This window comes from Spirosoma pulveris, assembly GCF_054781875.1.
In genome coordinates this window covers 1-57,057 of the sequence record NZ_BAAGTO010000008.1, presented here as the reverse complement: position 1 = coordinate 57,057, position 57,057 = coordinate 1, and the positions used below count along the sequence as shown (strand labels likewise).

The 57,057-nt window shown below is 49.1% G+C and carries 56 protein-coding genes and 1 pseudogene (1 of these 57 only partly in view); 34 read left to right on the top strand and 23 right to left on the bottom strand.

The window, feature by feature from the left end:
- From ACYVJM_RS23180 to ACYVJM_RS23150, 7 genes are all read right to left on the bottom strand, one after another.
- Positions 1-1,324, bottom strand: partial view of a tetratricopeptide repeat protein gene (locus tag ACYVJM_RS23180; RefSeq protein ID WP_461150619.1) — the 5' portion only. Its footprint begins 683 nt before the window's first position; only the first 1,324 of its 2,007 coding nucleotides appear in the window; the start codon lies at positions 1,322-1,324; the stop codon falls past the left edge of the window.
- 197 nt (positions 1,325-1,521) lie between these two features.
- Positions 1,522-2,823 (bottom strand): ATP-binding protein, encoded by a 1,302-nt coding sequence (locus ACYVJM_RS23175; protein ID WP_461150618.1) that lies wholly within the window; start codon positions 2,821-2,823, stop codon positions 1,522-1,524.
- Between the two features lie 23 nt (positions 2,824-2,846).
- Positions 2,847-3,488 (bottom strand): hypothetical protein, encoded by a 642-nt coding sequence (locus tag ACYVJM_RS23170; protein WP_461150617.1) that lies wholly within the window; start codon positions 3,486-3,488, stop codon positions 2,847-2,849.
- Positions 3,489-3,510: 22 nt separating this feature from the next.
- Positions 3,511-4,317: a hypothetical protein gene (locus tag ACYVJM_RS23165; RefSeq protein WP_461150616.1), complete on the bottom strand. Its 807-nt coding sequence runs from the start codon at positions 4,315-4,317 to the stop codon at positions 3,511-3,513.
- Between the two features lie 299 nt (positions 4,318-4,616).
- Complete coding sequence (locus ACYVJM_RS23160; RefSeq protein ID WP_461150615.1) at positions 4,617-6,962, bottom strand: TonB-dependent receptor domain-containing protein; 2,346 nt, start codon at positions 6,960-6,962, stop codon at positions 4,617-4,619.
- A gap of 197 nt (positions 6,963-7,159) precedes the next feature.
- Positions 7,160-7,300: a hypothetical protein gene (locus ACYVJM_RS23155; RefSeq protein ID WP_461150614.1), complete on the bottom strand. Its 141-nt coding sequence runs from the start codon at positions 7,298-7,300 to the stop codon at positions 7,160-7,162.
- Positions 7,301-7,824: 524 nt separating this feature from the next.
- On the bottom strand, positions 7,825-7,995 hold the full coding sequence (locus ACYVJM_RS23150) for a hypothetical protein (RefSeq protein WP_461150613.1): 171 nt from the start codon (positions 7,993-7,995) through the stop codon (positions 7,825-7,827).
- 115 nt (positions 7,996-8,110) lie between these two features.
- Here ACYVJM_RS23150 and ACYVJM_RS23145 point away from each other — a divergent pair, with 115 nt between their 5' ends.
- Positions 8,111-8,602: a LytR/AlgR family response regulator transcription factor gene (locus ACYVJM_RS23145; RefSeq protein WP_461150612.1), complete on the top strand. Its 492-nt coding sequence runs from the start codon at positions 8,111-8,113 to the stop codon at positions 8,600-8,602.
- Positions 8,603-9,297: 695 nt separating this feature from the next.
- Here ACYVJM_RS23145 and ACYVJM_RS23140 read toward each other — a convergent pair.
- Positions 9,298-10,161: an SDR family oxidoreductase gene (locus ACYVJM_RS23140; RefSeq protein ID WP_461150611.1), complete on the bottom strand. Its 864-nt coding sequence runs from the start codon at positions 10,159-10,161 to the stop codon at positions 9,298-9,300.
- Positions 10,162-10,263: 102 nt separating this feature from the next.
- On the opposite strand from ACYVJM_RS23140, the gene ACYVJM_RS23135 reads away from it, so the two are divergent.
- Complete coding sequence (locus tag ACYVJM_RS23135; RefSeq protein WP_461150610.1) at positions 10,264-10,680, top strand: winged helix-turn-helix transcriptional regulator; 417 nt, start codon at positions 10,264-10,266, stop codon at positions 10,678-10,680.
- A 916-nt stretch (positions 10,681-11,596) separates the two neighbouring features.
- Positions 11,597-12,184, top strand: coding sequence for a hypothetical protein (locus tag ACYVJM_RS23130; protein ID WP_461150609.1), 588 nt, complete (start codon positions 11,597-11,599; stop codon positions 12,182-12,184).
- A 223-nt stretch (positions 12,185-12,407) separates the two neighbouring features.
- Here ACYVJM_RS23130 and ACYVJM_RS23125 read toward each other — a convergent pair whose 3' ends face one another.
- The gene (locus tag ACYVJM_RS23125) at positions 12,408-12,770 is read right to left on the bottom strand and encodes a LytR/AlgR family response regulator transcription factor (RefSeq protein ID WP_461150608.1); all 363 of its coding nucleotides are present in this window, start codon (positions 12,768-12,770) and stop codon (positions 12,408-12,410) included.
- Positions 12,771-13,298: 528 nt separating this feature from the next.
- Here ACYVJM_RS23125 and ACYVJM_RS23120 point away from each other — a divergent pair.
- From ACYVJM_RS23120 to ACYVJM_RS23095, 6 genes are all read left to right on the top strand, one after another.
- Positions 13,299-14,528: a PAS domain-containing sensor histidine kinase gene (locus ACYVJM_RS23120; RefSeq protein WP_461150607.1), complete on the top strand. Its 1,230-nt coding sequence runs from the start codon at positions 13,299-13,301 to the stop codon at positions 14,526-14,528.
- A gap of 170 nt (positions 14,529-14,698) precedes the next feature.
- On the top strand, positions 14,699-16,726 hold the full coding sequence (locus ACYVJM_RS23115) for a sensor histidine kinase (protein WP_461150606.1): 2,028 nt from the start codon (positions 14,699-14,701) through the stop codon (positions 16,724-16,726).
- A 307-nt stretch (positions 16,727-17,033) separates the two neighbouring features.
- The gene (locus ACYVJM_RS23110; protein ID WP_461150605.1) at positions 17,034-17,615 is read left to right on the top strand and encodes a response regulator; all 582 of its coding nucleotides are present in this window, start codon (positions 17,034-17,036) and stop codon (positions 17,613-17,615) included.
- Positions 17,616-17,862: 247 nt separating this feature from the next.
- The gene (locus ACYVJM_RS23105; RefSeq protein WP_461150604.1) at positions 17,863-18,942 is read left to right on the top strand and encodes an HlyD family secretion protein; all 1,080 of its coding nucleotides are present in this window, start codon (positions 17,863-17,865) and stop codon (positions 18,940-18,942) included.
- 57 nt (positions 18,943-18,999) lie between these two features.
- On the top strand, positions 19,000-19,611 hold the full coding sequence (locus ACYVJM_RS23100; RefSeq protein ID WP_461150603.1) for a DUF4956 domain-containing protein: 612 nt from the start codon (positions 19,000-19,002) through the stop codon (positions 19,609-19,611).
- Positions 19,612-19,720: 109 nt separating this feature from the next.
- Positions 19,721-21,079, top strand: a complete 1,359-nt coding sequence (locus ACYVJM_RS23095; RefSeq protein WP_461150602.1) for a TolC family protein — start codon at positions 19,721-19,723, stop codon at positions 21,077-21,079.
- A gap of 51 nt (positions 21,080-21,130) precedes the next feature.
- Here the strand turns inward: ACYVJM_RS23095 and ACYVJM_RS23090 are convergent, their stop codons facing one another.
- From ACYVJM_RS23090 to ACYVJM_RS23080, 3 genes are all read right to left on the bottom strand, one after another.
- On the bottom strand, positions 21,131-21,505 hold the full coding sequence (locus ACYVJM_RS23090; protein WP_461150601.1) for a hypothetical protein: 375 nt from the start codon (positions 21,503-21,505) through the stop codon (positions 21,131-21,133).
- Positions 21,506-22,101: 596 nt separating this feature from the next.
- Positions 22,102-22,578, bottom strand: a complete 477-nt coding sequence (locus ACYVJM_RS23085) for a hypothetical protein (RefSeq protein ID WP_461150600.1) — start codon at positions 22,576-22,578, stop codon at positions 22,102-22,104.
- A 208-nt stretch (positions 22,579-22,786) separates the two neighbouring features.
- A complete protein-coding gene (locus tag ACYVJM_RS23080) occupies positions 22,787-23,233 on the bottom strand; it encodes a hypothetical protein (RefSeq protein ID WP_461150599.1) in 447 nt (148 codons plus the stop codon).
- A 698-nt stretch (positions 23,234-23,931) separates the two neighbouring features.
- Here ACYVJM_RS23080 and ACYVJM_RS23075 point away from each other — a divergent pair.
- The 4 genes from ACYVJM_RS23075 (at position 23,932) to ACYVJM_RS23060 (ending at position 26,875) form a co-directional block, all read left to right on the top strand.
- A complete protein-coding gene (locus tag ACYVJM_RS23075; RefSeq protein ID WP_461150598.1) occupies positions 23,932-24,126 on the top strand; it encodes a hypothetical protein in 195 nt (64 codons plus the stop codon).
- Entirely contained in the window at positions 24,114-24,914 is an 801-nt protein-coding gene (locus ACYVJM_RS23070; RefSeq protein ID WP_461150597.1) for an alpha/beta fold hydrolase, read from the top strand. The genes ACYVJM_RS23075 and ACYVJM_RS23070 overlap by 13 nt, the downstream gene beginning before the upstream one ends.
- 14 nt (positions 24,915-24,928) lie before the next feature.
- Positions 24,929-26,119 (top strand): PAS domain-containing sensor histidine kinase, encoded by a 1,191-nt coding sequence (locus ACYVJM_RS23065; RefSeq protein WP_461150596.1) that lies wholly within the window; start codon positions 24,929-24,931, stop codon positions 26,117-26,119.
- 318 nt (positions 26,120-26,437) lie between these two features.
- A complete protein-coding gene (locus ACYVJM_RS23060) occupies positions 26,438-26,875 on the top strand; it encodes a nuclear transport factor 2 family protein (protein ID WP_461150595.1) in 438 nt (145 codons plus the stop codon).
- 468 nt (positions 26,876-27,343) lie between these two features.
- On the opposite strand, the gene ACYVJM_RS23055 is transcribed toward ACYVJM_RS23060, so the two are convergent.
- Complete coding sequence (locus ACYVJM_RS23055; protein WP_461150594.1) at positions 27,344-28,516, bottom strand: hypothetical protein; 1,173 nt, start codon at positions 28,514-28,516, stop codon at positions 27,344-27,346.
- A gap of 437 nt (positions 28,517-28,953) precedes the next feature.
- Between ACYVJM_RS23055 and ACYVJM_RS23050 the strand changes: the two genes are divergently transcribed.
- The 3 genes from ACYVJM_RS23050 to ACYVJM_RS23040 all read left to right on the top strand — a co-directional run bounded on the left by ACYVJM_RS23050 (position 28,954) and on the right by ACYVJM_RS23040 (position 31,491).
- Complete coding sequence (locus ACYVJM_RS23050; RefSeq protein WP_461150593.1) at positions 28,954-29,367, top strand: pyridoxamine 5'-phosphate oxidase family protein; 414 nt, start codon at positions 28,954-28,956, stop codon at positions 29,365-29,367.
- Between the two features lie 78 nt (positions 29,368-29,445).
- Entirely contained in the window at positions 29,446-31,092 is a 1,647-nt protein-coding gene (locus tag ACYVJM_RS23045) for a cryptochrome/deoxyribodipyrimidine photo-lyase family protein (RefSeq protein ID WP_461150592.1), read from the top strand.
- A gap of 87 nt (positions 31,093-31,179) precedes the next feature.
- Positions 31,180-31,491 (top strand): isochorismate lyase, encoded by a 312-nt coding sequence (locus ACYVJM_RS23040; protein ID WP_461150591.1) that lies wholly within the window; start codon positions 31,180-31,182, stop codon positions 31,489-31,491.
- 123 nt (positions 31,492-31,614) lie between these two features.
- Here ACYVJM_RS23040 and ACYVJM_RS23035 read toward each other — a convergent pair whose 3' ends face one another.
- Positions 31,615-32,145, bottom strand: coding sequence for a nuclear transport factor 2 family protein (locus ACYVJM_RS23035; protein WP_461150590.1), 531 nt, complete (start codon positions 32,143-32,145; stop codon positions 31,615-31,617).
- Between the two features lie 295 nt (positions 32,146-32,440).
- Here ACYVJM_RS23035 and ACYVJM_RS23030 point away from each other — a divergent pair, with 295 nt between their 5' ends.
- On the top strand, positions 32,441-32,761 hold the full coding sequence (locus ACYVJM_RS23030) for a hypothetical protein (RefSeq protein ID WP_461150589.1): 321 nt from the start codon (positions 32,441-32,443) through the stop codon (positions 32,759-32,761).
- A gap of 556 nt (positions 32,762-33,317) precedes the next feature.
- Positions 33,318-33,797, top strand: a complete 480-nt coding sequence (locus ACYVJM_RS23025) for a GNAT family N-acetyltransferase (protein WP_461150588.1) — start codon at positions 33,318-33,320, stop codon at positions 33,795-33,797.
- A gap of 45 nt (positions 33,798-33,842) precedes the next feature.
- Here ACYVJM_RS23025 and ACYVJM_RS23020 read toward each other — a convergent pair.
- From ACYVJM_RS23020 to ACYVJM_RS23005, 4 genes and pseudogenes are all read right to left on the bottom strand, one after another.
- Positions 33,843-34,106, bottom strand: a pseudogene (locus tag ACYVJM_RS23020) (sensor histidine kinase); the annotation flags it as partial.
- A 16-nt stretch (positions 34,107-34,122) separates the two neighbouring features.
- The gene (locus tag ACYVJM_RS23015) at positions 34,123-34,425 is read right to left on the bottom strand and encodes a hypothetical protein (RefSeq protein ID WP_461150587.1); all 303 of its coding nucleotides are present in this window, start codon (positions 34,423-34,425) and stop codon (positions 34,123-34,125) included.
- Positions 34,418-34,738, bottom strand: a complete 321-nt coding sequence (locus ACYVJM_RS23010) for a hypothetical protein (protein ID WP_461150586.1) — start codon at positions 34,736-34,738, stop codon at positions 34,418-34,420. Before ACYVJM_RS23010 ends, ACYVJM_RS23015 begins: the two co-directional genes overlap by 8 nt.
- A gap of 214 nt (positions 34,739-34,952) precedes the next feature.
- Positions 34,953-35,156: a hypothetical protein gene (locus ACYVJM_RS23005; RefSeq protein ID WP_461150585.1), complete on the bottom strand. Its 204-nt coding sequence runs from the start codon at positions 35,154-35,156 to the stop codon at positions 34,953-34,955.
- A gap of 467 nt (positions 35,157-35,623) precedes the next feature.
- Between ACYVJM_RS23005 and ACYVJM_RS23000 the strand changes: the two genes are divergently transcribed.
- From ACYVJM_RS23000 to ACYVJM_RS22975, 6 genes are all read left to right on the top strand, one after another.
- Positions 35,624-35,755: a hypothetical protein gene (locus tag ACYVJM_RS23000; protein WP_461150584.1), complete on the top strand. Its 132-nt coding sequence runs from the start codon at positions 35,624-35,626 to the stop codon at positions 35,753-35,755.
- A gap of 57 nt (positions 35,756-35,812) precedes the next feature.
- Positions 35,813-36,148: a hypothetical protein gene (locus ACYVJM_RS22995; protein ID WP_461150583.1), complete on the top strand. Its 336-nt coding sequence runs from the start codon at positions 35,813-35,815 to the stop codon at positions 36,146-36,148.
- Between the two features lie 78 nt (positions 36,149-36,226).
- Positions 36,227-36,952 (top strand): DUF72 domain-containing protein, encoded by a 726-nt coding sequence (locus tag ACYVJM_RS22990; protein WP_461150582.1) that lies wholly within the window; start codon positions 36,227-36,229, stop codon positions 36,950-36,952.
- Between the two features lie 40 nt (positions 36,953-36,992).
- Positions 36,993-37,973, top strand: a complete 981-nt coding sequence (locus ACYVJM_RS22985; RefSeq protein ID WP_461150581.1) for a helix-turn-helix transcriptional regulator — start codon at positions 36,993-36,995, stop codon at positions 37,971-37,973.
- A gap of 186 nt (positions 37,974-38,159) precedes the next feature.
- Positions 38,160-39,245, top strand: a complete 1,086-nt coding sequence (locus tag ACYVJM_RS22980) for an alkene reductase (protein ID WP_461150580.1) — start codon at positions 38,160-38,162, stop codon at positions 39,243-39,245.
- 65 nt (positions 39,246-39,310) lie between these two features.
- Entirely contained in the window at positions 39,311-40,252 is a 942-nt protein-coding gene (locus tag ACYVJM_RS22975) for an NAD(P)-dependent alcohol dehydrogenase (RefSeq protein ID WP_461150579.1), read from the top strand.
- Positions 40,253-40,559: 307 nt separating this feature from the next.
- On the opposite strand, the gene ACYVJM_RS22970 is transcribed toward ACYVJM_RS22975, so the two are convergent.
- The gene (locus ACYVJM_RS22970) at positions 40,560-41,375 is read right to left on the bottom strand and encodes an LGFP repeat-containing protein (RefSeq protein WP_461150578.1); all 816 of its coding nucleotides are present in this window, start codon (positions 41,373-41,375) and stop codon (positions 40,560-40,562) included.
- Positions 41,376-41,629: 254 nt separating this feature from the next.
- Here ACYVJM_RS22970 and ACYVJM_RS22965 point away from each other — a divergent pair, with 254 nt between their 5' ends.
- From ACYVJM_RS22965 to ACYVJM_RS22955, 3 genes are all read left to right on the top strand, one after another.
- Positions 41,630-42,220 carry a TetR/AcrR family transcriptional regulator gene (locus ACYVJM_RS22965; RefSeq protein WP_461150577.1) on the top strand — a complete coding sequence of 197 codons (591 nt, stop codon included), beginning with the start codon at positions 41,630-41,632 and terminating at the stop codon, positions 42,218-42,220.
- A 141-nt stretch (positions 42,221-42,361) separates the two neighbouring features.
- Positions 42,362-43,087: an SDR family oxidoreductase gene (locus ACYVJM_RS22960; protein ID WP_461150576.1), complete on the top strand. Its 726-nt coding sequence runs from the start codon at positions 42,362-42,364 to the stop codon at positions 43,085-43,087.
- Positions 43,088-43,279: 192 nt separating this feature from the next.
- Entirely contained in the window at positions 43,280-44,281 is a 1,002-nt protein-coding gene (locus tag ACYVJM_RS22955; protein ID WP_461150575.1) for an NADP-dependent oxidoreductase, read from the top strand.
- Between the two features lie 66 nt (positions 44,282-44,347).
- Here the strand turns inward: ACYVJM_RS22955 and ACYVJM_RS22950 are convergent, their stop codons facing one another.
- Positions 44,348-45,772: a carboxylesterase family protein gene (locus tag ACYVJM_RS22950; RefSeq protein WP_461150574.1), complete on the bottom strand. Its 1,425-nt coding sequence runs from the start codon at positions 45,770-45,772 to the stop codon at positions 44,348-44,350.
- 510 nt (positions 45,773-46,282) lie between these two features.
- Here ACYVJM_RS22950 and ACYVJM_RS22945 point away from each other — a divergent pair.
- From ACYVJM_RS22945 to ACYVJM_RS22930, 4 genes are all read left to right on the top strand, one after another.
- Positions 46,283-46,681, top strand: coding sequence for a hypothetical protein (locus ACYVJM_RS22945; protein WP_461150573.1), 399 nt, complete (start codon positions 46,283-46,285; stop codon positions 46,679-46,681).
- Positions 46,682-47,217: 536 nt separating this feature from the next.
- Positions 47,218-47,502 (top strand): acyltransferase family protein, encoded by a 285-nt coding sequence (locus ACYVJM_RS22940; protein ID WP_461150572.1) that lies wholly within the window; start codon positions 47,218-47,220, stop codon positions 47,500-47,502.
- Positions 47,499-48,338 (top strand): acyltransferase family protein, encoded by an 840-nt coding sequence (locus ACYVJM_RS22935; protein ID WP_461150571.1) that lies wholly within the window; start codon positions 47,499-47,501, stop codon positions 48,336-48,338. The genes ACYVJM_RS22940 and ACYVJM_RS22935 overlap by 4 nt, the downstream gene beginning before the upstream one ends.
- Positions 48,339-48,392: 54 nt before the next feature.
- Positions 48,393-49,004: a DedA family protein gene (locus tag ACYVJM_RS22930; protein ID WP_461150570.1), complete on the top strand. Its 612-nt coding sequence runs from the start codon at positions 48,393-48,395 to the stop codon at positions 49,002-49,004.
- 181 nt (positions 49,005-49,185) lie between these two features.
- Here the strand turns inward: ACYVJM_RS22930 and ACYVJM_RS22925 are convergent, their stop codons facing one another.
- Positions 49,186-49,719 (bottom strand): hypothetical protein, encoded by a 534-nt coding sequence (locus ACYVJM_RS22925; RefSeq protein ID WP_461150569.1) that lies wholly within the window; start codon positions 49,717-49,719, stop codon positions 49,186-49,188.
- 270 nt (positions 49,720-49,989) lie between these two features.
- Between ACYVJM_RS22925 and ACYVJM_RS22920 the strand changes: the two genes are divergently transcribed.
- Both ACYVJM_RS22920 and ACYVJM_RS22915 read left to right on the top strand, forming a co-directional pair.
- The gene (locus tag ACYVJM_RS22920; RefSeq protein WP_461150568.1) at positions 49,990-51,384 is read left to right on the top strand and encodes a sensor histidine kinase; all 1,395 of its coding nucleotides are present in this window, start codon (positions 49,990-49,992) and stop codon (positions 51,382-51,384) included.
- Between the two features lie 27 nt (positions 51,385-51,411).
- Positions 51,412-51,702 (top strand): hypothetical protein, encoded by a 291-nt coding sequence (locus ACYVJM_RS22915; RefSeq protein ID WP_461150567.1) that lies wholly within the window; start codon positions 51,412-51,414, stop codon positions 51,700-51,702.
- A 399-nt stretch (positions 51,703-52,101) separates the two neighbouring features.
- Here ACYVJM_RS22915 and ACYVJM_RS22910 read toward each other — a convergent pair whose 3' ends face one another.
- Positions 52,102-54,285, bottom strand: coding sequence for a prolyl oligopeptidase family serine peptidase (locus ACYVJM_RS22910; protein ID WP_461150566.1), 2,184 nt, complete (start codon positions 54,283-54,285; stop codon positions 52,102-52,104).
- 583 nt (positions 54,286-54,868) lie between these two features.
- The gene (locus tag ACYVJM_RS22905) at positions 54,869-55,459 is read right to left on the bottom strand and encodes a hypothetical protein (RefSeq protein ID WP_461150565.1); all 591 of its coding nucleotides are present in this window, start codon (positions 55,457-55,459) and stop codon (positions 54,869-54,871) included.
- Positions 55,460-55,720: 261 nt separating this feature from the next.
- Between ACYVJM_RS22905 and ACYVJM_RS22900 the strand changes: the two genes are divergently transcribed.
- A complete protein-coding gene (locus ACYVJM_RS22900; protein ID WP_461150564.1) occupies positions 55,721-56,830 on the top strand; it encodes a redoxin domain-containing protein in 1,110 nt (369 codons plus the stop codon).
- The last annotated feature ends 227 nt before the right edge of the window (positions 56,831-57,057 follow it).

Sequence of the window (57,057 nt, the reverse complement as noted above, 5' to 3'; positions counted from 1 at the left end):
CGGCCAGCTCAACGGAGACCTCGGCGAAATTATTGACAAAGTTGAGCGGGTTCTGAATTTCGTGAGCGATACCCGCCGTCAACTCGCCGAGCGAGGCCATCTTCTCCCGCTGGATCAGCTGAGTCTGGGTGGCGTGAAGGTTAGTGAGTACAGTTTCGGCTTTGTGGCGTTGGAGACTAATTTCCTCTTTTTGCCGGGAGAGCAACCGGTTGGCTTTTTGCTGCTGACGGTTGTTACGGTACAGGATAATCGAAATTAGTAGTACCACCGCCAATCCCGCCAGGAGCGCGTAGCGCTCCACCTGGTTCTGATAAGCTACCTGCCGGGCCTCAAATTGCCGCTGACGTTCCTGTTCTTCCAGAACAATCCGTTGTAAAGATTGCACTTGGGCTGCCCCAAACATGGACTCATTTGTGGTCATGGCCATGCTGAGGTAGTGCAGAGCCTTGGCGGTGTCTCTGCTTTTATACAGGCCGTATAACATCCTCGAAGAATATAAGATAGCTCGTTTAAACCCCAACGTTTGAGCAGAAACCAGCGACTTCTGGGCATAGTAAATCGCCGAATCAGGCTGATTGTTTTTTATGAAAATATCCGCCATGCCATTCAGTATTGCGCATTGCCTGCGTTTATTCCCTGAGATTTCATACAATACAATAGCCTTACGTTCATCCGTTAAGGCTTCGGGGTAATTACCTAACTCATAGTGAATGAAGCCTCGTTCTGAAAAAATAAAGGCTTTATCTATTTGCGGATTAGTCGAATTGATACGACTGTAGATAGGCTTAAAGACGGCTAAGGCAGAATCCACCTGTTTATTGTGTCGATAAGCTACTTCAAGATTCAACGCTGCTCTAATTTCCTCAGGCTCATCCTGAAGTTCGTTGAAACTTCTTCGGGCCTGTTTCAGGAACTGAATCGCTTTGGTTAAATCCAGTAAGTCAAGATAAATAATGCCTCTTAAAAACAAACAGGTTGCTTTACCACGAGGTGACTGTAGTGCATTTGCCAGTTGAGCTGCTTGTGTGGTATACGCCAAAGCCTTCGGCAAGTCACCTTGATTCCGCAAGACCCGACCAATTAAGATCAACGCGTTCATTTCGCCGGATGCATAATTTATTCGCCTAGCTAAATTCAGGGCTTGTTGTCCGTACTGAAGGGCTTCAGTAAAGGATGAATTTTGGTTTAAATCGCCCAACTGCACCCATACCTTCACGCGGGAGGTATCCGGGATAGACTGGGTTAAGCGTTGCCTGAGGCTATCGATTTCGGGAGTTTGGGCATTCGTCGTGGAAGCAACAAACAGCATTAGAACAAGCAGCATATGTTTCATAGTCCGGCAGGCTGAACAGGTGCTTTTATCTGCCCGATAAAGAAAGCCTTCTGTATAGACTTAAGCGTTTGCTTTTCAGCCATAAACGTATGGCATTGGGACAGCACTTGAAATTAGTGAACAAACCACCGGACAAACAGCAGCCTTTCGCTTCCGTCAACTAGTATTCGATTAGTTATTACTTTTTACTAATGCACAGGCAACGTAATAACAAACTCGCTGCCTTCGCCCTCTACACTCCGCACCGTTAGTGTTCCCCCGTGCCCTCTGGTAATAATATCGTAGCTCAAACTCAACCCCAGCCCCGTGCCTTCGCCAGCAGGCTTGGTGGTAAAGAACGGCTGGAAGATTTTTCCCTGTATGGCCTCCGGAATACCCATTCCGTTGTCCTGTACTCGAACTTCGACTCGGTTAAGGAGTAAGACAGTCGTAACCCTAACGGTAGGTACATACGCTAAGCCGTTTTTTAGGGTTTGGGCAGATAAGCCGGCCAGCCGTTGCTGAATGGAATAGAAAGCGTTGTTGTACAAGTTGATCAATACCCGACTAATGTCCTGAGCCGCTACCGAAATCAGCGGCAGATTGGCGTCAAAGTGGGTTTCAAGCTGACAGGTAAAGCTAGTAGCCAGACCCCCAGCCTGTTTTATCCCCAGATAGGCCCGATGCAGCGATTCCCCCACCAGCGAGTTAAGATTAGTCGGTTGGCGCTCGCCGGTGCTGATCCGCGAATGTTCGAGCATGCCCCGTACGATGTTACTGGCCCGCTGACCGTTCTCCGTGATGCGTTGCAGGTTTTCTTTTAGTTCGTCGGCAAGAGTCAGCACGCCGGCAGGCCGCCCAGCCTGAGCTTCTTCTTTGAGTTCTTCCATCATTTCTACCGACACCTCAGCGAAGTTGTTGACGAAGTTCAGTGGGTTCTGAATCTCGTGAGCAATGCCTGCTGTCAACTCAGCCATCGCGGCCATTTTCTCCTTATGGATGTGCCGTTGCTCCAGCAACTTCTGTCGAAATCGATACAACACAAAGAAATAAATACCTACCCCCAAAACCCCCAGAACGTACAGAAACAGCATGGGCACAAACCACCATTTGTGCCAGCTGTTGCCTTCGATCGTGAATGAAAACCTGGCCGGAAGGGCGTTGTCTTCCGTGGTTTTTACCTGAAAGGTATAGTCCCCTCCGTCCAGATGAGCGTAGAGTGCCTGCGTGCAATCGGTGCAGGTCATCCAGGAATAATCCAGTCCCGTCAGCTTGTAGTGGAAAGTTTTTACAGCAGGATGTTTCGGATCGATAAAACTAAAAATGAGGTAGTTCTGATCATAGCGCAACCGAACAGGGTCTTTTGTCGAAGGATAAACGTGCACAAAGGATGAATCTTTTTGATTGTTTCCGGCCTGCACCGCCACAATTCGTGCAGACGGCAGCCGTTGTTGAGCCAGCACCAGCTGACTACCCAGAAGCATACCGAGTAAGCGTAAAGAGCGAACCATTGACTTATTGACTGATTACCAAATCATTGCGAGCGGTAAGTTAGCCAAAAAGCGTAAGTAAATGCAGCATACATCCAAACCGTGATGATCGACCAAATCATGTAGTATTGAAGGTAGAGCGTTTGCGAATAGTTGACGATAGGGCCGCTGAATACATCGAACCAACCCACCAGGTTATACGCCACCACGCCACCACTCACCCAAAACATAGGCTGATGGGCCAGATCATCTTCCGTATCATCGCCAACCAGTTGAGTGAGGTAGTAGAGCGCAAGCAGAAGAACGTACACTTTCTCGACGGCATGGCTGAACCCATTGTTGGTCAGGCCCGATAGAAAAAAGGCATCCACACCGATCAACAGCACCAGCAGCCCCGCCCCCAGCCAGACCCCTTTGGCCACTTGCCGGTTCGGAATCAGCGAAGAAAAAACCCAGGCCATCAGCACCGCATCCACCGCCGAAAAGAGGTATAGAAATGTAACCGTGGCTTTCAGGTCGAACAGCAACAGCAACAGATCGAGGCCAAACACCACAAACTGCCCCGCCAGCAACAGACGCAGGGATTTGGGCAGCAGCGCATACCGATACATTCCCATTGCCATGGGAATGACAATGCAATAAGTGGCTATGTAAACAAGATACATAGCCACATCGGTAAGTTTCATGGCGTTGGGGTCTGGAATCAGGTTATTGGGCAGTTTCACCGAAGGGTGGGCAACTGGGCTTGGGACCACTGTAGCCTTCTACCTGATCGTATGTCGAGTACACCTTGGCAGATTTGGTTAAGCCGTCAGGCTTTACGCCCCTGAAAACAAGATGAAAACATTTTAAATCAGCCTGATTTCCCGTAGTCGGTTCAGGAGCGGGTTCAAGATAGGCCAGGGTCGTTTGCACGTTCATACACCCCTCCTCTTTCAGCTCGGCCAGTATGGCGAGCAGAACATTTATCCGCATATACGCCCCCCAGATAAACTTACCCCTTCCATGAATGAACCCGAAGATTGATTTGAACAACTGCCGGGCCCCCTGGCAAGAAGTCGTAGTCATCGAAAGATTAGCCGATGTGAACTGGCTCCGGGTTGCCAGCAGCGGTTTCTTATCGAGCTTTGTCCCTCCCTCCGATCCATCCAGTTGGACACCTTGCATGATCAAAATCATCTCCTGGGCGGGTGTAAGCCCGTAATAAATAGCCAGATGCGTCAATGCAGGAGATTCATTTTGCAGTTCGATCAGATTGTCTTTAAACGTATCGATCGGTATGGGGTTTAAATCAAAGGAGATGTCTCTGATTTTGGCAATCTGCCCGTTATCGATGGTTTGGCTTTCGGCGACATCCCTGCGTGAGAAATTGCGAATTCTTGTTTTCTCCCGCTCGAATGCCTCCTCCAGGCTGGACAGCGGAATAACGTTTTGTTCCGGAGAAAGCTCTTTCTTCTCAAAAATACCATCTTTCGTTTCCAGAATAGTCAGGAGGGCTTGGGGGCTAAAGGGCATGGTTCAAAAGGCAAAAAGGTTAGAAAGACAGGGTTCCCAGCGCATGACAATGCAGCGTTCGCGCACAACACCGATAAACGTACTTACCGTTGAGGGGCAATACAAACATCGTTTTTAGTCGCCAAACAGGCGTTTGATTTCCGGACAAAAACGTTTGAGTATTCGCCATTTTCCGGCTCCTCAGGCCAAATCTGTCATTAATGCCCCAGACGACCAGCGAAGGCTTACTGGTCTAATTGATGCGCTTGCGTTCGTCGTCGGAGCCGGTGGGACGGGTTGTGTTCACGTTCACTTTCTGGTTACCGAATGAACGCGTGTAGGTCAGCCGCACCAGCCGCGTGTGGTTGCCCCCGGCCCCCAAAAGTAGCCGAGTAGCCCTCTGCCGGATTCGACAGGTCGTAGGCCAGAAAGCTGCTCCACAGCAGATCCTCGCCCGCCAACCGCAACGAGCCTTTATTACCCGGAAGTTGTTTTTTTACGGCCACATTCAACACCCCGAACGGACGGCGGACCATCACGCCGATCAGGGCACGGCTTTGGTAAAAGCCCGATAGCTCAGCCGCAAAATTGTGTGGAAATGTAAATGTCTGGCTGTGGGTCAAACGGCCAACAAGCTGATGTTGTTGCCGGGTGTTCCCTTCCTGGGTGAACACCGTAGCCTGGCGATAACCCAGCAAACTAGTCTGCATCTGCCACCACGGGGTCAGCACAAGGGGAAAGCTAAACGTAAGCGATACATTAGTAGTTAGATCCAGATTCTCAGGGCGGGTAACCTGCCGGTTCTCAGCAGGAATAACCGTCAGGTTGAATGCAATGGGGTTGGTTGTCCGGGTGTAGTCCAGCGTGAGTAAAAAATTCTTTCGGAACCGATAGCTGGCCTGAATGTTCTTCGCCAGCGCGGGTAACAGCTGTTCATTACCACCCAAAACCGCACTGGGGTCGATGTAGGTCAGGAAGGGAGCAAGCTGATTAAAACTCGGGCGGCCTATCCGCTGGCTATACGATACCTGAATGCTGCTGGATGGGTTCAGCGTATGCGTCCAGAACACCGTTGGAAACCAGTTGCCGTAGTTACGGTATACGAGTGCTGGCCCGTCGATAGTACGTAAATCGGTTCGGGTGTGTTCGTAACGAAGCCCGGCCTGGATGCGGTTCTTGGCTGTTAGCTGCCCGCTAACGTTAACATACCCCGCCCAAATGGTTTCATTCATCTGCACATGCTGGCTCAGGGTGGAGTCGACCTGCCAGTTGTTGTCCCGGTAGGTCTCAAATTCAACGTTGTTGTCGAAATGGGCAAATGTACTCTTGGCTCCCGTTTCCAGCTTTACAGTTTTGGTCAGATTTCGGCTGTAGTCCAGTTTGGCAACCCAAAGTTGAATGGGCGTTCGCTTTTCATTCCGGACCGATTCCTGCTCCTGTCTACCCTCCTGTTCATAGTTGGTATCGAACTGATACCGGTGCGGATTATTATTGAAAAAGTGGATGTAGTCTAGGTCGGCACTAATGGTTCCTTTGTCTGGAGTATGGCGCAGGTTCACGTTTCCTGTATATACCCAGGTGTTGTTCAGTTCGTTGTCCCGAACATTGACCTGCGTTAACGGAAGCCCCGACCGGGTGGTTTGGGTAGCATTGTCCGCGATCTGGTCGGATAAAAAGTTCTGAAAAGTAGCCAGACTACTAATCGTAGTTCGTGGGCTTAGGCTCCATTCGAGTCCGGCCTGCCCGTTATGTAGCCAATCGCGTTCATCCCGGCGAATGCTACCCGCCGTGTACGTCGGAACGGGCTGAGTCAGCGTCCGGCTGGTTTTGTACAACCGGATCAGGTGGTTCATTTGCCCCGAATAATCGGCAAATAGGCTTAGTTTCTCTGTTTTGCGGTTTACATTACCCGACAAACCAGCCCGCTCCCACCGGCCATACCCCACGTTCGTTGTCCACGAGCCGTTTGTCCCCAGATTGGCGTTGCGTTTGGTGACAATGTTGATCAGGCCCGCATTCCCTTCGGCATCGTACTGAGCCGGGGGCGTAGTAATCAGTTCGATTTTCTCGATGTTGCCTGCATTCATACCGCCCAGCATGGGCAGCAGACTCGCTAGCGGTATACGCGAGAGCTTGCCGTTGAGCATAACCATCACGCCCTGTTTGCCATTCATGGCCAGCACATTATTGTTCCGGTCGACCGTGACCCCGGGGGAGCGTTCCAGAATATCCAGTGCTGTACTTCCAGCGGCCATGAGGCTACTCTGTACGTTAATCACCATGCGGTCGATCTGCTGCTCGAAGAAGGGCTTTTGCGCCGACACCGCCACTTCTTTCAGTTGCTGGCTCGTCTCGTTCAGGGTTAGGGCAGGCACTGTTACCGGCGAATCGGCCACGGTAATCACGTCGCTTTTGGTGGGCTGGAAGCCAACCATCGACACGCTGATCCGGTATTGACCGGGTTTCACTTGCTCAAATTGGTAATGACCTTCGGCCGAGGCTACGCTGCCACTTATCAAACTGGAGTCGCTGGCATTTAGTAAGGCAATACTGGCGAAAGCAAGTGGCTTATTGTTCTTGTCGACCAGCGACCCCTGCACGGTTTTTTGAGCGAGAATAGGGCTGGCCAATAGCATGGTCAAAAGGAAGGCATATGCCGTTTTCATGAGCGTAATACTTTGAGGATTAAATCATTACGACCTAATTACAAGGTCATAACAAAGGTCCTCCACCGGCTCGGAAGCAGCATTTGATTTTCAGCCATAAGCGTGTGCATTTGAGCCACGCCCCCTCTTCTGATTAGCCAAAAACGTATGATTTTCAGCCTATCAGTACGTTTACGACCCACTCATTACCAGACGGATTAGCCTCGTATCGGTAGGTTAATAACAAACTCATTTCCCTCACCCGCTTCACTCTCCACCATGAGCGTTCCTCCGTGTCCCTTCGTTACAATATCGTTGCTCAGTGACAAGCGCTCGCCCGTTCCCTCGCCCGTGGGCATAGCTCGCCCCGTAACTCACCAAAGCCTGTAATTTATTTTCTCTGCGTGCCGCGCCATAATCGGTATATCCGTTTTGGACCAAGTAAATAGCCATTGCCTTACCGATGCCTGAAGAAGCCCCTTGTCACTAATTTTGATCACTTTTAAGGTTAAGCAACACGGCAAAGGTCACTTTTGAGGCAGGGGAACGCTCGTATATCTGCTTCTCAAATAAGGCATTCAATGGAGCGGCTGATTATGATCACTGTCAACGATTATCCGTTGCATACGTATAAACTCTGAAAGTGTTTTACGTAAGAAACCGACCTAACTCATAAATCATTACTTCATTGAGCTGAAAGCATCTGCTTAAGGCGTAAATGGACTCAACCGGTTATATGCAGTCTATGTGCCGGAGATTTTGGCAGCGTAGCCGAAATGCTATGCGCCATTTTCGCCAGAAAACGGCCAGTGGGTAACGAAAGCAGCCGTTGCGGTCGGTCGGGGGCCAATCCAGGCGGGGCCAATCCAGGCAGGGCCACTAGTCAATGGCCCCGAAACCGCCACTGGATGAGCGGACCGAAAGGCTTGCCAAATTGACCCGGTAGCGAATAAATCAGTTCGTAGTCGTTCCTTTCCTCCGAATTGGCGTCTAAACTGTAGACGACCACACCGTCACCAGACCAATAGGGAACGTTTGAAAACGCCTGGTTCATCTGAACCAGGCGTTCTGTGAGTTGATGTGCAGACTTCAGGACCCCTGCTCAACGGGACCGCAATTTCTACCACGGCCAACCCGCGCTCTGCGAGTTGGTACATTCGATGAACGTGATGAAACCCATACAACGTAACAAGGGTCTTTTAGCTCTTCCCGGCTATCGCACCCCACAACCCGTGGCCCAAATCTGCTGGCTGGAAGGACAGGGCAACTATACCCGTATCCACCTAAGCGGGCAAAAGACCCCCTTACTGGTCAGCCGAACTCTGAAACAGTTTGATGAGCAACTGCCCGAATTTCTGCGGGCCAACCGGGGGGCTTTGATCAACCCTGCTTACGTAGGGGCTATAACCTGGATCAATTCGAGGAACATGACTTTACTTCTGCTCGATGGGCCGCCAATTCGGGCGGCTCGCCACCGGATCGAGGAAATGGCCACTAAACTGGCCGCTTATAGTGAGCTTAGCCGCTTACCCTCTGTCTTTAACCGGGTCGGGGCATGGTCAAGTAGGGGCGGCAGCCCTGGGAAAATGGAATCGATGGCCAAGGCAAATTGGATGTCAGCCGGGTCAGGCAAGCGGGTTTTAACTAAGGTCAGACAGTAACCAGCCCGATCAGTGGGCTCTGTATTCACCTCTTAGCAACAACCAACGATTGAAACGCAGCCATGTAGGCGTACCCCTAAGCCACCAAATATTTCATCGAAGAAGACTATGCTGACAATGGCTTGGCAAGAAGCTTAGGTCGTATGCTACTGGAAAATCTAGTCAAAATCCAGTATGAATACGCATCTTAATGATTTGTCAGGCTATAAGAAAAAGAAAACTCGACACCTATTTCGATGGAAGGTCGTCGAAGCTTACCGCGCCGAACGAGTTCAGGCCTCCAAACTGGAAGAAACCCCTGAGCATTCCTATGAAAGAGCTGCGCCGTCCCAACCGCAACTACTTTAGACTCCGCTTACTTCCCCGCGCGGCCGCCTTTTATACCCCAATATGGGTTGATTAAATCTAGACATTAAAACGCGCTTCGTCCTTTGTCGTATTCAAGCCTTTGTCAAAGAATCCGATTACCTGCATGCATGATACTGTTTATCTCCCCAATCACATCTGGTAACGACTAGCGCTTACCGACGTAACCGCATCCGATAAATCCGATGGTGATGGGGGTAGGGCGGGTGCTTGAGAATGCGAAAACAGATGCGGATGGCTAAGCAAAAATCCAGCAAGTGAGCTTCTCTGGAAACTTACTTGCTGGACTAGTGGCTTCGTGCCGGGTACCTGACCACCATAACAAGCGGTCAAGTACCCGGGAAATAAGTCGTTTTCAGGTACTCCCGTAGCGAAGTTGGCTTGCGGCCCAGCAGACGCTCGATGGTATCGTGCGTCCCGGCCAGCATGCCGTGCTGGGCAGCGGCACCCCACTGGGCAAAGAAGTTAGCGACGAAGTCCGGGAAACCGTCGGCTACCTTCTGCGCAATGTAGGGTGCCAGCTCGCTACTTTGATAAACGATGGACCGGCCCGCCAACGCGGAAAGTTCCCGGGCGATATCGTCAAACGAATAGGCTTCGCTGCCAGACAGCGTATACTCCTGGTTATCATGGCCTTCACTAGTCAGTAGGGCGGCCGTAGCAGCGGCCAGTTCGGTCCGCTTGACGAACGCTATCTTGCCTTCGCCTGCCGGGAAACGTATCACGGTGTCCGGCACCTCGCTCCCAATCAGGTACCCAAGGCCTTCAAAGTAGTAGCCGTTTTTGAGAATGGTGTATGTCAGGCCGGACGCTTTGAGGTAGGCTTCCGTGACCAAATCGCTTTCCGTGACCTCCGGCATCACAAAATTGGTGCTGCGCTGGATGCTGGTGTAAAACAGGTGCTTCACCCCGGCTTGCTTGGCAGCGTTGATGACGTTGCGGTGTTGATGTACCCGGTCGGTAAAGGCCACGGCGGAAACCAACAGCACTTTATCCACACCCCGAAAGGCTTGTACCAGCGCGGGATAGTCAAAGTAGTCCGCTTGCCGGACGTCAACACCCCGCTTAACCAGGTCGGTGGCTTTATTGCTGTCACGCACCAGGGCAGCGATTTCTGCGGCCGGGGTGGAATTTAGTAAAACGTCGATGGTTTGGTGGCCTAACCCACCGGTGGCTCCCGTTACTAGAATCATGGTGAAAAGAAGTAATAATTCGTGTATATTTACTTGCAAATTGCAAGTTCAAAGGTAGATCAAATTACTTGCAAAAAGCAAGTAAAAAATAAATTGATTTTTATGAAAGTGATAAAACAGCGGTCTACTTGCCCCATCAGCACATCGCTCGACGTGCTAGGTGACAAGTGGACCCTGCTCATTCTGCGGGATATGGTGTTCTCGGGGAAGTCTACTTACGGGGAGTTTTTGCAGTCAGCAGAAAAAATAGCGACTAACGTTCTGGCCGACCGCCTGGCGGTCCTGGAGTCGCAAGGCATCCTAACCAAGTCTGTGGCCTCGGATAAGAAATCGAAATTCACTTACCGTCTGACAGAAAAAGGTGTTGATACCGTTCCGATTATCATGGCCCTCGTTCAGTGGGGAAGTAAGCATTGTCCCACCGTCGTCAACCCTGGCTTGGTGGAAGAACTTCAGGCTGGGAAAGACACGGCCATTGAGAAGTACCAACTGCTCGTCCGCGAAAAGGGCCTGGCTTAAAAATAATAAACTTACTAGTGGTGGTAATGATCGACGACGGCATGGTATTCCGTCAGTGGACCGAAGACAGATCGTAAAGAGGAGCTATCTTCTAAAAACGCTCCCTGCTGAGACGATAAGGATTTGCTTATCTGAAAAGAGGGCGTTTTATCGGATGCCTACCATTAATAACTATCAACTAGCATCTGTAGCTTACAAATCCGTATGTTACAGATGGTAGTTGGGCATTCAAGTTGTAACAATCCTTTTATTTAATCTTCGTTCAAAAACCTAGTGAGAAGGCCTTATGGTAAGGGTATGGGCCGATCATAACTAAGGCTTTCTTTATAAATTATCAGATTATCTCTGAAGTATAAATACTCAAAAAATCCCACAAATAAAAGGTAACTATAATTAATATTTCATTTATCACTAGTTATCAATTAGATTATATATGAAAAAACAAGTTTCTTATTTTGGTTATTTATACTTATTAATTTTACTGATTACACTCATTTGTGTATATGATACTTGTCATAGAGGCTAACTGACTAAGCTAAGTAGATTTGCCCACCGTAATTTGATCTACTATTGCTATGCTTATTTACTTTACATCGATTGATCCCCACGGAGGACTCCGGACTTGTTGCTGGTACGTTGGCAGTTTAGGATTTGGGCTGGATGCTCTAAACCGGATACTGAGAAAAGGTTATCACCTTCTGGAGGCCCAACTGATGGATGAGCAAGGACGACGAACCATCCTTCCGATAGATGCCTTTGATGGAACACCTATTTCCCCGGCCTTGCAAGCGCTTGAGCAGGAAATATGCGAAATTCTAGGCAGTCCTCTCTACACACCTTGGTCAAGCACGGCTAAGAAACTGAAGAAGACCCGTTCCTGAAAGCTTTACAATTCGAAGCTTATCCGTTCACCCTAATGACCAACTCTTCTCTGACCATCCTGCTTTTTTTGGGGCTAATCAGCTCTTGCTCCCCCCCGCAGGATGACGCCCCAATCAAAACCGATCGCAAGTCGGGTCATAAGGATTTGTTGCTGGGTATGTCCCTGCAGGCCATAAAACGGAAAACGGCCCTCAAACTGATACGCGAAAACCCGTGTACGGCGACCAAGGTGTATCAAATCCCGTCGGGCACTTACCGGCAGGTAGGGAACATTACCTTTCATAAGGTTGAACTGACGTTTATTCACGATCAGCTATACAAAACCGTTTTATATAAAGAACCCGGACGGCAGATGACTTACTTAAGCCAGGTGTATGACTTTTTGCTGGATCATCCGACCCGGGTAAAAATAGAAAAGGTCGTCGGCAAAACGCAACGAATCAGTGAATGGCCGGGAGAAGCGTGCTACGTGACTATTACCGAGACAGAGTTCACCGATTCCCGGATTGAATATGGTTCCTACAGCGGGCTGCAAAAGTGCCGGGAAGCCGAAAGAAATTGTGCGCAGGCAAGTCAAGATAGCTCAAAGGGTTTTCTCATCGCTGCGGTTCATCGACGTTGAAAAGTTTTTGTCACAAATTCTAGTGCTTAACCGGGGGATAGATGAGTGAGGCAGGCGCCCCCTTTTAGCTGAAAGAAACCGCCCGGATCAAGCCATCAAAGCGGGTCAACCCAAACGGGCTACCTAAACACGCTGGTTAAGAAAATTTGAGTCGCTCGCATTGTCCCCCTACAGGGATATACGACCCGCTTACGATGTTGACGGGCTGCTTGGGTAGAACAGGCTAGGCAAACTGGGCTTTCGTCAATTGTTGATGAATCAGCTTTTTTCGCCGTCGGGAGATCGGCAAATAAACCCCTCCAATGGTTAAATACACGCCAGACCTGTCGGAGAGAAGTTTGCCTTTATCAATAAAGAGTTGATTGACTGCAAACTGACGATGGCAACGGATAAACTGAGAAGAAGGCAATCTTGTCAGGACGATTTTCATCGTGTACGGTACAAGTACGCGCAAGCCATCACGCCATACTAACCAGGTGTAGTTAGCCGATCCTTCTAAAAAAACGAGATCGCTGACGTGTCGTAACTCCGTTTCAGTACGCTGATGAATACGAATTAAAGGCCAACTGGCTAAATCACTGTTCATGCTAATATAGACAGTCGTTCATGTGATTGGTTTAATTTGTACAGACTCTTTACTTGCCCTGAGCTGGCTAGCGCTAAGCCAAATCGGGGCTATTGGCGTGAGTAACAATAGTATATGTTACCCGTAACCAATAGCCCCGATGGCCTAATCCCTAAACAACACGACCTACCCTTTGCGCATATGACCTGACACAGTTTAAATGATTACTCTTAGTTTAAATGATTACTCTTAGTTTAAATGATTACTCTTAGTTAGTAAGTTACGGTATGTCAAAGGTAAAAGACGGAGCACCCTGCGGGAATGAGCTTAATCATACCTTATCACGAATAAAATCATCGCTTATCAATATGCTATCCAGGCGGAGGTTTAACGAAATGAGCGTAAACGGCTCGGATACCGGCTATTGCCCGAAGTAACCAGGGCAGGAAAGGCCATCTTTCGCTCTATGAAAGTGATTGCGCTTCCTGGAAAACTACTTGAACTCGATTAAGTTAAGTAAGTAGCGACTAACCTGGTAACGCTTGCTTGATGATTGACATAACTAACCTGCATGACGAAGTTATTTTTCAGACTATTGTCATGGAATCTCCCATTCCCATTGCCCTGCTGGTTGGCCGGGACCTAATCATTACGGTGGCCAATAAGCCGCAGTTAACCGTCTGGGGAAAAGGAGACGCTGTATTTGGACTGCCCCTGGCCAAAGCGATTCCCGAAATGGAAGGGCAGCCTTTTCTGGACATCCTCGATAATGTGTTTACATCAGGAGTTACCTTTTCCACCAATAATACGCCGGCCAATATGGTCAGGAACGGAGTAAGTGAGACCGTCTACTTTGACTTCTCCTTTAAAGCGATTCGCAATCAGCAGGGAGCGGTGTTCGGCATCATCGCGACGGGAATCGATATCACCCAGCAGGTGGCAACCCATCAGGCGCTCCAGCATAGTGAAGAGCGGTATCGACAACTGGCAGCCGACCTGGATCGACAAGTGCAGGAACGAACGCTGGAATTAGAGGACTCGGTTCAGGAGTTAACGCGATCGAATGAGAACCTGCAACAGTTTGCTTTCATTGCTTCCCATGATCTACAGGAACCCCTACGCAAAGTCCAGCAGTTCGGAAGTTTGGTGCGGAATCAATACAGTCACCTGTTAGGTGAAGGGATTGACTATATCGACCGGATGCAATCGGCCGCCAGTCGGATGTCCACGCTGATTCGCGACTTATTAAGCTACTCGCGGATCTCCACGCAACAGGATAAGCGGAGCCTGGTCTCGCTGAAGACCGTTCTGCAAACGGTGTTAGGGGATTTGGAGATGACAGCTATCCAGACAAAGGCCATCATAGAACTAGGGAACTTACCAACCCTGGAGGGGGATCCATCTCAACTAGAACTACTTTTCACGAACCTGTTGAGCAATGCCCTCAAGTTTCACCCGCCCGGCATAGCTCCTCGTATCAGGGTCGAGTCGCAGTGGGTAGATGCCGCCATGTTACCCAAGTCAGTCCGGGCTACTGGGCGCGCCCTGGCTTACCATCGGGTCGATGTGATGGACAACGGGATTGGCTTTGATGAGAAATACCTGGATCGCATTTTTCAGGTCTTTCAACGGTTACATGGCAAAAATGAGTATGCTGGCACAGGCATTGGTCTGGCCATCTGCCAGAAAGTGGTAGCCAACCACGGAGGAATAATAACCGCTTATAGTCAGCCAGGCGTTGGTAGTACATTCTCCGTCTATCTACCCGTCTCGCTCTAAAAGTGAGCTGAGAACCCGGTGAATCTTTTTTTGTGCCACGGGCCAAATCGGGCGTGAACTGCTGCAGTGGGCTGGTCCGGCTTATTCAACAACTTTCATGACCAGCCGTTTACGTCTATATTAGCCGCCAATGACTGACTGTCCTATCCACTTCGTTAATGGACTGCTTTATGGAACTAGCTTATGCCTTGTTAGACACGTTGCCGCAAGCCTTAGTGCTTTACCATCCCCTGATCGATCAGCAAGGCCGACTGACCGATTTTACCACGCGCTATTATAACCAGGCCCTGAAAACCATCCCCCCCTTTACCGACCAGGAACCACAAACCCAGACGCTGTTTCAGCGCCACCCCACCAGCTGCCACTACCTCGACTCGTTTAACGCCTTACTCAGGGACCGGCAAGACTTTTGCCTGACGCATGAGACGCCTGATCTGAGCAAACGATATTCCATGATCTTTCAGTATCTGGATGGCGATATGCTCTGCCGTTACGACGAGATCACCGACCAAAAACTACCCGGTTTCGGACACCGAGACCCAAGCCTGGAACTGACCCGGCGGCTTGATCACCAACTGGCCGACCTGGTGGAGGCTCTCCAGGCTACCAACCGGCAACTGTTGCACCAGCAGGGTTTTCTGGAAGGCATTCTGAACGGCTCACAAAACGGACTGCTGAGCTGTGCGCCCATCTACAACGAGATGAACCAGATTGTTGATCTACGTATCGAAATGGTTAATCAGGCCGCTTCCCTCATTAACGGGTTACCCATCGAGCAACTGATGGGGCAAACGCTGTTGACGGTTTTTCCAGCCCTGAAGGGCTCCTCGGTCATGGCGAAATACCTGCATACGGCCCAAACAGGTGAGATTCATCGGCTGGAAACCCACTATCAGGATGGCAACCTGAATGGCTGGTTCGAGGTGATCGCTTCCCCCCTGCCCCGGCAGCGCGTCCTGATCTCATTCCTGGACATTACCGACCGCCATCAGGCAGAAGCGGCTCACCTTCATCAGGCCGGTTTAATGCAGCGTATCAGTGAGTCCGACCAAATTGGTATCATGACCCACAAACCAATTCTGGATAAAACCGGCCGCATTCAGGACTTTGCCTTCACCTATGTAAATGAACAGGCCCAACGGTGGCTGGGCGTGGACCTGCGCCAGATCACCCGGCAGAGCGTACGCTCTCTGCCGGGTGGCGATGAGGGGGAAGCAATGGTCCGTGAAATGGTCCGGGTGGTCGAGACCGGGGAATCTGCCCGACTGGAAACGAGCCTGGCAGATGGGCGGGTACTGTTTTTGGTGATTTCCCCGCTAGAGACAGGGTGTGTCACGACGTTTATGGACGTAACTCAGCAACGGCAGGCCGAGCAACAAAAGCGGTACAGTGCCGAGCTGGAACAGCAAGTGGTGGAACGCACGCTGGCTTTACAGAAATCCCTGGCCCGGCTGGAACAATCCCAAACTGAATTACAGGGTGCTCTGGCCAAAGAAAAACAGTTAGGCGAATTAAAGGGGCGCTTTGTATCCATGGCTTCTCATGAATTTCGAACGCCGTTGACGACCATTCTGAGTTCGGCGCGCCTGCTCGAACTCTACCAGGCAAGTGACCAGGCCGACAAGCGGCAAAAACACATTCAGCGCATTCAAGTGGCTGTAAAGCAGCTGAATTCCATTCTGGAAGAGTTTTTATCCAGTGATAGGTTAACGGAGGGCCTAATTACGGTTCGTCCCAATTTATGCGACCTGCCCCGTCTGGTAGATGATGTGCTCCTGGACCTAACGGACACCCTGAAGGTGCAGCAAACCATTCATCTTACCCTTTCCTGTCCGCAGCCCGTGTGGGTAGATGAATCCCTGCTGCGGAAAATTCTGCTAAACCTACTCTCAAACGCCATCAAATATTCCGGTCTAGACTCGGTTATTACGCTGGAGGGCGACTGTACAGCGCATCATCTCACCCTAACCGTTGCAGACCAGGGGATAGGCATATCAGCCGAAGACCAGCTTCACTTGTTCGAGCGATTTTTCCGGGCCCGTAACGCAACCAACATTTCGGGAACGGGGCTGGGACTGCACATCGTTCGCCAGTATGTGGAGCTGATGAATGGCCGGATCAGCCTGGAAAGTGAGCTGCATCAAGGTACCCGCATTACCCTTACTTTACCGATAACCGAACCAGACAAAGCACCCTGAGGGTGGGGAGTCAGAGAGCTGTATCAGGTTCATTCTCCACCGGAATAACTGATAAAACGCTGCCGTTCACGGTCCGGTTAATCGCTCAACGGTACTTTCTGGCGGCCTGATTCTGCACATCAGGTCGACAAGTTTTGTTATTGTCCTGGCTTAACAAAACTTATCAGCTACCAACGGCCAGCTCTCCGTAAAAACTACGTATTCATGAATATACATACATACTCCATAGACTAATGTATATTAATTTTGAACTTAAAGTTGATGTATGTAGATTGGATAGATTTTACTCCCACACATACATTTACCGATGAAAAATAAGAATGGGCCGGTGTTGCTTGTCGATGATGACCCGGCTTACACCTACTTACTGGAGGAAGCGCTCAACGGGTGTCTACAACGCCCACTTGTTCATGTGCTTCACAAGGGGACTGAACTGCTAGCCTGGTTAGCGACCAACCCAAGACCTTGTCTCATTCTTTTAGATATCAATTTGCCCCTCGTTAATGGGTTTGATTTGTTGGCCCTGTTAAAAGACAAGGATCCCTACAAGGAAATTCCCGTGGTCATGATGACCGAGTTAGGCGATCGGCACAGTGTTGTAGAAGCTTATAAAAAGGGGGCAGCTGCCTACATTATCAAACCCACGGGCGTTGAGGCATTGCAGGGCCGCCTGGAGTTGCTCAGCTGCTTTTGGCAGGCCACCGATTCATTCTCCGGTGCCAGGCGTGCAACCATCCGCCAGGAATTCGAGCGGCAGTTGAGTTACTATCGGCGATCGGCTTATGAGGGCCTGCAGCGATGGCAGGACGAAGGCCGGAATTCTCCGTTTAATGATCTACCTGAATGTTCAGGAAAGACCCATCACCCGACTTGGCGACTCATGAACTGATCCGGTAACCAGCGGGCAGAGTCAGCTTCTGGCCTGCGTTTGTCGGTAGCAATAGATTTCCCAACCTGATTGCCTGCCACGACCGGTTACTCACTTTAATCACCTGCTTTAAGCGTTTTAGGAGGGATTGATTTTTTATTATCAGTCAACTACTATCCCTCCCATAGGTTGCATCACAATGCATGATGCATGCCTATAGTGTTTGGAGTTGAACAGAGTTTTCCACCCTTCCAACAACGAAACTATCATGAAAAGGAACATGCTTCTCGGCGCTAGTTTTGTCTTTGTGATTGCCCTGTTGAAAGACCTGCTGCCCGCTACTCTGCCTTATCCTGTTCGAACCAGCAGCCTGGTTATGCCCGCCAGAGAATGGACCCTGAGTCGAGTCCGGAACGGAAATTTGATTTCTACCTTAAAAGACAATCGCACAGGGCGACTTAGCGCCTTTTCCTCTTCAGTATTCCAACGGGGGTATATGGCTAATTTTCAGCTTAATCCGACCATCTATCGTCGGGCCTACCTCAACAAGGGGGATACCGTTGCCAGCATGTATTCGAACCAGGATCAGGAGCGGTTGGCGCAATTGTTGGGTGAACTGGAGGTACAGAAAGCTGAACTTCAACTCGTCAGTTCGGGCCGTAAAGCGGCTGACGTCGAGGAAATTATTGATCAGCTAGCCCTGGCCAAGCAGGAGCTGGCCGCCCAAAACGCATTAACAAAACGTATAGAGGCTTTGTATGGCGATTCGCTGGTCTCCTCTCAGGAGTATGAAACAGCCATCCATAAACGCCGTATGTGCGAATTGACGGTCCATGCGAACGAGGCTGCTTACAGGTCCGCAACTACCGGTAGCAAGCCCGAACAACTTCAGGTAATCCGTAGCAAAATTAACGCACTGCAACAACAGATTCAGCACATGCAAAATAGCCTGAAGGAGCTGACGCTTGTTGCGCCGGTATCGGGGATAATTCTCCTGAAAAAATCGCTGGCAGAGCCCACGGAAGAAGTGCTTTTATCCGTAGCCGATCAGTCGGACTATGTGTTATTGTTGCCGGTAAATTTCCTGGAGCGAGATTATGTTCAGCTAAACCAAGACGTAGAAATTGCCATAACGGGAACCACTAAACTAGCCTTTGGACGGATAATCGGAATTGATAACACGGTTCAGTTGGTTGATGGCCGTCAGGCATTTTTTGTGACTGCGCTTATTAATTCGAAAAACCTGCCGCTTGTTCCGGGTATGCTCGTTAAAACGACCATCTGGTGCCAATCGCTTACCCTGAAAGAGCACCTCATACGGGCAGGTAAATCGCTGTTCATCTATTGATTCTACCCCATTGAAGGGTCCATTCTGACCTCATTTGCCGCTTAAACCCTTATTGTTATGCATCAGGAGATTCAGCAGGTGTTTAATTTTTCGATCACCATTCGGGAGGTAGTCATCAATACGGTACTGGCAACTAGTTGTGGGGCCGTTGTCTCTCTTTTCTATATCGCAAGCTTTAGGGGTGGTAACTATTCAATTCATCTGATTAAATCGATCGTGATGTTGTCCATGATTACGGCCTTCATTATGATGGTGATCGGCGATAATCTGGCTCAAGCATTCGGGATGGTTGGCATTATGTCGATCATCCAGTTTCGGTCTGCCATGAAAGGCGCACAGGATTTCATGTTTCTATTTTTTGCGTTAGCCATCGGTTTAGCCTGCGGAGAGGGATTATACGCGGTGGCCTTATCCGGGTGTTTGCTCATTGGTCTAATTACGGTTGGCATGGCTTACGCTCTGGCTCACACGCGGCAGAGCGATTTTGTCCTGAATGTACTTAGACATTACGGGCAGGGTGGTCCCCTCGACGACAGTGTCATTTTACACTCCTTTTGTAAAAAGTACAAGTTGATAAGCACGAAAGTATCTATGAAAGGTGAGGATACATTGATGAAGCTCTCCTACTCGGTACGTATAAAAAAAGGCATAGTAGCGAAGGGTTTGTAGCCTCACTTAAAGAAGTTGACGGCGTCATACAGGTTAATCTCGTAGCCGACGAAGCGTAGTGATGTCCGGCACAAGCAAGCAGATTTCATAACTACTAATTTTTACAAATGTGGCTGTAACTCTACTTTTCAGAAGTAATCTACTGACTTTCAGTAGACACAGAAAGTACTGGCTTGGGTTATGTTGCTGCTGGTTCAGCTTTACTGCGTGCGCCCAAAAAAACTGGTCATTAGCGGATTGTCTGGCCTTTGCTCAAACCAATAATATCGAGTTGCAACAGGCCAGTTTGATTCAGGACAAACGGGTTTTAGCGTTTCAGCGAGCAAGAAACCAGGCCCTGCCCACCCTCGATGCTAGGGTACGTTCGGCAGGCAACTGGGGCTTCCTCATTGATCCATCGACGAATGTGTTGTCAAACCAATTCAATCTGGGCAACCAGACTTCGCTTAACCTGAACCTGGATTTATTCAATGGATTCGCCAACACCAATCGACTTAAGCTGGGTCGGCAGGAGATAATGACGGCCCAATACACCTATCAGATAAATCTTAATGCCATTTCGCTGGAGGTAATGTATTCGTTTCTAGAGGTATTGGTAGCCCATGAACAACTGAGGAATTCAAAACAGCGATCCGCTTATTTAGCTAAACAGCTGCAGAAGGTAAAAGCTCAGGTAAGCAAGGGCGTATTAAGTAGACGCGATATACTTACCCTTCAATCGCTGATAGCGACGGAGGATCTAACGGGGGTTTATGCGGAGGTCAGTCTGGAGAAGGCCCGTTTTAACTTAATGAAAGTCATGGGCTTACCGCTTACGAATGCTATTTCGGTGGATACAATCAGTATTCCTGATCACTGGCTGCCAGCAGAACGAACACTTGATGAGGTTTTGGATGTATCATTGACAAACCTACCCGATTTAAAAGCAGCCGAATCAATGGTTCAGTCAACCTTCCACGCCTGGCAGATTGAACGGGCCAGTTATAAGCCGGTGCTGGCATTTACGGCCCAAATTGCAACAAGAACCTCTAATTATAAGCAGGAAGGGTTCAGTTCACAGTTAAGGGATAACCTGAATCAACAGGTTGGCTTTTCCTTCTACATCCCAATTTTCAATCGATTTTTATTGAAGAACACCGACCAGCGGGCCAGGCTGGATATACGCTCCTCGCGGCTGGCCTATCAGCAAGTTGATCGGGACCTGAGAGACAAAGTGATAAATGCTTTTCTGGCTTGCAAAGGAGCCGCCAGAAAGCTTAAGGCCCTTTATATTCAGTACGACGCGATCAGTGAGGAGTACCGCTATGCAGTAAAAATGCTGGAACTGGGCGGTATCGACGCGGTTAGCTATAGTGAAACGCGAAGTCGATTGATCGCTGCGCAGTCAGAACTTCTGCAAACCCGTTATGATAGTTTTTTTAAGGACAAGGTGCTGGATTTTTATCAGGGGAAACCGTTAGCCTTTTAACTTGTCTTGTACAACCAGCCTTGGCTGGGTTCAGAAAGGTGGATACCCTTGTTAGAATTCCAGGGCAGAAATCCGAATGAGGGAAGAGGGGGTAAGATCAAGATAGCGACTTATTCCATCGCTTCCAGCCTCCCCTATGGGGTGCCCTTTATACAGTAAGGTGTAACTGGTTTGAGGAATTGCCGTTGGGTCGCTCACCTTAACCAGCACATTCGAGTAAGTATAATTGAGCTTGAGCTTACCCGAATTTCCCTTAACAACAATGGTAACATGCTGGGGGTCAACCTGGGTGGCTATAGTCGTACCTGTTGGGTTATCATCCGACGAGGTAGCAGACGAATATGTGATGAGTTGATAAGAACCCGCTACTGAACAGGCTGTACACGGATCAACGGATGGATGACACGCACTCAATACGAAGATCATCAGCAGCAGAAGATAAGTACATTTGTCTGGGCTTTTCATTTGAACCGTGCTCAAAAGAAGGACTGCAATCTCATTCTTAAAATAAGAGTAAAAGAACACACATATCCATTCTCCAACTCTATTTATATACAAATTTAGAGATTTAGTAATTCCATATTAACCAATAATCAGTATTGTTTCTTATAAAGTCCGTCAATTTTCTATACTATCAGTCAGGCTGCGTTACTGAGTATTGTCTCTAGAATAGATATGGTCATACTTAACGGGAGTACTAATCTTAAAAAAGAACACTTATATATACGACTGATTCATAGGCAATTATCCTGAAATTTCATACTTTGACTAACCTATAAAAGCTTATACGAAAGAGTGTACTGTCTGCATGCTTCTGTTAAAAGACCTTAATCACTTCGCCGATGGGGCCGGCTAATGTAACTTTCGCTTAACTATGCCATTTCCACGTACGCGTCAATTCGCTACAAAGCTATTGCCGCTGGTAATAGTGGTTCCAAGCATGAGTTATATAAAGAGACTATACTTATTTTTAGAATAGATGTAAAAAGGTTACTCTAGCAGAAATTATAAATACGGCATCTCTATGGAATTATCCTCAAAGCACAGGGAATGATAGTATCATCAGATAAGTCGTGATAGACGAAAAGCGCCATATTATGAAAGCGATTGTGATACTGTCCATTACCTCCCACTGGAACAAAACCATCATCAACCGCGTCGTGGGTCAAATTCCCAAACGTTTCTGAATCTTCGTTCCAAGCTATTTCACTAACTAATCCATCGCTTTTGCGAACTCGTATTATAATTTGTGAAGCACCATTCTCTTTCTTGTAAATGTAGAGAGTGGTTTCAGGTCTTTTCCTGCTTGAGACCAGTTTGAACCGCTTCATACTTAACATGTTTGTGACGGTTCGTTCATGTTTCAAAAGCAATCCTTTTAGCTCATAGTAGTCGAGCATCGGTCTGCTTGCCGCTGCTTGTGCTTTAATCAGCTGGACAGGTGATAATAGTCTTAAGCAAGTCACTACAATCAAAATCTTGCTGAGGATACGTTTCATAATTCACCACTTTTTACTTATTGAATTGGATGCTTGTTCCTGTCAATATGCATAAAGTAGGCGTTCAAAATTTTGTGTGGGTGGCGCGGCTGTTGCAAAAGGCTGGAAGGGGTAAAATACCCCATAGTTGTGCGCTGATTTTACCCCTTCCAGCCTTTTGCAACAGCCACTGGCATTATGACAACCTGATAATGATTTACAGTATCAGCTAATCTCTAGTGTCGTAGCGAAACCACTTATCTCTTCGTTGAGCCGGAAGCGCTCCTGTTGCCGAACCCGAATAATTGAGAATCAATTTGTAATCTTCACCAGGCATTCTAATCAGGTGCTTTTCTTTCATCGTCAGCGCTTTCACCACTACCGTCGAATAAGCACTAGCGCCTGTCTCTCTGTCTCGCACAAAGACAATGTATTCAGCTTCTTGAGATGGCACTAGCAAGACTTCCGACGCACTATTTGGCGGAACAGCACCTGGTGTGGTTAGACCCCAAGCGTAGCTGTACTTACCAGACCCACCAGTCGCTTTGGCCTGGATAAGTTGGTTGCCAGTAGTAGCATCACCAGTGATCTCGGTGGTGATCTTAACCTGAGCCAATAGAGTAGTCGAGCTGGCCAAACCCACCAAGATTAGAAAGGTACGCACTGAGTAGTTCATTGTGTGACGAGTTTAGAAAAGTAAAGCTGTAAAAGAGAATTTGTTCTGTTATATAACCAAACGTGGCTGTTGCAAAAACAGGTATAGCTTCATGCTTACGCATTGAAGTATACTATTTATAATCCAATTGATGTCTCATCTGAACTTGTAATGAGGGACAAATAACTCTTTTAGGGCTATTCGCCATGTCCATCTCAATCGTTCTTTCCCTAAATATGTCAAATTACCCCCTTGTTTAATGGCTTTCTTCAAGTGATTGAAGTTACGAAAATTACGCTGTATGATCTGATAGACATCACCGTTCCAAGCATATAAAATAACCTGCTGAAATGAATTAAAACGTGTTCTGACCACTCCAGTGCTATAGCCTTTAAAATCTTGGTAGGAAAGAAATTTTGTTCGTAAACCGAACAAATCGACAATTTCAATACCATCGTCACTTATTTCAAACATCGTCACTTACTTCAAAATTGAACCTCTCCTTAATCAGTAAGCGCAAAGCGATGCTCTCCAATACAATAGAAAATAAAAGAACCTGTTTAAACCAGAAAAATACTTATGAGATCCATTTTCGCCAATCTATTAAATAGACACATATCGATACTACGTACGGATACCACACTCATACTCATGGATATAGGCAAAAAATCAGTATTTTCAACCAATTAATTACTTTTTAAGTATTACTACTCAGAGTAATGACAAACGAAACTATACGGCTGGTCGATAGCGATGGGGCAGATCAACGCCTGGCCACCCGTCTGGGGGCTCGGGGGTACCACTTAAAACCATTCGTCCATCAGCAGTTGATTGAGTCGACCAACCAGTGGCCAGCCAATGGCTCGTTCAGATCGGCGCTTACTCTATCTCTTTTAGACACATGTCAATTTTAACGCGGAATCATGTCAAGGTGCTGGGGACCGGCCAGCCCATGCTGTTTGCCCACGGTTTTGGCTGCGATCAACACATGTGGCGCTATATCTATCCCCACTTTCAGGATCGGTACCAGATCATCCTGTTCGATTATGTGGGCAGTGGTCACTCAGATTTAACGGCCTATAATCTCGAGCGCTACGCTTCTCTATCGGGTTATGCCCAGGATGTGCTGGATATTTGTGCCGCCCTGAGCCTGGAGCATATTATATTTGTAGGGCATTCGGTGAGCGGTATGATTGGCGTGCTGGCCAGCCTGAAGCAACCCGGCCTGTTCGACCACCTGATCATGGTTGGTCCATCCCCGTGCTATATTGATCAGCCCGGCTACGAGGGTGGCTTTTCCGAGCAGGACATTGACGAACTGCTGGAGACCATGTCCGCCAACTTTATGGGATGGGCTACTCAGATGGCCCCGGCCATCATGGGACGACCGGATGAAGCCGCCTATGGAGATGAACTGACGCAAAGTTTTTGCTCAACCGATCCCCTGATTGCCCATCAGTTTGCCCAGGTGACCTTTCGCTCGGATAATCGGGCCGAGTTACCGCAGGTGAGCGTACCTTCGCTGATCCTTCAGTGTCAGGCCGACATCATTGCTCCGCTGGCCGTTGGGCAGTTTCTCAACCAGCAGTTGCCTGGCAGTACACTGCGGGTCATGCAGGCCCGGGGCCACTGTCCGCACTTGAGCAGTCCTCAGGAGACCCGTGAGCTGATTGACGCCTATTTAAGGGCGAGTCTTTCTTAACCCAGGCGACACCCATGACTGATTCGCTGAGCCGGGCTCCCTGGCTTTTCTTTTCCTTCGATGATCAGGGGGTCATTTTGGCGGGTAATCCGGCGGTTGCTCAGGTAGCGGGCCTGCCTGTAGCGCAACTGGTTGGCAGCCCCGTTAGCCGGCTACTGACCAAGTCCGGTCAATTCTTTTACGAAACCCATTTTTTCCCGACCCTGCAACTGGCCTTACGGGCCGATGAGGTCTTTATGTTGTTTCGCCAGTCAACTGGGGAGCCGCTACCCGTTCTGGTATACGGTGTCCGTTGGCAGCAGGATGGGCAGTGGATCAACGAATGCCATGGAGCCCCTATCCCCCAGCGCCGGTTACTGGAGCAGGCCCTGATCCAGGCTCGCCAAGAGGCCCAGGATGCCCTGCGTCAGAATAAAGCGCTGACACAGGCGAAGCAGGCCCTGGAGGAACAACAGTTGTTGCTGGACAAGCGCATTCGTCAGGTCGAGCGGGCCAATGATGAACTTCGGCAAATAACCCACATTGCTTCCCATGACTTGTTGGAGCCGATTCGCAAGATCGCCTTGCTGTCCGACTTGCTGCAACACCCGCCCCCGCAGCAGCCGATCAACCGGCTTGCTCTGCCCGAACAGATTAGTGCCATTTGTCAATCGGCGAGTCGACTCATTACAGGTCTGCGCGACTACATGGCCCTTGATCATCAAGAGCCACCCATAAGCTGGGTTGATTTAACTCCGGTGGTTTGGCAGGCGGCAGAAAAAGCGGTCCAGTCGCATCCGGTTGCCGCTGGCTGGCTGGTGGTTGATCCGCTGCCGGCTATCGTTGGCGATGCGCTTCAGCTGGAGCATTTGTTTGTTCACCTGTTGACCAACGCCCTGACCTACCGAAAAGCGGATGAACCTCTTCGGGTAGAAGTACGGGCCCAGATCATCCAGGAAAATAAATTTACCGCGCTGCCCGAAAAATACCAGTATACCGATCATCTACAGCTCCGCATCCGTGATAACGGGATTGGTTTTTCTCCTCACTACCAGCAGGCGGTATTTCTGTTGTTGAAACGCCTGGGCTCGGCCAGCCAGAGTCTGGGCCTGGGCCTGGCCATTTGTAAAAAAATTGTGACCAATCACTACGGCACCATCAGCGCTGAGTCGCTGCCGGGTCAGGGCACCACCATCACCGTAGTCTTACCCCTGCAACCCAACTAGCCCATTGGGGCTGGTACTATATCCGTCTTACTTTCCCCTGCTCCGAACTAGTCAGTAAGCGATAGAGGTAATTAAATTTTCATGGAAGTGGCCGTTCACTAGCCAATCGACTAAAAGTTTAGTCTCAAGGATAAGATCTCACAAATCGCTTCTACTATCCTGCCAAAACCTATTGTGCCGGTAATGCCAGAACGACAACCGCAACGATTATATATGGATATCCACAGCGGGAGTTTTCCATGAATGGAAATATCATTAAAAAGGATACAGTTATTTGTAGTGTTTTCAACTAAAACCTGTCAATTCATTCAGTCAGCCATGAAAGTATTATTTCTACTAATCCTCATTACAAACGCTGTTTCACTCTTCGGACAAACTACATCGGATGAAAAGAATGTAAAACAGGTTGTAAATGGTTTTTTCCAGGCTTTATCAGATGAAGACATACCAGCCTTAAGAAGTTACTGCCAAACAGACTTTACCTTGTTGGAGAGTGGTGAAATCTGGTCATTAGACACCCTGGAGGCTAAAATAAAGCCTTATTTTGGTAAGGGTGCCAGTCGCATCAACAAGATTGACTTTAAAAAAATAGATATAAAAGGGGCAAATGCCTGGGTGGTTTACTTTAATCAAGCCGATATGGAAATGAACGGTAAAAAAGGAACCATCAGATGGTTAGAAAGTGCCGTTTTAACTAAATATAAAAACCAGTGGAAAATAGCCTTGCTTCATTCAACAACGCTCGCTAAAAAATAACAGGAGTATACCTGCGGTGGGCTGCTTGTTTACTTTCTTCAGTAAACGATTCTGTCGCATCTACCCACCTTATCTATTTATAATGTTGTTTTTCTGTATAAAAGGGAATGGACTTAGCTACTATCTGACGACGAAGATTGGCATTCTAAATTTGGTAAGCCACGTATTTATGGCGTAGAATTCTAAGCGGCCTATACGCCACTTAATGAGCCACCGTGGCCGGTTGGAATGCCGCACCATCTGTTTTGATCACTGGACAAATAAACGAACGCCCCTGTCCTAAAAATAGCAGCTTCCCCAACAGCCACGGCACTTTTAGAACATTTTTGGACCGGCGACTGATAGCGGCTATTCTGCCCGATTCGGTCGGCACTTAATAATCTCTCACAACTCAGGTAAGGCCTCCTTCACAAAATGCACCGGATGCCAACTTGACTAAATCCGCCCAGCCCTGTAAAACCGGGTTATCTATCTGTTCTTTTTTTGATTTAGTTCTTTCTCAAGCTCGCTTTCCAGGTTCTGGTTAGAAATACTGTCCGGAACGATTCGACGCTTTCTCTTCTGGGCTGAATGAGGAACTTTAGTCAGGTCATAACCACTCCCTCCTGCCGTCCTGGTAACCAATTTTTGTCCACTGTCTGAGGGTGTTGGCTGACTGGTCAGGTTCGTACTCTGGTTGGCCTGCTTGGTCTCCTCTTGCGTTTTGTTTCGCTCGATGGGTGCGGGCAGGTGTTCCCTGACAGGAACATGGGAAGCAGATACGCTGCCGCTGACCGCGCGTGAAGCGGATGGTGTGACGTCTGAATTCACTGCGCTTGGTAAGGGATGACGACTGGCTCCCAACGAGCTCCAATAGAAGTAAGCAATACCGGCTAGTCCAGCCAGTGCAAGCAGAATTAACAGCCCTGGTTTCTGAACAACTCTGCCCGGCGATTGACGAATGGATGCTTCATTAGGCAGTTGTCTGACAGGCTCTTTAAACAAGCCTAACCAGCCGCCCACCGGGCCTTGCAAAGGCAGCGTCCGAGTCGTGTAGGGGGTTTGTATCAACAAGTGGGCCGTATGTCTACCAAAACGGGTAGGTGTATAACGAACGTAGATAGTGCTTCCCTCAAAAGCGGGGATAAGCGTTAGGCTCTCTGCGTAGTAGGGATTTTCACCGGCAGTAGCCAATGTAAACTGTTGAGGATTGTTTGTGGAGAGAACAATCGGTGTGTGAGTCCCTTGCTGATTAATCGTCAACGCAACAGAAACGGAGCCACCCGATTCAATTGGCGGGAAAGTTATGGCTGAGTGACTTGTGAAAAGTTGGGTTTCAATCGCCACGTCCAGAATGAGCACTTCATTGGTCGGGTCGCGTAGTGTGACGCTACCACTGATGAGCCCAGGTCCTGTAGCCAACAGCGTAACTATTTCCCGAACCAGATAGCTGCCGTCAGCCTGTAGAACATAGTTGAGTGTTTGGCTTGACTTAGGCGTGGTTTCAGCTGACGTAAATAATAAATAACCCGGTGAGACATCGATAAGCAGTTGGCCAGCTCCTTCTTCCGGTCCTATCGTAGACTCCACCGGAAATGTATATTCATGATCTCGAAAGTGATAACTGCGAATGGTTGTTGAGGAGGGTTGTTGAAAAGGCATAATGGATAGAGTTACATAGTTATAACCAAGATTTTCACTAAACGTGAGGCCGCTCGTGTGGTCGATTTACGTAATAAAGGGCGGATACGAAGTAATTAAGCTTTTATCGCCGGGATATGCGGCATAAGGGACAAAAGGGGTTTATTTACCTATTCAAAATGAGCACCAACTAGCTATTAGTCAACCTATTGAACTAAAGTTAGTTGGCAAAATGTGTGGACTGTGTGTAACTAGTTGGCGTTGATAGTCAGTTAAAAATAGTCGTTTCAATGAACGCTTCTGCCTGAGACGCATGAAAGGCGACGTGTCTGCTTTTAAAGAGAGCATAAAACGGGGCCGTTTGTTTTTACTGACTATCAATTATTATCTGCATCCTACGCAAAAGGACCAAAACTTTTGCCCTCAACATGTACTTATTCAGTTAGTATTGACAACTAATGAACATGACCAGCCAGAAGACAATTACCCCTGACGAATTTAATAAAATCAAGCACCACATTCGGGATATCCGAGTGGCCTTATTGACTACTCAAATGCCCTCGGGCGCTTTACGTAGCCGACCGATGGCCACCCATCAACTCGACCCTGATGGAACCATGTGGTTTTTCACCCGGGCGGATTCGGATAAAGTCGCCCACATCCGCCAACACCCGTCTATTTCGTTAGGTTTTTCTGATCCCCAGGCTCAGGTTTCGGTTACCACCGCCGGAGAAGCTGAAGTCGTTAACGATCAAGCGAAAGTAGACGCTCTGTGGAATGAGTCCTTACGCGACTGGTTTCCTGAGGGCAAAGATGATCCCAACATTGTTCTGCTGCGCATTACCACACTGGCCGGTGAGTGCTGGGACTAGTACGTCGGACTTCTCGCAGCTTAACTCGCCAGGTAAAGTCAAACGTATTACGCTAGCAAGCGATTATTGTTCTCCTAGATGCCTAACCGACCAACCATTGACATCGTCTGGTTCAAGCGGGATTTGCGCCTGCGCGATCATGCCCCGCTCCGGACAGCCATTGCCAGGGGGCAGTGCGCGCCTAAACGACCCTTACTCCTACTTTACTGTTTCGAGCCATCTGTAATGGCCGATCCCAATTACGATTTGCGCCACTGGCGATTTGTATACGAGTGTTTGGCTGAAATCAATCAACAACTGTCGGTTTTACCCGTACCAACCCCGGCTCAGGCAGAAACGAACCATCTGGTACACGAGTGGTTGCCCTTTGAATTTGACGATCGACCGGAAGACCCCCAGCCCGAAACAGGGCTACCTGCGGTTTGGGTATTTCACCGGGAGGTACTTGATGTGTTAACCGCCATACAGGAGCAGTTTAGCATCGGCACCCTTTTTTCTCATGAGGAAACCGGCCTGGCTGTCACGTATAACCGGGACAAAGCCGTGGCCCTTTTTTGCCGTCAGCAGGGGATTGTCTGGCATGAGTTCCCGTCCAATGGCGTCATTCGACGTCTGAAGAACCGCGACACCTGGGCCGCCGACTGGCAGCAGATCATGCAGGCACCTCAACAGCATCCCGATCTGACCCGTTGGTATCCGGCCAATGTACCTCCGGCCTGGTTCGAAACCGAGCGGGGAGCTGATCTGCCTGGCGCGTGGCAGGTTCCCAATGCCTTATTTCAGCCCGGTGGCGAACACAAAGGCCATCGGTACCTGACCAGCTTTCTAACCGAGCGAATCGGACGGTATGGGGCGGCTATCTCCAAACCCCTGGAAAGTCGTCGGGGGTGTAGTCGCCTGTCGCCTTACCTGGCATGGGGTTGTCTAAGCATTCGGCAGGTGTATCAGGCTCAGCGACAGGCCGCCAGAAACCAGGGATTGGTGGGTTCAGGCCGGCAGTTTGCCGCCTTTGCCTCCCGGCTGCGCTGGCATTGCCATTTCATTCAGAAGTTTGAGGGCGAAGAGCGCATGGAGTTCGAAAATGTGAACCGGGCTTTTGATGCCCTGCCCAAACAGGTGAACCCAGAGCACTATGCAGCCTGGCGGGACGGGCGTACGGGCTTTCCACTGGTGGATGCGTGTATGCGTTGTCTGGCGGCTACGGGCTATCTCAACTTTCGGATGCGAGCTATGCTGACCTCCTTCCTTACCCATCATTTATTTCAGCACTGGCAGGAAGGAGGCTGGCATATGGCCCGGCTGTATACCGATTTCGAACCGGGCATTCACTATGCTCAACTTCAGATGCAGTCAGGGATGACGGGCACCAACACGATCCGAATCTATAATCCCGTCAAGCAGTCGCAGGATCATGATCCACAAGGGGTGTTCATCCGCCAGTGGGTGCCCGAGTTGACCAATTGCCCGCTGGCCTACCTTCACCACCCATGGACGATGCCACCGCTGGAACAGGCCATGGAGCATTTTCAGGTAGGCATTGACTACCCGGCTCCCATCATCGACGCAACACTGACGGCTCGCCAGGCCCGTATTCGGCTCCATGCTCCTCGCCAGAGCGAGATTGGTCAGGCCGAGCAGACCCGTATCTTAGCCAAACACAGCCTACCGGCCAAACCAAGTACGCCAGGACCGCCAATGGATGTGAATCAACGTAGTCTCCTTTAACTACCAGGCGCTGGTTGATCTATCCGGGCGAATAAACTGAAATTATGATTAACTTTTAGCCTAGCCTAACGCTTACGCAGGATATTTATGGATCAACCTCTCAAGCAGCCAGCAGATTGTCAAGACCTGAACGACATCAGGAATGCCCTTGATACACTCGATCAAGAAGTGATCAGTCTATGGGCTCGGCGATTTGAGTACGTCAAGGCAGCCGCTAAATTTAAATCCACTCCAACAGCGGTACGAGCTCCTGAACGTTTTGCGGCCATGTTGGCACAACGTCGGGAATGGGCCCGGGAGAAGGGATTAAATCCGGATGTAATTGAAGATCTCTACCGAACCCTGGTCACTCATTTTATTGAAGAAGAGCTGAAGCAGTGGCAACAACGCTCTGTTTAACCTATACAGGGTGGCTGTTGCAAATTAAAAACAAGGGCGTATGCAACTAACTTAGACAGAAATTAAAAAGTGGATATCTCGTAATAACCCTCCCACTTGAGCTGAGGGGGGCCGATGTATGATCTAACCGACTGCCTTTTTCCGTCGGCTGATCCGTCTCCATAAACCAAACATGGTTAAACCGGCGACTACTAGCGTCAGCAGGACAGGATAATGCTTAGGCCATCCGGTCATCGTTCCCTGCCAACCAATAAACTGCCAGCGATTATTTCTATAAACCCAGGTTTGCGTATAAATGAAATCTGCCAGCAACAGCCCAGCTTTGTACACTTTAGCTTGACCCGTACGAATGGCGACAGTGCCGTATACTCGCTGAGTTTGTCGACTAACCTGCATCGCATCAGCTTTAGGTAACGGATGGTTACGGACCATATCTAAGGTCTGGGCTTTGTTTTCCATAACCCCATCTGCATTGAGCGTGATATAGTCATCACCCATTATAGCGCCAAAAACGTCGGGATTTTGAGTTGCCCCAATCATAACTTGCTCCATACTATTGAGCTGGGCAAGTGCTGTTGATGGCAATGCAGGAGTTTGAGCCGATAGCAAGCCCGAAACCATTATCAAGCACAGAAGTAGTGGTGGTGTATTCACGGTCCAGTATATTTTGAGGGAGCATCAAGGTAGAATTAATTACTATATCCCTGTTATTCAACCTATTAACCGGTCAACCCGTCTTAAAATCAAGGTCTGTTCTTCATACGATTAACCAATAAACACTTAACTACTTCATAGACCAGCGCATCAATTCGGCTATTTGCAACAACCCCTTTGGTTAGATACGTCTTCTATCAATAATTATAAACCAGACTGAACTGGCTTCTAGCTGAAAGTGGTATGGTTTTGACAAAGATTTATCCCATTGCCTTATCTCTAAACACCTTAAGTTATGAAACTCAGACGTACTATTCTGGTCGCTTTGTTCAGTTATTTCGCTTTTGGCTTCGTTAGTTGCAGCAAGGTCAGTAATGGGATACCTCCCTCACCGACCACCAATAAATTCCTCAAAGGAGCCAATGGACCAGCTCTTTTACTCGTTGATCATGTGGAGAAAGGTTATTTCAACGATAATAGCCAGGCGAAACTAAAAATCAACCCTGATCAAATTGAAAGTATAACCGTCCTGTCACCCGCTTCAACCGCTGATTTAGTTAGTCGATTTGGGCAAAAAGGGAAAAATGGCGTAGTGCTTATAACAACGAAAAAGTAGCTTATGTACAATTAGTTATTGAATCATACTCATGGAAAAAGGGTCCTATCGATTCGCATTTTCTGACGAATTGATAGGACCCTTTGAGTGTATGCGACAGCTTATAAAAAATCAGTTTCGTTATAAAACGAAAAAGAGTCTTTCCAGCAGAAAAACTCTTTATAAATATGATCTAATATGTTACATAGCCTATTTACAAGAAGAGTGCCAGTTCAATAAAAAGGTGGGAATTCGGGTAGCAATACATGGTAAAATTAACAAAAAAAATCATCAGCCCGAAACCAATTACCTGAATGTCAAGCATTTATTTTTTCAATTTATTAAGCAGAATATCTTCCGATAAAACATCAGGAGTTTAATTTTTACACTTCTAATTCCAATAAATGGAAAATAGCGTCTACTTTATGGAATTTAGCTACCCTTAGGTGATCATTTTAGGCGGGTTTAAAGACACTAAGCTCTTTACTGCTTTTAGATGTGTACCAGTCAGGGTTCCTCTACGAAGGAATCTAAAAATTGGGCGGCACTTTCATAGTAACCCTTACCTGGATAACAAATGGTCGAAATACAACGATTTGATAGAGAGGATCAGCCTGGCATCAGGGCGTTCGTTCTTAACATTCAAAACAATGAGTTCCACTTGGGCTTGAGTGAAGATGACCAACCTGACTTGAAGGATACGGCGCACTATTTTTCGGATGGCGACTTCTGGACCGCTAAACAGGATGGAGTGATCATCGGCTCAATCGGTCTAAAGCGCTTAGACGAGCAAAGTGGTGTGTTGAAGAAAATGTTTGTCCATCGGGACTTCCGGGGGAAGGAGTTACGGATTGCCCAACAGTTGTATGAAACCCTGCTCAGCTTTGCCGGAAACCATCACATCCGCACCATTTGGCTGGACACCCCTTCGATTGCTACCGCAGCCCATCGGTTTTACGAACGTAACGGCTTCGTCGAGGTTGACAAATCGAGTTTGCCGGATGGTTACAAAATTCCAGTCGAAGACTCGAAGGTTTATAAATTGACCATAGCGTAAAAGGGCATATCCGGGAGTTAACCAAAACGCTGTGTATCCTTGATCCTAGGCAAGCAGGTAGATGGTAAAGGTGGCCCCCTGCCCCGGTTGACTCCTCGCCATGACGCCCCCCCCATGATTGGCCACCACCTTCTCACAGATGGCCATCCCTATGCCTGTTCCAGCATACTCACCCTCGCCATGCAGCCGCTGAAATACCTGAAAGATGCGGTCGACATACTGTTCATCGAAACCAATTCCATTGTCGATCACCTGAATCTGGTGGTAAGCCGCCACTAGTTGAGTGGGCTTCACGATGGGCGGTAAGGCATCGGCGACCAGCCGTTCATTGGCCAAACTGCTGAATCTTACGCAGGGATTCCTGCAAATCGTGGCTGGCTACGTAAGCAAACTGCTGGAGGCTGTCGTTGGAACGTTTCAAATCGTCGACCGAATCCTCCGGTTGCCGGGTACGCCCCTGAATTTTCTCCTCGAGATGGGCAGATAAGTGACGGTACTCTTCTTCACTTAGCCGCAGGGCGGCTTCGGCAGGGGCCCGTTCCACACGCGTCCAGATGCGCATGATTAGCTCGTGCATCAACTCCAGCTCGTCCTCCGTACGTGGGTCGGCGAATACGTCGTCAATCACGACCGTTTACCCGGCCCGCGAGGCAAGCTGAAACTCGGGACTGATAAAGTCGACAATCCGGTTGGGGCCGGGAATCGCCACAGCGCCTTCCCGGCCCCAACCGTAGCTGACCCCGACAGACCTCCTGAACGTCATCAATCTCCACGAACAGACACCGCGACAAACCGAAATGATTGCCAATCTTGGCACCTAGCGAGGTCATCGTTTCGTCAATGTCGGTCAACCCCACCAGGTCCTGACTGACTTCGGCCAGGAAAGCCAGATTCATCTCTTGCCGCTTGCGCTCGGTGATGCCTTCAAATACAATGGCCACCAGATGACTAGCGGTATTGCCGACCTGTAAGAACTGGCTTTATACCACCGATCAACCTCCTGTACATAGTTCTCCACCGTCACAGGCTGTCCGCTTTTCACAATCTGTTCGAAGGTGTCAATCAAGTAAGCATAACACTGGGGAGAGTTTTTTTCAAACACTCTCCCCGAATATTGCCTAAGCCGGTATACTTACTAAAGGCAGGGTTTTGCTCTTAAAAAACAAGGTCGTCTAAAGCCCCATTGCTGTCGTGGCGTACTTCCAGGGGGCAAAAACCTTCATTGATTGAGTTAAAAAGTGTCTGGTATTTATCGGCTGCTTTTGGGGCTACCTGATCGTTCAAACGCAGGATTTCGGTCTCTGTGCTCTTGCGCTCGGTAATGTCTTCCCAGGTATGTACCAGCCGGTCCCGATCCAATGGCGTATTGGTAATGGCAAACCAAGCCCTGCGCCCCTGGAAGTAATGTCACCCTGCTCATCGGGAACCGCTTTAAAGACCTGAATCATATCCATAAAGGAGTCCAGGGCGGCTCTGAGCAGATTCCGGGTCGCCTGCAGATCGGTGGCCTGTTATTGGAATAGTCGGTTGGGCTGGGGCGAAAAGGCCATACCGTTTAGTACGATGCTTATACCGAAACTCTAAAATTTAGGCATTGGTTATCGAGAACGGCCAGTAGGCTGAATTCTCTACCGAAAAGCAGCGCCTGTCGGGTTATCTGGTTAAACGCATCCCTATTGACGCTGCTGTACAGAAAATCGATTTTCCGCTGCGCCTGCCAACGGACAGAATAACCAGTTCTCTCACCGACCCTGCCGTTTCCGGACGGTATAAGGCAGGCCAACCGTCAGCAGTTTATCAGCGGGCCGAATTTTCGCAATCACCACATGTTCATGCGTGTAGGTGTAGAGCGCGTTGACGGCCGCCCCCGCCAGATATTTCTCATTCGAGAGTTTGGCATAGCGAAGAATAGCCGTACCGAACGCGACCCATTCAATCAGTTAATGTTACTGGTTTAATCAATCCCGGGAACGTTCGAGTTTAACTTCGGTAAGTCTCAAAACCAACTTAATCCAATGAATAAGCTACTTGTAAGTACCGCTTTACTGCTGAGCCTGATCAGTTTTCGTATACAGGCTCAATCGACTGCATCAGGCAGCAGCAACACCGGTAATGCTACCACGGGCTCAACACCCGCCCAAAATGGCTCTACCGGTCCTACCGTATCCGGCAACTCCGTAGACAAGTCTACCGGTAGCAGTAGTCGCAAAAACTCGTCGACAGGCGTTGGCCAAACAAAAAGTTCAGCAACAACGAAGCAGAGCAGCTCAAAAACGACAATCGGCAACGGCCGTAGAATGAAAAACGGAAAGGTAAGTCAGTCCGGACCAACCTCCTCAACCAATAAGTAGCGCCCCACGATTGACGCTGCTTACTAATCGATAAGCATGCACTTGAAGCAGCCATGTAGTTGCTTTCTAAATTCAGGCATGAATACGACTACCAAAGTGGGTACATGTGGCTTCACGGACGCAAAAAACGAGTACGCCCGGCACTTCTCCTGTGTGGAGGTGCAGCAGACCTTCTACCAACCTCCACGCACAGCAACCTTAGAACAATGGCGAACCCAGGTGCCCGCTGACTTTGAGTTCACGATGAAAGCCTGGCAATTGATTACGCACCAGGCCAAAAGTCCGACTTACAAGCGTTTGACCGTAACCCTTTCTGAGCAGGAACGGGCAGAGGCCGGCTTTTTCAAGCCGACGGCAATTGTCAACCAGGCCTGGCAAATTACTCTGGCGAGCGCTAAAGCATTGCGGGCTACGACCATTCTGTTTCAGTGCCCGGCCAGCTTTACTCAGACCGCCGAGCACATTGGTCATCTAACCGACTTCTTCAGCCACATTGAGCGAAGCGGTTTGCGGCTGTGTTGGGAACCTCGTGGTTCATGGGACCCGACCGTCGTTAGAGACCTTTGCCGGGATCTTGACCTATGGCATGTCGTTGATCCCTTTGCCCAGGCGACCACGACCCCGGAGCACTGCTACTTTCGATTGCATGGGCGGCAGGGCTGGCGGTATCGGTATGAAGTGCAGGAGTTAACTGATTTAGTGGAGCTATTACCACCGGATCAGCCGTCTTACGTTCTCTTCAACAATGTCCATATGCGCCAGGATGCCCTGGTCTTAAAAGGCCTGCTGGACGCGGCTCCTTAAGTGCAGAACGTTTAGCACGGCGCCCTTGTTGCCGATTATCATGCTATTCAATTTCACCGCTTCGTCCGATTTTGATTTTATGACGTACTTTGCCCGACACATACAGGCAACAGTACAAAACGGCTTTCTGGCGATACCTGATCATTTAGGGCATGGGTACATCCGCAAGCTAAGTTTCGGGCCGGACTTCAAGATCACCATACACCGATACTTGCTCCGGGAAGATCTGATCATCAAACGTAATGCCTCCGGCCAGGGAAATGATCTGATCACTATTTTTTTCTATAGCAACGAGCAGGCCCTCCAGATCGCCTACAATGAGGAACCCCAGGTTCTTTTTTCTCAGCGTGATGAGTCGGCGATTCAGGTTACCTCCAACGATCTTAATTCAACCATTCGTTTTCCTGCCCACCAACAGATCCATTATGTGGTGGTGGCCATAAAGCCGCCCCGACTGACCGAATTACTGGCTGTCAGCGAGCCTAATTCAGTGCTTCAGACTATCACCGGCAGTGGTAATTCGTTCCTTTTCTTCGAACGCATGGCCGCCGAGGCCAAACTACTCCTCAAACACATGGCTACCGTGGATATGACCGATCCTTTGAGTCATTTCTACATACAAATCAAGGTGCAGGAACTGATCTATCTGGTTTTCCATAAGTTGGCTTTACGGCAAAGCGCTGCCCATCAAACGATCAACAGTGCTGATGCGGAACGACTCCTGTACATACGGAATGAGATCATCAGCGACCTGAGTGTGCCGCCGGTAATTCGGGAACTGGCACAGGTGGCTGCCATGAGCGAAACCAAACTAAAACAGCTTTTTAAGCAAACGTTCGGCACTACGATCTACAATTTTTACCAGCAAGTCCGAATGGAAGAAGCTGCCTTTCTCCTGAAACAGGGCAAACATTCCGTTGGCGAGGTGGGATATGAACTGGGCTTTTCCAATCTGAGCCACTTCAGCCGACTATTTGAAAAGCATTACGGCCTGAACCCAAAGCGATACGCAAGTCTGTAAGGGTTGTTTAGCACAGGCCCATGATGCGCTGATTTGACTACTCCATAGCGTACGCTACGAACACCTGATCGAACCTAATTAAGATTAGTCTACTCCGTCGGATACGACTATTTTTCTGCCTTTTTGCGCTATTTACAGTTCATTGTATAGCCCACCTTTGTCGTATCAAACAGAAAGCATACGACAATGAAAAAATTAACACTACCTTTTACGAAAGGCGCCCTCCAATTGAAAAACCATGTTGTTATGGCCCCGATGACGCGCAGCCGGGCACTGAACAACATACCCAATGAGTTGATGGCCACCTATTACAAGCAGCGTTCCGGTGCGGGCCTGATCGTAACCGAAGGGACCTCACCCAGCCCGGAAGGGCTAGGCTACCCACGCATTCCGGGCATTTTTTCCGAAGCCCAGGTCGAAGGTTGGAAAGCGATCACGAAGCGTGTACACGAAGGCGGCTCCAGGATATTTGTTCAGTTGATGCATACCGGGCGAATCGCGCATACGGCTAATCTACCGGAAGGCTATCAACCGGTAGGTTTATCCGACATTAAAGCGGTTGGAGAAATCTTTACCGATATCGCCGGTATGCAGGAATATTCTGCACCGGTAGCGCTGGATGCGCAAGGCATTATCCATGTAATCAGTGACTTTGTGCAAGCTGCTCAGAATGCCATCAGCGCTGGTTTCGACGGTGTGGAACTACACGGAGCCAACGGGTATCTCCTCGAGCAGTCGTTAAATCCCCATGTGAACACCCGTACGGACAACTATGGCGGAAGCATTCAAAATCGCAGCCGCTTACTCCTGGAGATCGCCGGACAGATCGCCGGCGCCATTGGTCCTGATAAGGTTGGGGTGCGCCTGTCGCCGTACTCGACGCTAAGCGATATGCCCGTGTACGATGAGGCCGACGTACACCAGACCTATGCCTACCTAAGTGGCGAACTAAACCGTCTGAGCATTGGATACATCCACATCTCCGACAATCCTGCGATACCCCGGAAAACGCACCAGGCGATCCGCAGTGCCTTTTCCAATACACTGATTTACTGTAACGGGCTAACCGTAGAAACCGCCGAAGCGAAATTACAAGATGGCTCGGCCGATCTGGTGGCCTTCGGCAGAAGCTTCCTGGCCAACCCGGATTTCATGAGCCGAATCGAAAAAAACGCCCCGCTCAATGAGGTCGATTATTCGACCTTATATACCCCCGGTACGTTGGGATATACCACTTATCCTGTGCTAGAAGAATCAATACAACCTGCATAGTCCATCACCAAGCCCGGTGCGGTGTCGGCGTCGGGGTTCTTTGTTCACTTAATCGGTCAACCATCATGAAAAAAGTATTGTATACCCAGTTTGGCGATGAAAGCGTGCTGAATATTATGGAGCAAGCGGTGCCAACTATTAAGAAGGATCAACTCCTGGTTCGGGTAAAAGCGGTTTCCATTAATCCGCTGGATTGGAAAGTGTACGGCGGAGAAATGAAATTGATGTCGGGGTCTTCATTTCCTAAATCGGTGGGCATCGATTTCTCGGGTATTGTTGAACAAATCGGCAGCGCCGTTACGGGCTTTACCGCCGGTGATGCGGTCATTGGCATACTGGACGTTTTTAAAGGTGGCGCCCTGGCCGACTACATTGCTGTCAACCAAACGGACATCTCCCCAAAACCGGCCAACCTCTCGTTCGAGCAGGCAGCCGCTCTACCCGTAACCGGACTATCGGCCCTGCAGATCATTGATCAGTTGGCAGCTGTCGGTGCCAATCAGGACGTACTAATCAACGGCGCGACCGGCGGCATTGGCATCTTTGCTGTGCAGCTAGCCAAAAAACGCGGTGCCAGGGTGACGGCGGTTGTCAGCACAAAAGGTATTACCGAAGCAAAAAAATGGGGTGCAGATGCGGTTGTCGACTACACCAGGCAATCGATACCGTTGCTGACTCAGAAGTTCGACGCTGTTATTGACTTGTCTACCAAGTTGTCTTTTACCGAAGCCAGGGGCCTGATGAAGCCAAAAGCGGTTTTTGTCAGTACGCTCCCCTCCCCGCTGGGGCTCGTATCCTCCTTCATCAATAACCTGATTTCTGGACAGAAACATAAAATCCTGATCGTGAAACCAACCGCTGAAAGGCTCGCTGCGTTAGCAAAGCTAGCTGAAGCTAACCTGCAGATCGTATTGGCCAGTACATACCCTCTCAACCAAGTCCGGGAAGCTTATACGGAAGCCCGTCGGGGTAAACGGATTGGAAAGTCAGTAATCGTGCTTGACTAAGCGCGGCCTTGGTGGTTGAACTTCTGCCACATATATAGATTGGAAAATCGACTGTCGTTACCTACAGCCTGTGCCCGGTGCTCTTCACTAAAATGGACTCTGGAACTAAGCTTCCCAAAAAGTGAATCTGTCATTTTTAGACTTGCTCTTTTTTATTGAAAAATAAGTAAATACCATTTGTTCAATAAAAAAGAGCAAGTTCATCACAAGCTTTGCTCACTGTATCGCACTCATCAATAAGCCCATTCAATGGCTAAACTATTGCCTTTGGTTTCGACCAAGACAGCAGTAGAGGAGTTGCCGAATGTTAAACGGAGCCGTTCGCCGTTGCCCCGGAAGCCACATCGGTTGCTCGGGCCTGAGCCCCACGTATATCACCCCCAAGATTTACTCGGATGGAATGGTGAAAACGGCCGGCTCCATCGCTGGTGAAGGTATCTTCACCCGTTTGATGAGTGGTTGGCCCTCCGCCAGCGTAAATGTCATACCCCAGTTTCACCGATTGATTAGGTGTGAACCAGCTCCCATCCACGACGATAAAACGCCCCTGGTCGGCCACTGCGCGGAGAATAACGGACGGTTGAGCAAACGAACTACCTGAGGTGGGAGACCAAATGATTCGACCTCGCTGAAATTGCTGTTCGCGTCCTGGCTTGTCGCTCCGATCATGTTCGGCATTAATGGGGTAGCCAACTTTGCTCCTTTCCCAGCCATTTTTAGCCCAAAAATCCCGAATGCCTCCGTAGATTTCGTGCGCACCTGTTTCGGGTAGCCAATAGATAGAGCTTTCCCCAATGAGAGAATTATCGGGTCGAAAGGCCCGGAAATGGTTGAACCGGCCACGCCGGTCCGGGACCACTGTTTCGTCGGTAATGGGGTAACCAAACTGTTCAGCGCCAATTTGTAACCAACGGGCGCCAATAAGTCCCCACACAATAAAAGCACCGGTATTAGGGCGCCAGGAAATCATACCACCCTGGAAATTTTGACGACGACCTACCCCGTCAAATGTTTTAAATTCATTGGTAACAGGGTGTTTGAGAGGGCTGTTTGGCCCTCCAATAGACAACCATTTCTGTTCGATTGCCCCGAAAACGACAAATCCATCAATATTAGTTGGCATGTTGCTTGTTAAGTTTTAGTGTTGATCAAAACGGATACTGGCCAGTTTACACCGTAAAACTCCGGATAGATGGTGTAACAGTAAATAACCCTTTTCACCCATTTATTAAATAGACTATAGAAAACTTAGGCTCGTATTTAAGTATATAAGCCAGTAATTAAAGGCAGCAAAGCGGGGGGTTAGTAAAATAAATTCAATTTATCTTGCCTATAAAATATACCTAATAGTATATTTGTCTCAACAAAAGGAAGGCCATGCTCACCAAAGCAGAAAAGACAAAACAGTTCATACTGGAAACGGCAATACCGCTTTACAATACAAAAGGGATAGCTGGCGTAAGTATCGACGATGTACTGAGCGCAACTAAATTGACCAAAGGATGCCTGTATGGACATTTCCAGAGCAAGGAAGACCTGTCAGAGCAGGTTATTGATCTGGCCTTACGGAAAACGGTTGATAAGATGCGGCTGGCCGTTGCCAGTGGCAAAACAGCCAAAGCAAAAGTATTTGCCTTCCTCGATTTCTACAAAGACCCCATACACACCTATTTACCAGGCGGTTGCCCTATTTTCAATACAGCTACCGAAGTAGATGACAACAACCCCGCCTTAAAAGAAAAAGTAGCGGCAGTTATACGGGCCGGACAGCAAGAAATAACACTGCTGCTCGAAGAAGGGATTCAAAACGGTGAATTTTCCAACAAGCTGAACCCACCCGCTCTGGCATTCAAACTCGCTGCTGCCGTAGAAGGAGGGCTGATGATGTGCCGGGTCATGGATACCATAAAGCCAATGCACACCCTGATTAGAAGTTTGAAATCGGAGCTGGAAGCGTATACACCCTGATTTTTTTGCCCATAAAATAAACCTTTTGGTTTATTTTATGGGCCCTAACAATAGACCAAAAGGTATAAAATACAAACTTGAAAGGCAGGGTTAATTAACCAATAATTGGATAAAAAACATCCGCTTAAACAGTCACAAACCATGAAAACAACAGGAAATACCGTATTTATCAGTGGAGGTAGTGCCGGTATCGGACTGGCCATCGCCAGAAAACTGAGTGCCGAAGGCAATCGAGTCATCATCAATGGCCGCAATAGCCAACGACTACAAACAGCATTGAGCGAACTGACCAATGCTGTGGCCATTCAGGGTGACCTGTCCGTAGAAGCCGACCGTATTCGCATCGCGCAGGAATTGGCCACCCACTACCCCGACGTCAACATAGTCATTAACAATGCGGGGGCGGCTTTTATGAATAACCTCGGCGACAGCGCCAACGATGCCGCCGGGAAAGCCTATCAGGAAATCAACACCAACTACCTGAGCATCATCCATTTTACCACACTGGTATTGCCCCAGTTATTGAAACAGGTCGATGCCGCCATCGTAAACGTGACGTCCATCGCGGTTTTTCGGGGAAACAAATTCCTGCCGACCTACTCCGCCAGCAAAGCCGCCCTGCATAGCTACACCCAGGGTCTGCGCGACACGTTTGCCGAAAACGACAGGTTAACCATCTATGAGTTGTACCCACCCCTGGTCAATACCGAGTTCTCGGCAGAAATAGGCGGAGCCAACGGTATTCCGGCTTCGGAAGTGGCCGACGAACTGTTTCAGGCACTGGCAAACGATCAAGTTGAAGTGCCGGTTGGAGAGACGAAGCGAATTCATCAACTAGTGGAGCAGTTGTCAGCCAGCCTTCAGTAACCATGCTCCGTACGCTACTCAACCAACGCATAAACTCACTGAAAACGCGGCCAGGCCAACCCAAACGGGCGGGTTTGGAACACGGCAGACGCAGTTCCACGCTACCAAAGTCCGGGGCCTAGACCACCCACCGAGTTGTTCGTTTTTGACTTGCCCGTATTGGTGATCAATGGCAATTAAAATAATCATCCCATGAAAGCATTTATAATTAGTAAATACGACAAAAAAGGGGCCATGCAGTTGTCGGATGCGCCCGAACCCATCGTCGGCGACAATGATGTACTGGTGGACATCCATGCTGCAGGCCTGAATCTGCTGGATTCCAAACTAAAAGCGGGGGAATTTAAGCTGATTCTCCCCTACAAATTGCCCTTGATTTTAGGCCATGATGTAGCGGGCGTCATTCTCAAAGTTGGGAAACAGGTGAAACGGTTCAAGGTTGGCGATGAAGTTTATTCCCGACCGGCCGATGGCCGTATCGGTACGTTTGCCGAACGAATTGCCATCCACGAAAACGATGTGGCGCTCAAACCTAAAAACCTGTCCATGACCGAAGCGGCCTCGTTACCCTTAGTGGCCTTAACCGCCTGGCAGGCGTTAACCGAGCATCTGAGCGTTAAAAAAGGGCAGCAAATCTTTATTCAGGCTGGCTCCGGGGGGGTGGGAACGATTGCCATCCAACTCGCCAAACACCTGGGGGCTACTGTAGCCACCACAGCCGGCGTCGCTAGCTTCGATGCCCTGAAAAAGCTGGGAGCCGATGTCCTGATTGATTACAAGACTCAGGACTTCGAAACCATCCTGAACAACTATGATGGCGTATTGAATAGCCAGGATACGAAGACGCTCGAAAAATCCCTGAACATCCTAAAGCCCGGCGGCAAAGTCGTATCCATTTCTGGTCCCCCAACGGCTGATCTGGCCAATCAAACGGGAGCCGCCTGGTTCGTGAAACTGATTCTGAGCTTATTGAGCCGCGGTATTCGCAGTAAAGCCCGAAAACGGCAGATCGATTATTCCTTCCTATTCATGCGGGCCGACGGAGGGCAATTAAGCAAGCTGGCCAACTTAGTCGAAACGGATGCTCTCAAACCCGTTATGGATAAAGTGTATCCGTTCGACAAAGCCAATGAAGCCCTGGCGTACGTAGAAAGTGGCCGGGCCAAGGGCAAGGTCGTTATCAAGATGAAGTGACCCATCCATTCACCAAAAACACGTCGATTTACATTCGTCTCCTGTAGGTGTCTTTTTTGATACACCTTAGCTTTTACTTGCTGTTCGTGGGTCGTCTTGCTTTTGGGCAAATAGCCAGTCTAACAAACCAGGCGTCTTTACTACTTCTTCCCAGATGCTGTGAGCGGCATCCGGGTACTCCGTGTAGCGGGGACTACCGCCCGCTTTTTTTAGCGCATTGACCATATCGCGTGAACCGCTGACCGGAACATTCATGTCTTTAGCTCCGTGAAAAGCCCAAACCGGGATTCCAGCCATACCGGGAGCCTGACGAATGTCGCCTTCGCCACATACCGGAATGGCGGCCGCAAACAACTCCGGGTGCGTTCCAATCAGATGCCAGGATCCGTAGCCACCCCGGGACACGCCCGACACGTAACGCCTTTGGGCATCAATTGAAAACTTTTTGTCCAGAGAAAGGATGGCCTCAATGGCCACGGAGGCCACGGAAGGGGTGTTGGCGACTCCCCCCCAGCCCGTATAGGGTGGACAGCGGGGCACAAAAACAAAAGCAGCATACTTGCGCCTGTTCTCATCCGTTGCCAACCATTTGGCTATGGGACAGGCGTCGATCTGGCGGGTATTATCTAAGCGACAGGAATAAGGCAAACCAACCACCAGGGGATAGCGTTTACGGGGATCGTAGTGAAGCGGCTTCATAATCCGGTACAGCAACGTATCGCCCTGGGGACCGATGTAGCTCCCCTCCTCAAAAGGCTGTGCCAAGGTCATTTCTCGGGCAGACACATGCGTATGGTTGTGGTTGTCTCCAATAAGCTGAATCGCGAGTACCGTTGTAAAAACGGCAAGAATCGCCACGATCATTTTGGCAATCAACAGCCCGGTCGGTAAGTGTGTTGGCTCCTTATCGCTGGAAACGCTTTTTAACTCATCGGCAAAATTTACCAGCAGAAGAACCGGAACGATCCGGTCTGCCAGGGAGAGGTATTGCTGAATTAAGTCGAGGGTGGTGTTTGGGGGATAGGGGGGCATATTCCAAAACCACGCCAGGGCTGCTAACTGGCCCCCGCATAGGAGAGCCAGTACAATACCTGCCCACTTTAGCCAGGGTCTGCTCGCTGTACGAGTAGTAGCCAGCGTGGCGCCATACACCAGAGAAGCCAAAAAACCCATCAATACAGCCGCTTTGGGATACTGGCCAAGCAGCGGGTAAATTGTTGCCAGTACTAGATAGAGAAGCGTTATCTGTGAGCTTACTGAAGCTGCCAGTCCCGTCCAGAAAGCCGCTTTGAAGCCTTTTCGACGATAATAGATCAGGAGCAGAATAGCCGTTGTGAGTACAGTGAAGTCGCCAACGACAAACCAGCTCCGAAACGAGGCCAGCATGTATAGATCAACGCCCCGCTGAAAATGGAGCCAGCTTTGAAACAAGCCAGCCGCTAAGGACAGCCCCAGGCTGGCGCAAATGGTTTGATAGAAGGATCTTGTCATTGAAGCCAGGTGTTGACCCACAAAGGCTTTATACCAAAAGCTTTACTACAATTGCCCTTTTAAACATGATACAGCACGGGCTGGTGCAGCGGTCTCAAATGCGTTACAACCCATTAAGCAGTTTAGGAGTCTGCCTATCACATTCCATTGATGATATGAAGGTGTAGACCCAGCGATATCTGTCTTCCAAAACTTGAAGTGACTATTCAGAATCTCCCTGGCTTTTTGTGTACTGGAATTTGCTGATCACGCTGGCCTATTCACACAGTATGTAAAAGTGGTGGCTGTTGCAAAAGCCCAAAACGGGCGTGGTGGCCTTGGATAAGTCCCCGATTCTCCTCCGTTTACAAGGAAAAAACTGCTTACCTGGCAATAGACTTCGTAGCCTTGTTAACTTTTGCAGCAGACACTACGATTATGTAGAGAGATTAAACTTAGATAGAAGGTACAGTTACATCATACGCGTTGAGAGATAAGCTATATTTATTGCTAATCGTATCAGTTAACTCTATGACACTTAAAATTAAACGAATTTTAGGCTTATCCGCTTTATTCTTAATCGTAGTCATTTACCTGATTGAATGTACCGGAAACTCCTTTAATGTCGGGAGTGCCAGTCAACGGCATGAATTCAAGGTCAAACAAACTCATTTTCAACTAAGCATTGATGGCCCCGTTGTTGTCGAGATTACCGGAGTACTCGATGGGAAAGCCGTGGTTTTTATGCCTAATGGTCCTCAAGATAGTAGAGGCTTACCAGTTTGGGATAACAGTGGCAGCGTTGTTAAACTTTCAAAAGGGAGAGTTAACAAGAAAGTATATATCGGTGAAATGGCTGGAGATTTCAATTTAATATACCAACCAATCACAGCTAAGAATGGCTTATTAAATATCAGAATAGACTATTAATCCTGTTGTATACGTGTGGCGGCCGTTGCAAGAATAGGTGGAGTAAGTCGAAATAGCCAAAACAACTATGAATCGATCGAACTATACTGAATGGATATTTCTGCTCGTGATCGCCTTTCCCATCCTTTACATGTCAGGGAAGGGTTTGTTTCGCTACTCATTCGAAGTGGATTGATCCTGCTGTCGAGTCAAACGTTAGGTCAAATACTGCAGAGTGTACGAGAGTATAAAACAAAACCAAGCATTGATTTACAGCTATAAGCCAGTATTAACACCAAGTAATCTGGATTTAAGACCCTGAGCCGCATGGTGAATTCAGGCAAAACAAACCAACTTGGCAGAGTAGTTTATAGCCCGATGTAGCTCCTCTACTCGTGCCTTGACCTCCTTCTGTATCGACGTTCAGGTGAGAGGAAACGAACGAACATAGACGCCATTGAAGCGTATGCCGTGTCGCCCGGCGGAAAAGAAAAAAGTAAAGCCGCCAGTACCTTTTGTGGTCAGGACCCTGGGTCTTGCCAAACTTCCTGCTGTTAATGAACAATAACCCATTGATTACAAAGCCGCATTACGTACTGTTGGATGGACTTCGAGGCGTAGCCGCTATTATCGTGGTCATCTTTCACCTGACCGAACCGCTGGCCAGCAGCCACCTCGACAATGTGGTAAACCATGGATACCTGGCTGTCGACTTTTTCTTTCTCCTGTCCGGCTTTGTGATTGGGTATGCCTATGACGACAGATGGGATAAATTAACCATTGGCGGCTTTCTAAAGCGCCGGTTCGAGCGACTGCAACCACTCGTTGTTCTGGGGGCATGACGCTGGGGGCCATTGGCTTTTATTTTACCGACTCGACGATATGGCCGCTGATCCATACCGTTCCTCCGGAGAAGCTGATCGTCGTGATGCTGATAGGCTATACGCTTCTGCCCATACCAATTTCTATGGATATACGCGGCTGGCAGGAAATGCATCCGCTCAACAGCGTTGGCTGGTCGTTATTCTTCGAATACATAGCCAATCTGCTCTATGCGCTGGGGCTAAGAAAGTTATCGAATAAAGCATTGGCTTGTTTTGTGGGGCTGGCAGGAGCCTTGCTTTTGCATCTGGCGGTTACCAGCTCTGCCGGAGACATTGCTGGTGGCTGGACACTCAATGCAGAACACATGCGTATCGGAATCATACGCACCTTATTCCCATTTTTTGCCGGCTTGCTTTTGTGGCGGGTATCGCGGCCTGCCTCGGTCAACCGGGCCTTCGTATGGTGTAGCCTGCTGGTGGCGGTTGTTTTGTTCATGCCAAGAATAGGCGGTGCAGAGCAGGGTTGGATGAATGGTCTTTACGAAGCTTTCTGCATCATCATTGTCTTTCCATTGGTCGTCTGCATGGGTGCCGGTGGTGCGGTGAATAATCAGGTGGAAGCTAAAATTTGTCGGTTCCTGGGTGAGCTTTCCTATCCCCTGTACATGACACACTATGTGCTTGTCTATTTTTACGTGGCCTGGGTAAGCAATCACCGTGGTATCACCCTATGGCAGGCCTGGCCTTATGCATTACTCACTTTTTCAGGCGCTATCGTGTTGGCTTATGCCAGTTTAAAGTGGTACGATAAACCGCTAAGAGCCTGGTTGCGCAGAAAGCTGAACCAGGGGTGATAACCATTTGACCTTGAATGAGTTTTACCTGAACTCAACGTTATCTAATGAATCATGGACTTTCAGGAACTCATGCTCACCTATGGCTATCCTATGCTGTTTCTCGGTGTACTGCTGGAAAGTGAAGCGTTTTTATTAATCGGGGTTTATTTAGCCCACCAAGGGTATTTTTCGTTACCGGCCGTAATTGGTCTGGCTGCGTTTTCTTCGTTCTGTATCACGCAGCTTTGTTTTCTGGTAGGCAATCGCTTTGGTCCAGGCTTTATCCGCACGCGACCTCGCTGGCAGCTGCGTTACCAGCGAATTGAGCGATTGATCAATCGCTATGGCACGGGTCTGGTGATCGGTTTTCGGGCGCTGTATGGCTTGCGGGGCGCGGTGCCGGCCGCTCTGGGTTTGGCGGGCTTTTCCGCGACCCGATTTACGATCTATAATGCACTTGGGGCGTCGGTATGGGCCGTGAGTGTGGCTCTTCTGGGCAGCAACCTGGCTAAAGGACTCAAACAGCTCTATGATAGCCTCCACCCTTCCGAAACGACGGCCTTTATCACAGTGGCAGGCTTAGGCGTCTTATGGCTTGTTTACCAACTGGTCAAACGATCCCGCTTGAAAAAACAGTCGATGGATAAATCTGTGGTCGGCTATCAATCGATTCCACTTAAGTAGTGTTATGACAGACAGTAAAAAAACTGTCTGTCATAACCGATCAGCTGCTGCAATACTAAACTGTCAACAGGGCTCTATGCCCACTACGTTTTCCGGTTTATTTGTTGCCTACTGTGTTTAACCGTAAGCAATGGAGGGGGTGAGTTTCGGGCACGACTGCCGCTACTTCAACCCCAATTGTTTACCACGAAGTAGGCTGGAACGTGCTGGTGTTGGTGTCGCCTTTGTTGAAACGCACCACAATATTGAGCTGACCGTTGCTGCCCTTTACCAACTCGTAGTAATAGGTCTGTTTTTTCAACTCCGAGCGCTCCATGTTGCGGTTTATGTTCTTGCCGGGTATGCACGAATAGTAGCCCCGGTATTTACCTGCTGTAGCCGTAGTCGTAAAGGTCCCGTCTGCCTGGTTGAAGTCAACACTGCCGGTCTCGTACGTAAAGGCTTCCGTGCGACAACTGTTGTAATCGCGGGCCGATGATACAAAGTATTTTTCGTAGGTGCCGTTCGCTTTGAAGTCGAAAACGACCGCCAGCTCAAACGGATTTCCCAGGTACGACCCATCATACGACCAGAACTGGCTCATGGCAAAAGAGCCATACATCCATTTTCCTACGACTTTGGCGTCGATATGCCCGCCGGGCACTACGTCACTGTCTTTTTTACAGCTTGTGCCGAGAACGGCTACTGCAAACAGCATAAAGAGTAATTTTTTCATTGGTTTTAGAGGAAGATTTGATGATTTGTTGTTTGACGCATCAAAATTACCCTCCGGTCTCCGCCCTGTCAGTAATGATTACCCTGAAACGGAAAAAGCCGCAGGTGAAGCGACTTTTAGCTGACACTCTACAAAGGCGAGTCGATACCAAACCCTGTTCCCGAAGTTGCTGCTATCCCGTTTGGGCTGCCACCGCTCTAAACAGGAAGCAGTAAACTAGCCGGTGAATCGGTATTTGCTTATTTTCGCTTCAACCAATCACTCCGTCTGATGCCTGCTTTCGCCCTGACTTATAATCAGTGGTTCCTCCTTTTTATGGGAGCCGTATTGGTTATGCTCATCGCCAACTTGATTCAATGGGCCGTCCATCAGGAGCGCATCTACGGTCAGTACACGGCTTATATTTTACTATGGATTATTGGGTTTGGCATTGACTATGTACGCTTACCCCCCCATGTGTCTGCCTTTATACAGACCATTTCGCTACACCTGTTTTCGCTGCTTTACTTCGAAATAGCGATCACATTTCTTGCTATAAAGCACCGCCCCCGTTTGCTTGGCTGGTACCGTCGGATTCAGTGGAGCGTGGCTCTGATAGCCATACCCGAAGTGTATTTCAACCTGTTTTCATCGGCCTGGCAAACTGATTGGCATGAAACGCAGCTCAACCTGGTTCGAGTCCTCATTATCCTGGTTACTTACCTGACCATAGCCTATACGGTAGTGGTCAATGTTCGCAAACCGGATGTGCTTGCCCGTTTTTTCGTGGCCGGAACGCTGGCGCTGTTCATCAGCGAACTGCTGGGTATTCTTGTGATTGTCCGTTATGGCCAGGCAGGCATGAGAGAGGGGCTGTTTCGCCTGCCGTTGCCATTGCATCCTGGCTTTATCGGCCAGGTAGGGCTTCTACTCGACATTGCCTGCGTATCGCTGGGGCTATCGTACCGACAGCGACGCGAAACCCACCGACAGATGCTGGCCGAGCAGGAACTACTACGGGAACGCGAGCAAAGCCTGCGCCGTCAGCTACAGGCCGATTTAGCGCTTCAGCAGCTCAAACAGCAGCATACTGAAGCCCAGATGAGGGCTTTGCAAAGCCAGGTCAATCCGCATTTTCTGTTTAACTCTCTCAATTCGCTTTCCTCGCTGATCGACGAAAACCCACAGCAGGCCACCGAATATGTCGATGAGCTATCAAGCGTATATCGGTACCTGCTGCGGGCGGGCGATCAGGATCTGACCACGCTTAGCGTTGAGTTGAGTTTTATTCAATCCTACTTTCACTTGCTCAAAACCCGTTACGGCAGCAGTGTTTGCCTGGAGGTTGCGGTGGACAACACCTGCCACGATGCGCTGATTCCGCCCCTGACCTTGCAACTGCTGGTCGAGAATGCGGTTAAACACAACCGCGCCCTGCCCGAAGAACCCCTGACGATTCGCATTCGGACTACGGCAGAGGGCCGGTTTATCGTTGAAAACAAGCTACAGCGCCGGAACGTACGGGTCGAGTCAAACGGGGTGGGCCTGTCCAACATCACCGATAAGTATCGGCTGCTGAACCACGCTGATTCGGAAGGTTATAACCTCCTGATCGAGGAATTGAATGGCTGGTTTCGCGTGACGTTGCCCTTGCTGAGTGAGAATAAACCCTTTGTAAAGAAGTGAGTACGCAAAGCCTGCTACTGCCATACGATGGTCAACGATCCTTACCTACCATTCCGATATGCCGTGGATTTTTTCTGCCAATTACCCGGCAGCAGCTCGGCACTTACCCTGACACGCGCTTTCCAGGAAGTGCAGTCGGAGATGCATAGTCTACTTGACTCGGTAGAAGATGAGGCCGTCATTCCTCTACAACCAGCCGGACGGCTCATTGAGTATGACTGTCAATCCGAATTGGCTTCCTACTTACTCGGTGATGAATCTGCGCTGGCCCGACTGCGAAGAACAGTGCGTCGGGCAGAGCAATTGTTGCCTGGGTAAACGGCGAATGTCAAGGTTATAAATTATGTTTTTTCCTTACGTCACGGATTCAACCAAACGGGCCTTGCCGAAGCCCATTATTTGAGCCAAATCTGTTTTAGTAGCGGAAGGACGAACCAGAATTTCCCAAGCACAAAAAAGCCTGCCTTCAGTTGAAGGTAGGCTTTCCGTTTCTATCCACACCAATAGGTTTATCCTTAGAATGAACCTATAATATCGGCAAGATAGAACATGAACCAATTGGTTGGCTGCGAGTCGACTGCAACTACCCCATTTTGGTACATACTGGTCAAAATTGGCTGGTAATTGGTCAGTTCTCTATAGTTCGGAAACGGGGAAAATCAGGATTTGAGGTGGTGCGTTAGTCGCTGGATCTGGGAAATTCCATACTGACTTCCCTCACTTCCTGACCAGTTCCTTGATGGGTTGAAAATCCGGATGTCCGGCCTGCCAAAGCCCGAAGGCGAACATATTGGCAAAATTACGAAAGGACACGGTTTTGTCTTCCGTAAAGTGGCCATTATCGTAGTTTACCTGCATCAGCACGGGCTTACCCGAGGTGCTGGCATTTTGCAGGGCTGCGGCCAGCTTACCCGGCTGCCAGGCAATCACCCGCGGGTCGTTCCAGCCGCCCACACACATCACCGCCGGGTATTTGGTGCCTTCCTTCACGTGGTTGACGGCATCCATCTCGTAAAGTGCCATACACTCGGTGGAGTCCTTAACGGTGCCGAACTCAGCCGCATTGATGGGACCGTTTGGCGAATTTTCCATGCGCAGGGCGTTGGAGCAGCTTACATTGCTGATGGCGGCCGCAAACAGGTCAGGTCGTTCAGTGATGGCTCGGCCAATGAGAATACCACCCGCCGAAGTACCCATGCCAATGAGCTTACCGGCGCTGGTATATCCTTTTTTGATAAGGTATTCGCCACTCGCAATAAAATCCTTCCAGGTGTTGGGCTTCGTTGTTTTGTAACCCGCCTTGTACCAGGCCTGCCCTTTTTCTGAACCTCCGCGCGGATGGGTTTCCGCCAGCACCACCCCCCGGTTCAGCAGGGCCAGATTCCGGCGACTAAAGTAAGGCGTTCCTGATATGCCGTATGCTCCGTAACCGTCCATCAGGCAGGCCGCACTCCCGTCGCGCTTAAGGCCTTTTTTGTAAATAATCGAGAGTGGCACCATCGTTCCATCGTGACTGGGTATTTCGACTTCTTCCACCACCAGATCGCTCACGCCGGGGTAGTTCATGGGTACATGGAACGTGCTGGTAACTAGTTTACGCGTCTGCGGGTCGTAATCGTAGAGCGTTCCGGGATCGTTCCATGAGGTTGAGTATACCATCGCATCGTTGGCATGGAGGGGGTCGTAAAATTCGATACCCATCGTCCCCGTACCCGGAACGGGAACATCGGCCCACTGCTTCGTGCGCGGATCATACTGCCGGATTTTTTCGTTGATGCCATCGCTCAGGATGACAAACAAAAAATCTTTCGACGAGGCCATGCGGGTAATATTCTGCTTGCTTTCGGGTAGCAGGACGGTAGCGGTGGCGGGGTTGGGGTTGGCCGCATCGGTTACCAGAATATGCCCATTGGGTGCGCCTTTTATGCTTTGTATAAACAACCGGTCGCCCAGTTTCGCAAAGCTGATCACACTGTCGGTTACAGCACACAACCGCTTCCAGCCAATAGTCGGCTTGCCCACCTCCGAAGCAGGAGCCACCCAGGCCGTGGCACGACGATCCACGGTGCCCAGGTAGCCATATACCTGGGTTTGATCGTTGGAATAAAACATGGTCGGGTATTGATCGGGCTTGATACCGAAATCCGGGTTTTTCTCCATTGAAAACAGGTCTGGATTAGCGGCCGGATCATTCCCTAGTCTATGCAGCCGCCCCTTCGTGTTGAGGTTGCCCTGGGGGTCTTTGGTATCCATCGAGTTGTTGGGCGTGTAGAGAAAGCCGCTGTCATCGGGTAACCAGCTCACCTCACCGCCAAATACGGCCGTAATGCTCTCTGGGCCGAATGTCCTGGTAGCCACATCCAGGGTGCGCACGGTCGATAGTTCGGCACCTCCCTCCTGCAGGCCGATCGCCAGCTTCTTACCGTCGGATGTCGGGGTGAAGGCAGTCATCAGGTAGGTTTTCCCTTTTTCGTAGGCCAGAGGGTCAAAGAGTAGGGTTTCTTTACCCGTTTCTCCTTCCCGAACGTATAGTTTTCCCGCTTTATCATCCGGCATGGTTTTGCGGTAGAAATACCGGTTGCCCCTTTTTTTGACCTCCCCGTAGCGAATAGTCAGCATCTTGTCATAGTCGACAAATTGCTGGATCAGCTTGTCACGGCCCGGAATCTGGCTCAGCACGGCGTTTGCGTAGTCACCCTGGGCTTTAAACCAGTCTTTGGTTTGAGGGCTGTTCATATCCTCCAGCCACCGGTAGTTGTCGACCACCGCTTTACCATAGTACATGTCGGTAACAGGCTGTTTAGGCGTTAGGGGTAAACGGGCAACCGACGGTTGTGTCTGGGCTATTAAAGTGAAGAGACTAACAAAATAGCTAAACAGGGTCAGGCAGATAGCTTTCATAGATACGCGGTGAATAAGAATTTCGAGGAAGATTGATAGAAGTTTTGATTGAATAGGGTTGACCCTTCAGGAGCCAATACCGTACTGCATTGACATGCTGATAGGCTCAACCAATCGGTAGTCGGTATCGACAACTCACCGGGAAACAGCCTGGTATTAAAAAAGGGTTGTTTCTGACAGTAGGCTTATGTGAAAAAGACTACCGGCTGGCTTCTCAATTTAGCGATAAGTACCCGGGAAACAGAACGTTTTTAGGGAACGGTTGCCCACGTTGGCTAACCTGAAAAAGCAACCTCAGCTTTTGGGGATTTTACTCTTTTCAAAGCACCTGAATGCTGGCCCCTGCCTGTTATCGGGACACTTACTCCGTTGCGCTGGTGTTTACATAAACCTCCGATTCGGATGGCGGCCACATGCCTAAAATCAACTAGCTGGCCAGGGCGATCAGTCGGATACGACTGTCAGCATTTTCCCCGACGACACAGTTGTTGCGTGACAGTAGTTTTTTACGGGCAGTCCGTCACCGCAACACAATCCGTCACGGATACATTATAGATCCTTGGAATTTTTACACCCGTCCTGGTCAATTGACGGTGAGGGATAAATCATCAAAATAAACAGACCCCGTCGTTTTTGGCAGGTAAACCAGATACACTAACAGGTTGTCAATTCCACCGGGATACGAAGGCAAAACCACCGAATATTCCGTAAACTCCTGGGTGCCTGTGATTGGAGTCTTGCCTTGAGTAGTCACAAAAAAGACGCCATAGGCATTGCCTTTATCACCCCGAATGGCAATGGACACTCCCTGACCAACCAGAGCGGTTTTGATTTTAGCTTTCAGGGTTAGTTTAGCACCAACCGGTATTGTGCTCATTGAGATACTATTTTGCACGTAATAAGAAAAGGCGCTATCATTCCTGACTTGATTGCAATTAATCTTCAACGAGTACTGAGGAGATGAAGCAGCTTCTGAGGTAAAGCCAAAAGCATATCCATTGGGATTCGTAGGGTGTGGCGTATCATAGCCGAAACTCCAGCCTTGTATTTTCTGCTCAATGTCACCATTAGTCAGTAGCGGTTTTTGAGCGGGAAGCTCTTCTTTCTTACAAGCACTGATGGCCCAGGTACAAGCCAGCAGGAGAATTGCCGGGAGTAAGCGAAAATGATTCATGGTTAGTTATGGTCTGGTAGAAACTTAAAGAAACCAAAAATAGAAACAGGCATGAATAATTATAGTATAAGTTAGTAAAATAATGTTTTACCGATAAAACAAGCGTAACTAGGTTAGTTACATAGACTGCTGATAATCGTTGACAGGTACTAATGACCACAATCCGACAAGGAAATGCATCTTTTAGTATCCGGTTCAAGTACTTGTCGGGGCCATTTGTACTCGTTTCTTTTACCGGCTATAACAGCTAAATCAACGCTCATGAAGCCTTTTCTACTAATTGCGCTGTGCCTGGCTCCATTGCTGCTTGCGGCCCAGAGCAATATGTACAAAATTGAAGGCAATGTGCCCAGGGTGAAAACCGGAGCCAAAGCCTATGTCCGTTATGTTGTAGGAAACACAGGCTATTCCGATTCTTCACAGATTCATAACGGACGATTTTTTATTACCGGATCCGTGGATCAACCCCATTACGCGTGGCTGTTTGTCGATCGAAAATCCATTCGTTTTTATCTTGAACCCGGCACCATTTCTGTGACGAGTCCTGACTCCATTCAAAACGCACTTGTGGCTGGCTCACCGATGAATATCGACCATCAGAAGCTAAAACAAATGCTTAAGCCCACGGACGACCAATTAACGCTGCTGGAAAAGGAATACCAGGCGGCTACACCAGAGCAGAAAAAGGATATAGTATTTACTAAAGGGGTCGAGAGCCGAACCGATGCCACTCTTGCTCAGCAAAGACAAGTAAAAGCTCGGTTTATTCGGGAACATATAACCTCCATGCTGAGCCTGTATACCTTGCAGCAATATACAGATCGGTATGCCCCAGAGTTTTCTGAATTGGAATCCATGTTCAGCCGCTTATCTGAGGCTATTAAAGCCAGCAAACCCGGCAAAGCGTACGCCGAAAAGCTAGCTCTGATTCAAGCCACGTCGGTGGGTGCATTAGCGCCTGACTTTACCCAACCGGATACCATCGGGAAAGCGGTATCGTTAAGCAACTTTCGAGGGAAGTATGTGCTGGTTGATTTTTGGGCGAGCTGGTGTGGTCCGTGCCGGGCTGAAAATCCGAATCTGGTCAAGACCTTTCAACAATACAAAGACAAGAACTTTACCATACTTGGCGTTTCACTGGATCAGCCTACCGGTAAAGCAGCCTGGCTGAAAGCCATTCATAAAGACCAGCTCGACTGGACGCACGTGTCGGAGCTAAACCACTGGAACACAGACATAGTGAAACAATATGCCATTCAAGTTATTCCTCAAAACTTTTTGATCGGTCCTGACGGAAAAATCCTTGCCAGGAATATTCGGGGAGAAGCTTTAAGGAAGAAACTAGCTAAAATTCTTGAGAGTAAGCCTTAGTTGCCAGTCGATTGGACTTGAAAGAAACCCAGTTTCTCCCAAGATTTCTCCTTCACGACGTTCAGTACATTGTGTAATTTACCCGCTCTTAAATTGCCTCCGTGGCTGTTGCACAACTCTGCTTCCAACATCGATTTTTCAGCGGCTGAATTGGCGAATGAGATTTTCTACCATTGTCTACCCTGCTTAGTTGAGAAAAAGCACGCCAAAGCCCAGAAAAGTGTCCC

Excerpts from the sequence above, each read along its gene's own strand:
- ACYVJM_RS23175 (WP_461150618.1), bottom strand. The coding sequence starts at position 2,823 with ATGGTTCGCTCTTTACGCTTACTCGGTATGCTTCTGGGTAGTCAGCTG.
- ACYVJM_RS23170 (WP_461150617.1), bottom strand. The coding sequence starts at position 3,488 with ATGAAACTTACCGATGTGGCTATGTATCTTGTTTACATAGCCACTTAT.
- ACYVJM_RS23165 (WP_461150616.1), bottom strand. The coding sequence starts at position 4,317 with ATGCCCTTTAGCCCCCAAGCCCTCCTGACTATTCTGGAAACGAAAGAT.
- ACYVJM_RS23160 (WP_461150615.1), bottom strand. The coding sequence starts at position 6,962 with ATGAAAACGGCATATGCCTTCCTTTTGACCATGCTATTGGCCAGCCCT.
- ACYVJM_RS23155 (WP_461150614.1), bottom strand. The coding sequence starts at position 7,300 with ATGCCCACGGGCGAGGGAACGGGCGAGCGCTTGTCACTGAGCAACGAT.
- ACYVJM_RS23150 (WP_461150613.1), bottom strand. The coding sequence starts at position 7,995 with ATGAACCAGGCGTTTTCAAACGTTCCCTATTGGTCTGGTGACGGTGTG.
- ACYVJM_RS23145 (WP_461150612.1), top strand. The coding sequence starts at position 8,111 with ATGAAACCCATACAACGTAACAAGGGTCTTTTAGCTCTTCCCGGCTAT.
- ACYVJM_RS23140 (WP_461150611.1), bottom strand. The coding sequence starts at position 10,161 with ATGATTCTAGTAACGGGAGCCACCGGTGGGTTAGGCCACCAAACCATC.
- ACYVJM_RS23135 (WP_461150610.1), top strand. The coding sequence starts at position 10,264 with ATGAAAGTGATAAAACAGCGGTCTACTTGCCCCATCAGCACATCGCTC.
- ACYVJM_RS23130 (WP_461150609.1), top strand. The coding sequence starts at position 11,597 with ATGACCAACTCTTCTCTGACCATCCTGCTTTTTTTGGGGCTAATCAGC.
- ACYVJM_RS23125 (WP_461150608.1), bottom strand. The coding sequence starts at position 12,770 with ATGAACAGTGATTTAGCCAGTTGGCCTTTAATTCGTATTCATCAGCGT.
- ACYVJM_RS23120 (WP_461150607.1), top strand. The coding sequence starts at position 13,299 with ATGATTGACATAACTAACCTGCATGACGAAGTTATTTTTCAGACTATT.
- ACYVJM_RS23115 (WP_461150606.1), top strand. The coding sequence starts at position 14,699 with ATGGAACTAGCTTATGCCTTGTTAGACACGTTGCCGCAAGCCTTAGTG.
- ACYVJM_RS23110 (WP_461150605.1), top strand. The coding sequence starts at position 17,034 with ATGAAAAATAAGAATGGGCCGGTGTTGCTTGTCGATGATGACCCGGCT.
- ACYVJM_RS23105 (WP_461150604.1), top strand. The coding sequence starts at position 17,863 with ATGAAAAGGAACATGCTTCTCGGCGCTAGTTTTGTCTTTGTGATTGCC.
- ACYVJM_RS23100 (WP_461150603.1), top strand. The coding sequence starts at position 19,000 with ATGCATCAGGAGATTCAGCAGGTGTTTAATTTTTCGATCACCATTCGG.
- ACYVJM_RS23090 (WP_461150601.1), bottom strand. The coding sequence starts at position 21,505 with ATGATCTTCGTATTGAGTGCGTGTCATCCATCCGTTGATCCGTGTACA.
- ACYVJM_RS23085 (WP_461150600.1), bottom strand. The coding sequence starts at position 22,578 with ATGAAACGTATCCTCAGCAAGATTTTGATTGTAGTGACTTGCTTAAGA.
- ACYVJM_RS23080 (WP_461150599.1), bottom strand. The coding sequence starts at position 23,233 with ATGAACTACTCAGTGCGTACCTTTCTAATCTTGGTGGGTTTGGCCAGC.
- ACYVJM_RS23075 (WP_461150598.1), top strand. The coding sequence starts at position 23,932 with ATGACAAACGAAACTATACGGCTGGTCGATAGCGATGGGGCAGATCAA.
- ACYVJM_RS23070 (WP_461150597.1), top strand. The coding sequence starts at position 24,114 with ATGTCAATTTTAACGCGGAATCATGTCAAGGTGCTGGGGACCGGCCAG.
- ACYVJM_RS23065 (WP_461150596.1), top strand. The coding sequence starts at position 24,929 with ATGACTGATTCGCTGAGCCGGGCTCCCTGGCTTTTCTTTTCCTTCGAT.
- ACYVJM_RS23060 (WP_461150595.1), top strand. The coding sequence starts at position 26,438 with ATGAAAGTATTATTTCTACTAATCCTCATTACAAACGCTGTTTCACTC.
- ACYVJM_RS23055 (WP_461150594.1), bottom strand. The coding sequence starts at position 28,516 with ATGCCTTTTCAACAACCCTCCTCAACAACCATTCGCAGTTATCACTTT.
- ACYVJM_RS23050 (WP_461150593.1), top strand. The coding sequence starts at position 28,954 with ATGAACATGACCAGCCAGAAGACAATTACCCCTGACGAATTTAATAAA.
- ACYVJM_RS23045 (WP_461150592.1), top strand. The coding sequence starts at position 29,446 with ATGCCTAACCGACCAACCATTGACATCGTCTGGTTCAAGCGGGATTTG.
- ACYVJM_RS23040 (WP_461150591.1), top strand. The coding sequence starts at position 31,180 with ATGGATCAACCTCTCAAGCAGCCAGCAGATTGTCAAGACCTGAACGAC.
- ACYVJM_RS23030 (WP_461150589.1), top strand. The coding sequence starts at position 32,441 with ATGAAACTCAGACGTACTATTCTGGTCGCTTTGTTCAGTTATTTCGCT.
- ACYVJM_RS23025 (WP_461150588.1), top strand. The coding sequence starts at position 33,318 with ATGGTCGAAATACAACGATTTGATAGAGAGGATCAGCCTGGCATCAGG.
- ACYVJM_RS23000 (WP_461150584.1), top strand. The coding sequence starts at position 35,624 with ATGTTCATGCGTGTAGGTGTAGAGCGCGTTGACGGCCGCCCCCGCCAG.
- ACYVJM_RS22995 (WP_461150583.1), top strand. The coding sequence starts at position 35,813 with ATGAATAAGCTACTTGTAAGTACCGCTTTACTGCTGAGCCTGATCAGT.
- ACYVJM_RS22990 (WP_461150582.1), top strand. The coding sequence starts at position 36,227 with ATGAATACGACTACCAAAGTGGGTACATGTGGCTTCACGGACGCAAAA.
- ACYVJM_RS22985 (WP_461150581.1), top strand. The coding sequence starts at position 36,993 with ATGCTATTCAATTTCACCGCTTCGTCCGATTTTGATTTTATGACGTAC.
- ACYVJM_RS22980 (WP_461150580.1), top strand. The coding sequence starts at position 38,160 with ATGAAAAAATTAACACTACCTTTTACGAAAGGCGCCCTCCAATTGAAA.
- ACYVJM_RS22975 (WP_461150579.1), top strand. The coding sequence starts at position 39,311 with ATGAAAAAAGTATTGTATACCCAGTTTGGCGATGAAAGCGTGCTGAAT.
- ACYVJM_RS22970 (WP_461150578.1), bottom strand. The coding sequence starts at position 41,375 with ATGCCAACTAATATTGATGGATTTGTCGTTTTCGGGGCAATCGAACAG.
- ACYVJM_RS22965 (WP_461150577.1), top strand. The coding sequence starts at position 41,630 with ATGCTCACCAAAGCAGAAAAGACAAAACAGTTCATACTGGAAACGGCA.
- ACYVJM_RS22960 (WP_461150576.1), top strand. The coding sequence starts at position 42,362 with ATGAAAACAACAGGAAATACCGTATTTATCAGTGGAGGTAGTGCCGGT.
- ACYVJM_RS22955 (WP_461150575.1), top strand. The coding sequence starts at position 43,280 with ATGAAAGCATTTATAATTAGTAAATACGACAAAAAAGGGGCCATGCAG.
- ACYVJM_RS22950 (WP_461150574.1), bottom strand. The coding sequence starts at position 45,772 with ATGACAAGATCCTTCTATCAAACCATTTGCGCCAGCCTGGGGCTGTCC.
- ACYVJM_RS22945 (WP_461150573.1), top strand. The coding sequence starts at position 46,283 with ATGACACTTAAAATTAAACGAATTTTAGGCTTATCCGCTTTATTCTTA.
- ACYVJM_RS22940 (WP_461150572.1), top strand. The coding sequence starts at position 47,218 with ATGAACAATAACCCATTGATTACAAAGCCGCATTACGTACTGTTGGAT.
- ACYVJM_RS22935 (WP_461150571.1), top strand. The coding sequence starts at position 47,499 with ATGACGCTGGGGGCCATTGGCTTTTATTTTACCGACTCGACGATATGG.
- ACYVJM_RS22930 (WP_461150570.1), top strand. The coding sequence starts at position 48,393 with ATGGACTTTCAGGAACTCATGCTCACCTATGGCTATCCTATGCTGTTT.
- ACYVJM_RS22925 (WP_461150569.1), bottom strand. The coding sequence starts at position 49,719 with ATGAAAAAATTACTCTTTATGCTGTTTGCAGTAGCCGTTCTCGGCACA.
- ACYVJM_RS22920 (WP_461150568.1), top strand. The coding sequence starts at position 49,990 with ATGCCTGCTTTCGCCCTGACTTATAATCAGTGGTTCCTCCTTTTTATG.
- ACYVJM_RS22915 (WP_461150567.1), top strand. The coding sequence starts at position 51,412 with ATGGTCAACGATCCTTACCTACCATTCCGATATGCCGTGGATTTTTTC.
- ACYVJM_RS22910 (WP_461150566.1), bottom strand. The coding sequence starts at position 54,285 with ATGAAAGCTATCTGCCTGACCCTGTTTAGCTATTTTGTTAGTCTCTTC.
- ACYVJM_RS22905 (WP_461150565.1), bottom strand. The coding sequence starts at position 55,459 with ATGAATCATTTTCGCTTACTCCCGGCAATTCTCCTGCTGGCTTGTACC.
- ACYVJM_RS22900 (WP_461150564.1), top strand. The coding sequence starts at position 55,721 with ATGAAGCCTTTTCTACTAATTGCGCTGTGCCTGGCTCCATTGCTGCTT.